This window comes from Chiayiivirga flava, from assembly GCF_014202825.1.
Taxonomy (GTDB): Bacteria; Pseudomonadota; Gammaproteobacteria; order Xanthomonadales; family Xanthomonadaceae; genus Chiayiivirga; species Chiayiivirga flava.
This window is the reverse complement of record NZ_JACHHP010000004.1, coordinates 458,977-514,506: the sequence shown is the minus strand read 5'-3', so window position 1 is coordinate 514,506 and position 55,530 is coordinate 458,977. Positions and strand designations below refer to the sequence as shown.

At 67.7% G+C, this 55,530-nt stretch carries 49 protein-coding genes, 9 tRNA genes and 1 other RNA gene (2 of these 59 cut by a window edge); 18 read left to right on the top strand and 41 right to left on the bottom strand.

Going from position 1 to position 55,530, the window contains the following annotated elements:
* Positions 1-821 carry the 3' portion of a peptidylprolyl isomerase gene (locus tag HNQ52_RS13075; protein WP_183961597.1) on the top strand. It extends 97 nt beyond the left edge of the window, so 821 of the gene's 918 nt are visible here — the last part of the coding sequence; the start codon falls outside the window, past its left edge; its stop codon occupies positions 819-821.
* A gap of 7 nt (positions 822-828) precedes the next feature.
* Here HNQ52_RS13075 and HNQ52_RS13070 read toward each other — a convergent pair whose 3' ends face one another.
* Complete coding sequence (locus HNQ52_RS13070; protein WP_183961596.1) at positions 829-1,710, bottom strand: DUF2785 domain-containing protein; 882 nt, start codon at positions 1,708-1,710, stop codon at positions 829-831.
* 205 nt (positions 1,711-1,915) lie between these two features.
* Here HNQ52_RS13070 and HNQ52_RS13065 point away from each other — a divergent pair.
* Positions 1,916-2,008 (top strand) — tRNA-Ser (locus HNQ52_RS13065).
* A 253-nt stretch (positions 2,009-2,261) separates the two neighbouring features.
* On the opposite strand, the gene HNQ52_RS13060 is transcribed toward HNQ52_RS13065, so the two are convergent.
* Positions 2,262-7,724, bottom strand: coding sequence for a cadherin domain-containing protein (locus tag HNQ52_RS13060; RefSeq protein WP_183961595.1), 5,463 nt, complete (start codon positions 7,722-7,724; stop codon positions 2,262-2,264).
* Between the two features lie 74 nt (positions 7,725-7,798).
* Here HNQ52_RS13060 and HNQ52_RS13055 point away from each other — a divergent pair, with 74 nt between their 5' ends.
* Positions 7,799-8,011 carry a hypothetical protein gene (locus HNQ52_RS13055; protein ID WP_183961594.1) on the top strand — a complete coding sequence of 71 codons (213 nt, stop codon included), beginning with the start codon at positions 7,799-7,801 and terminating at the stop codon, positions 8,009-8,011.
* Positions 8,012-8,194: 183 nt separating this feature from the next.
* On the opposite strand, the gene HNQ52_RS13050 is transcribed toward HNQ52_RS13055, so the two are convergent.
* Positions 8,195-8,566: an HU family DNA-binding protein gene (locus HNQ52_RS13050; protein ID WP_183961639.1), complete on the bottom strand. Its 372-nt coding sequence runs from the start codon at positions 8,564-8,566 to the stop codon at positions 8,195-8,197.
* Positions 8,567-8,989: 423 nt separating this feature from the next.
* Here HNQ52_RS13050 and ffs point away from each other — a divergent pair.
* Positions 8,990-9,086, top strand: an RNA gene (gene ffs / locus HNQ52_RS13045) — signal recognition particle sRNA small type.
* 42 nt (positions 9,087-9,128) lie between these two features.
* On the opposite strand, the gene HNQ52_RS13040 is transcribed toward ffs, so the two are convergent.
* The 6 genes from HNQ52_RS13040 to HNQ52_RS13015 form a co-directional block, all read right to left on the bottom strand.
* Positions 9,129-9,557, bottom strand: coding sequence for a molybdenum cofactor biosynthesis protein MoaE (locus tag HNQ52_RS13040; RefSeq protein WP_183961593.1), 429 nt, complete (start codon positions 9,555-9,557; stop codon positions 9,129-9,131).
* Entirely contained in the window at positions 9,554-9,793 is a 240-nt protein-coding gene (gene moaD / locus HNQ52_RS13035; RefSeq protein WP_183961592.1) for a molybdopterin converting factor subunit 1, read from the bottom strand. The genes HNQ52_RS13040 and moaD overlap by 4 nt, the downstream gene beginning before the upstream one ends.
* Positions 9,790-10,287: a cyclic pyranopterin monophosphate synthase MoaC gene (gene moaC / locus HNQ52_RS13030; protein WP_183961591.1), complete on the bottom strand. Its 498-nt coding sequence runs from the start codon at positions 10,285-10,287 to the stop codon at positions 9,790-9,792. The genes moaD and moaC overlap by 4 nt, the downstream gene beginning before the upstream one ends.
* Positions 10,288-10,410: 123 nt before the next feature.
* Complete coding sequence (moaA, locus tag HNQ52_RS13025) at positions 10,411-11,481, bottom strand: GTP 3',8-cyclase MoaA (RefSeq protein WP_183961590.1); 1,071 nt, start codon at positions 11,479-11,481, stop codon at positions 10,411-10,413.
* The gene (locus HNQ52_RS13020) at positions 11,481-12,251 is read right to left on the bottom strand and encodes an MBL fold metallo-hydrolase (protein ID WP_183961638.1); all 771 of its coding nucleotides are present in this window, start codon (positions 12,249-12,251) and stop codon (positions 11,481-11,483) included. Before HNQ52_RS13020 ends, moaA begins: the two co-directional genes overlap by 1 nt.
* Positions 12,248-13,030, bottom strand: a complete 783-nt coding sequence (locus HNQ52_RS13015) for a 3-deoxy-D-manno-octulosonic acid kinase (protein ID WP_425486498.1) — start codon at positions 13,028-13,030, stop codon at positions 12,248-12,250. Before HNQ52_RS13015 ends, HNQ52_RS13020 begins: the two co-directional genes overlap by 4 nt.
* Before the next feature lie 39 nt (positions 13,031-13,069).
* Here HNQ52_RS13015 and HNQ52_RS13010 point away from each other — a divergent pair, with 39 nt between their 5' ends.
* Entirely contained in the window at positions 13,070-14,146 is a 1,077-nt protein-coding gene (locus HNQ52_RS13010; RefSeq protein WP_246387804.1) for a glycosyltransferase family 9 protein, read from the top strand.
* Here HNQ52_RS13010 and HNQ52_RS13005 read toward each other — a convergent pair.
* The 7 genes from HNQ52_RS13005 to HNQ52_RS12975 form a co-directional block, all read right to left on the bottom strand.
* A complete protein-coding gene (locus tag HNQ52_RS13005; RefSeq protein WP_183961589.1) occupies positions 14,122-14,529 on the bottom strand; it encodes a DUF6165 family protein in 408 nt (135 codons plus the stop codon). The genes HNQ52_RS13010 and HNQ52_RS13005 overlap by 25 nt on opposite strands.
* A gap of 452 nt (positions 14,530-14,981) precedes the next feature.
* The gene (locus tag HNQ52_RS13000) at positions 14,982-17,774 is read right to left on the bottom strand and encodes a phospholipase C/P1 nuclease family protein (protein ID WP_183961588.1); all 2,793 of its coding nucleotides are present in this window, start codon (positions 17,772-17,774) and stop codon (positions 14,982-14,984) included.
* A 310-nt stretch (positions 17,775-18,084) separates the two neighbouring features.
* Positions 18,085-19,086 (bottom strand): hypothetical protein, encoded by a 1,002-nt coding sequence (locus tag HNQ52_RS12995; RefSeq protein WP_183961587.1) that lies wholly within the window; start codon positions 19,084-19,086, stop codon positions 18,085-18,087.
* 206 nt (positions 19,087-19,292) lie between these two features.
* Positions 19,293-19,913: a site-specific integrase gene (locus HNQ52_RS12990; RefSeq protein ID WP_183961586.1), complete on the bottom strand. Its 621-nt coding sequence runs from the start codon at positions 19,911-19,913 to the stop codon at positions 19,293-19,295.
* A gap of 91 nt (positions 19,914-20,004) precedes the next feature.
* Entirely contained in the window at positions 20,005-20,541 is a 537-nt protein-coding gene (locus tag HNQ52_RS12985; RefSeq protein WP_183961585.1) for a DUF6538 domain-containing protein, read from the bottom strand.
* A gap of 83 nt (positions 20,542-20,624) precedes the next feature.
* Positions 20,625-20,714: transfer RNA gene (locus tag HNQ52_RS12980), tRNA-Ser, on the bottom strand.
* A gap of 113 nt (positions 20,715-20,827) precedes the next feature.
* Positions 20,828-23,254, bottom strand: coding sequence for a caspase family protein (locus tag HNQ52_RS12975; RefSeq protein ID WP_183961584.1), 2,427 nt, complete (start codon positions 23,252-23,254; stop codon positions 20,828-20,830).
* Positions 23,255-23,523: 269 nt separating this feature from the next.
* Between HNQ52_RS12975 and HNQ52_RS12970 the strand changes: the two genes are divergently transcribed.
* Positions 23,524-24,225 (top strand): Stp1/IreP family PP2C-type Ser/Thr phosphatase, encoded by a 702-nt coding sequence (locus tag HNQ52_RS12970; RefSeq protein ID WP_183961583.1) that lies wholly within the window; start codon positions 23,524-23,526, stop codon positions 24,223-24,225.
* A 33-nt stretch (positions 24,226-24,258) separates the two neighbouring features.
* On the opposite strand, the gene HNQ52_RS12965 is transcribed toward HNQ52_RS12970, so the two are convergent.
* The 6 genes from HNQ52_RS12965 to HNQ52_RS12940 all read right to left on the bottom strand — a co-directional run bounded on the left by HNQ52_RS12965 (position 24,259) and on the right by HNQ52_RS12940 (position 28,355).
* Positions 24,259-24,507 carry a Txe/YoeB family addiction module toxin gene (locus HNQ52_RS12965; protein ID WP_221282067.1) on the bottom strand — a complete coding sequence of 83 codons (249 nt, stop codon included), beginning with the start codon at positions 24,505-24,507 and terminating at the stop codon, positions 24,259-24,261.
* 11 nt (positions 24,508-24,518) lie between these two features.
* Positions 24,519-24,761 carry a type II toxin-antitoxin system Phd/YefM family antitoxin gene (locus HNQ52_RS12960; protein WP_183961581.1) on the bottom strand — a complete coding sequence of 81 codons (243 nt, stop codon included), beginning with the start codon at positions 24,759-24,761 and terminating at the stop codon, positions 24,519-24,521.
* Positions 24,762-24,839: 78 nt separating this feature from the next.
* On the bottom strand, positions 24,840-26,309 hold the full coding sequence (locus HNQ52_RS12955) for a protein kinase domain-containing protein (protein ID WP_183961580.1): 1,470 nt from the start codon (positions 26,307-26,309) through the stop codon (positions 24,840-24,842).
* A 133-nt stretch (positions 26,310-26,442) separates the two neighbouring features.
* The gene (gene dnaQ / locus HNQ52_RS12950) at positions 26,443-27,171 is read right to left on the bottom strand and encodes a DNA polymerase III subunit epsilon (protein WP_183961579.1); all 729 of its coding nucleotides are present in this window, start codon (positions 27,169-27,171) and stop codon (positions 26,443-26,445) included.
* Between the two features lie 39 nt (positions 27,172-27,210).
* Positions 27,211-27,669: a ribonuclease HI gene (gene rnhA, locus HNQ52_RS12945; protein ID WP_183961578.1), complete on the bottom strand. Its 459-nt coding sequence runs from the start codon at positions 27,667-27,669 to the stop codon at positions 27,211-27,213.
* A complete protein-coding gene (locus tag HNQ52_RS12940; RefSeq protein WP_183961577.1) occupies positions 27,666-28,355 on the bottom strand; it encodes a class I SAM-dependent methyltransferase in 690 nt (229 codons plus the stop codon). The genes rnhA and HNQ52_RS12940 overlap by 4 nt, the downstream gene beginning before the upstream one ends.
* A 140-nt stretch (positions 28,356-28,495) precedes the next feature.
* Between HNQ52_RS12940 and gloB the strand changes: the two genes are divergently transcribed.
* From gloB to HNQ52_RS12925, 3 genes are all read left to right on the top strand, one after another.
* Positions 28,496-29,263: a hydroxyacylglutathione hydrolase gene (gene gloB, locus HNQ52_RS12935; protein WP_183961636.1), complete on the top strand. Its 768-nt coding sequence runs from the start codon at positions 28,496-28,498 to the stop codon at positions 29,261-29,263.
* Complete coding sequence (locus HNQ52_RS12930; protein ID WP_183961576.1) at positions 29,260-30,441, top strand: transglycosylase SLT domain-containing protein; 1,182 nt, start codon at positions 29,260-29,262, stop codon at positions 30,439-30,441. Before gloB ends, HNQ52_RS12930 begins: the two co-directional genes overlap by 4 nt.
* A gap of 75 nt (positions 30,442-30,516) precedes the next feature.
* A complete protein-coding gene (locus tag HNQ52_RS12925; protein WP_183961575.1) occupies positions 30,517-31,302 on the top strand; it encodes an enoyl-ACP reductase FabI in 786 nt (261 codons plus the stop codon).
* Positions 31,303-31,515: 213 nt separating this feature from the next.
* Here the strand turns inward: HNQ52_RS12925 and HNQ52_RS12920 are convergent, their stop codons facing one another.
* The 13 genes from HNQ52_RS12920 to HNQ52_RS12860 all read right to left on the bottom strand — a co-directional run bounded on the left by HNQ52_RS12920 (position 31,516) and on the right by HNQ52_RS12860 (position 41,431).
* Positions 31,516-33,429 (bottom strand): SurA N-terminal domain-containing protein, encoded by a 1,914-nt coding sequence (locus tag HNQ52_RS12920; RefSeq protein WP_183961574.1) that lies wholly within the window; start codon positions 33,427-33,429, stop codon positions 31,516-31,518.
* A 143-nt stretch (positions 33,430-33,572) separates the two neighbouring features.
* Positions 33,573-33,649: transfer RNA gene (locus HNQ52_RS12915), tRNA-Asp, on the bottom strand.
* A gap of 21 nt (positions 33,650-33,670) precedes the next feature.
* Positions 33,671-33,745, bottom strand: a tRNA-Val gene (locus HNQ52_RS12910).
* A 10-nt stretch (positions 33,746-33,755) separates the two neighbouring features.
* Positions 33,756-34,028 (bottom strand): HU family DNA-binding protein, encoded by a 273-nt coding sequence (locus tag HNQ52_RS12905; RefSeq protein ID WP_183961573.1) that lies wholly within the window; start codon positions 34,026-34,028, stop codon positions 33,756-33,758.
* Between the two features lie 274 nt (positions 34,029-34,302).
* The gene (lon, locus tag HNQ52_RS12900; RefSeq protein WP_183961572.1) at positions 34,303-36,774 is read right to left on the bottom strand and encodes an endopeptidase La; all 2,472 of its coding nucleotides are present in this window, start codon (positions 36,772-36,774) and stop codon (positions 34,303-34,305) included.
* A 466-nt stretch (positions 36,775-37,240) separates the two neighbouring features.
* Positions 37,241-38,539 carry an ATP-dependent Clp protease ATP-binding subunit ClpX gene (gene clpX, locus HNQ52_RS12895; RefSeq protein ID WP_183961571.1) on the bottom strand — a complete coding sequence of 433 codons (1,299 nt, stop codon included), beginning with the start codon at positions 38,537-38,539 and terminating at the stop codon, positions 37,241-37,243.
* Between the two features lie 126 nt (positions 38,540-38,665).
* Positions 38,666-39,289: an ATP-dependent Clp endopeptidase proteolytic subunit ClpP gene (gene clpP / locus HNQ52_RS12890; RefSeq protein ID WP_183961570.1), complete on the bottom strand. Its 624-nt coding sequence runs from the start codon at positions 39,287-39,289 to the stop codon at positions 38,666-38,668.
* Between the two features lie 42 nt (positions 39,290-39,331).
* Positions 39,332-40,639: a trigger factor gene (tig, locus tag HNQ52_RS12885; RefSeq protein ID WP_183961569.1), complete on the bottom strand. Its 1,308-nt coding sequence runs from the start codon at positions 40,637-40,639 to the stop codon at positions 39,332-39,334.
* 46 nt (positions 40,640-40,685) lie between these two features.
* A tRNA-Leu gene (locus HNQ52_RS12880) sits at positions 40,686-40,770 on the bottom strand.
* Between the two features lie 98 nt (positions 40,771-40,868).
* A tRNA-Lys gene (locus tag HNQ52_RS12875) sits at positions 40,869-40,944 on the bottom strand.
* A gap of 90 nt (positions 40,945-41,034) precedes the next feature.
* Positions 41,035-41,111 (bottom strand) — tRNA-His (locus tag HNQ52_RS12870).
* 112 nt (positions 41,112-41,223) lie between these two features.
* Positions 41,224-41,300, bottom strand: a tRNA-Arg gene (locus HNQ52_RS12865).
* Between the two features lie 54 nt (positions 41,301-41,354).
* Positions 41,355-41,431, bottom strand: a tRNA-Pro gene (locus HNQ52_RS12860).
* Between the two features lie 145 nt (positions 41,432-41,576).
* Here HNQ52_RS12860 and HNQ52_RS12855 point away from each other — a divergent pair.
* Positions 41,577-42,077, top strand: a complete 501-nt coding sequence (locus HNQ52_RS12855) for a cupin domain-containing protein (RefSeq protein ID WP_221282065.1) — start codon at positions 41,577-41,579, stop codon at positions 42,075-42,077.
* A gap of 356 nt (positions 42,078-42,433) precedes the next feature.
* Here the strand turns inward: HNQ52_RS12855 and HNQ52_RS12850 are convergent, their stop codons facing one another.
* Positions 42,434-43,174 carry a TorF family putative porin gene (locus HNQ52_RS12850; RefSeq protein WP_183961568.1) on the bottom strand — a complete coding sequence of 247 codons (741 nt, stop codon included), beginning with the start codon at positions 43,172-43,174 and terminating at the stop codon, positions 42,434-42,436.
* A 197-nt stretch (positions 43,175-43,371) separates the two neighbouring features.
* Here HNQ52_RS12850 and HNQ52_RS12845 point away from each other — a divergent pair, with 197 nt between their 5' ends.
* The 4 genes from HNQ52_RS12845 to HNQ52_RS12830 all read left to right on the top strand — a co-directional run bounded on the left by HNQ52_RS12845 (position 43,372) and on the right by HNQ52_RS12830 (position 47,791).
* Positions 43,372-44,532 (top strand): polyamine ABC transporter substrate-binding protein, encoded by a 1,161-nt coding sequence (locus HNQ52_RS12845; RefSeq protein WP_183961567.1) that lies wholly within the window; start codon positions 43,372-43,374, stop codon positions 44,530-44,532.
* A gap of 28 nt (positions 44,533-44,560) precedes the next feature.
* A complete protein-coding gene (locus HNQ52_RS12840) occupies positions 44,561-45,709 on the top strand; it encodes an ABC transporter ATP-binding protein (protein ID WP_183961566.1) in 1,149 nt (382 codons plus the stop codon).
* 427 nt (positions 45,710-46,136) lie between these two features.
* Positions 46,137-46,988 (top strand): ABC transporter permease subunit, encoded by an 852-nt coding sequence (locus tag HNQ52_RS12835; protein WP_246387835.1) that lies wholly within the window; start codon positions 46,137-46,139, stop codon positions 46,986-46,988.
* A complete protein-coding gene (locus HNQ52_RS12830; protein ID WP_183961564.1) occupies positions 46,985-47,791 on the top strand; it encodes an ABC transporter permease subunit in 807 nt (268 codons plus the stop codon). The genes HNQ52_RS12835 and HNQ52_RS12830 overlap by 4 nt, the downstream gene beginning before the upstream one ends.
* Positions 47,792-47,804: 13 nt before the next feature.
* Here HNQ52_RS12830 and HNQ52_RS12825 read toward each other — a convergent pair whose 3' ends face one another.
* Positions 47,805-48,449 carry a class I SAM-dependent methyltransferase gene (locus HNQ52_RS12825; protein ID WP_183961563.1) on the bottom strand — a complete coding sequence of 215 codons (645 nt, stop codon included), beginning with the start codon at positions 48,447-48,449 and terminating at the stop codon, positions 47,805-47,807.
* Positions 48,450-48,583: 134 nt separating this feature from the next.
* Between HNQ52_RS12825 and HNQ52_RS12820 the strand changes: the two genes are divergently transcribed.
* Positions 48,584-49,012: a DUF6491 family protein gene (locus HNQ52_RS12820; protein ID WP_183961562.1), complete on the top strand. Its 429-nt coding sequence runs from the start codon at positions 48,584-48,586 to the stop codon at positions 49,010-49,012.
* A gap of 13 nt (positions 49,013-49,025) precedes the next feature.
* Here HNQ52_RS12820 and rlmKL read toward each other — a convergent pair whose 3' ends face one another.
* From rlmKL to HNQ52_RS12805, 3 genes are read right to left on the bottom strand one after another with little or no spacing between them, the layout of a single operon-like run.
* Complete coding sequence (rlmKL, locus tag HNQ52_RS12815; RefSeq protein WP_183961634.1) at positions 49,026-51,179, bottom strand: bifunctional 23S rRNA (guanine(2069)-N(7))-methyltransferase RlmK/23S rRNA (guanine(2445)-N(2))-methyltransferase RlmL; 2,154 nt, start codon at positions 51,177-51,179, stop codon at positions 49,026-49,028.
* 20 nt (positions 51,180-51,199) lie between these two features.
* Entirely contained in the window at positions 51,200-51,715 is a 516-nt protein-coding gene (locus HNQ52_RS12810; RefSeq protein WP_183961561.1) for a YqiA/YcfP family alpha/beta fold hydrolase, read from the bottom strand.
* Positions 51,712-52,221 carry an MOSC domain-containing protein gene (locus tag HNQ52_RS12805; protein WP_183961560.1) on the bottom strand — a complete coding sequence of 170 codons (510 nt, stop codon included), beginning with the start codon at positions 52,219-52,221 and terminating at the stop codon, positions 51,712-51,714. The genes HNQ52_RS12810 and HNQ52_RS12805 overlap by 4 nt, the downstream gene beginning before the upstream one ends.
* 58 nt (positions 52,222-52,279) lie before the next feature.
* Here HNQ52_RS12805 and HNQ52_RS12800 point away from each other — a divergent pair, with 58 nt between their 5' ends.
* Positions 52,280-52,858, top strand: coding sequence for an N-acetylmuramoyl-L-alanine amidase (locus HNQ52_RS12800; RefSeq protein WP_425486503.1), 579 nt, complete (start codon positions 52,280-52,282; stop codon positions 52,856-52,858).
* 6 nt (positions 52,859-52,864) lie between these two features.
* On the opposite strand, the gene HNQ52_RS12795 is transcribed toward HNQ52_RS12800, so the two are convergent.
* Positions 52,865-53,950: an acyltransferase family protein gene (locus tag HNQ52_RS12795; RefSeq protein ID WP_183961558.1), complete on the bottom strand. Its 1,086-nt coding sequence runs from the start codon at positions 53,948-53,950 to the stop codon at positions 52,865-52,867.
* Positions 53,951-54,343: 393 nt separating this feature from the next.
* Between HNQ52_RS12795 and tesB the strand changes: the two genes are divergently transcribed.
* Together tesB and HNQ52_RS12785 are read left to right on the top strand one after the other, a co-directional pair.
* A complete protein-coding gene (gene tesB / locus HNQ52_RS12790) occupies positions 54,344-55,216 on the top strand; it encodes an acyl-CoA thioesterase II (RefSeq protein ID WP_183961557.1) in 873 nt (290 codons plus the stop codon).
* Between the two features lie 2 nt (positions 55,217-55,218).
* A protein-coding gene (locus HNQ52_RS12785) for a putative signal transducing protein (protein WP_183961556.1) crosses the window boundary here: on the top strand, positions 55,219-55,530 show its 5' portion. Its footprint extends 129 nt past the window's final position; the window shows 312 of its 441 coding nt (coding positions 1-312); the start codon lies at positions 55,219-55,221; its stop codon lies off the right edge, out of view.

Genomic DNA, 55,530 nt, shown 5'->3' with positions numbered 1-55,530 from the left:
AACGCTCGACCGCGCGCGACTGGCGCACGCCCGATCCCGACAACGTGCTGTACCTGGACCTGCCCGCCGGCCGCGTGGTGATCGAACTTGCCCCGCAGTTCGCGCCGGCGCATGCGGCCAACATTCGCCAGCTCGCGAAACAGGACTACTGGGATGGCCTCGCGATCCTGCGTTCGCAGGACAACTACGTGGTGCAGTGGGGCGATCCGAACGCGGGCCAGGACACCGCACGCACGCTCGGCGATGCCGCGAAAACACTGCCGGCCGAGTTCGACAGCGCCGATGGCACCCTGGCATTCACCGCCCTGCCCGAGGCCGACTCGTACGCGCCGCAGGCCGGCTGGGTCGACGGATTTCCGGCCGGTCGCGATGCGAAGACCGGCCGCACCTGGCTGGCACACTGCTACGGCGCCGTCGGCGCGGGTCGCGACATGGCGGCCGACAGCAGCAACGGCACCGAGCTCTATGTCGTGATCGGCCACGCGCCGCGCCATCTGGATCGCAACATCACCGTGGTCGGCCGCGTGCTGCAGGGCATGGAGCTGCTGTCGGTGCTGCCGCGCGGCACCGGCGCGCTCGGTTTCTACGAGACCGCCGCCGAGCGCGTGCCGATCGCGCGCATCCGCCTGGCCTCGCAGCTGCCGCAGTCCGAGCGCGTGGCGCTGGAGGTGTTCCGCACCGACACCGCCGCGTTCGAACAACTGGTGGAGGCGCGGCGCAACCGGCGAGAGGACTGGTTCATCGATCCGGTCGGCAGGATCGAACTGTGCAACGTGCCGATCCCGGTGCGCGCCGCACGCGGGCCTGCCGCGTCGAAGTGACCGCCCGCTACGGCAACGTCCCGAGCGCGGCGAGTGCGCCGGCGCGCAGCGGCGCAAGACGCGGATCGCCGCTCGCGTCGCTCTCGACGTAGAGCGCCTGCAGGAAGGCCAAGAGTGCGTGGCGGCGCGCGAGCCAGGCCGTGTCCCTGTACGCGAGCGCCGGATCGTTGCCGAGCGTGGCGACGCGTTCGGCGCACCAGGCGGTCCAGCCGGCTTCGTCGCGCAGTCCGCGCTGCGCGGCGAACAGCACCGGCCGCGCGAGCCGCTGCGGTTCGCCGAACACGTAGAACGCGGCGCCGTGCGGCGGCACCTGGGCCGCCACGGCCGCGACGATGCGCTCGAGCTGCGCCGGCGACACCGCCGGATTCAGCGCGAGCTGCATCAGCAGATCGGCACCGTGCGCGACGCCGTGACGCCAGCCGTCGCGCGCGTCGAAACCGCGGTAGTCGCGCAGTGTTTCCACGTAGCGCGCGGCCAGCTCGACCAGCGCCGCGCGCTCGTCCGGCGTCATCCACGCGGCGACCCGGTCCGTGCGTGCCACCTCCGACAGCACCAGTGCGGCGAACGGCGGCCGCAGGCCGTCGCTGTCGTCCTGCGGTGTCCGCACCATCGCCGAGAGGCGTTCGAGCATGGCGCGCTGCGTCTGCACATCGAGTGCGGGCGCGCGCAACCAGGCCGACAGCGCTTCGAACGCGAGTCCGTCGCGCACCGCAGGATCGGGATCGCCGAGACACTCGAGCAGCGCGAGCGCGGTGGCGTTGCGCCGCGCATCGTCGGGCGTCTCGAATCCACCGGACCGTGTGGCCGCGAACGCGGCGAGTGCATCGGCGTCGCCCAGGCAGGTCGCGTGCGCCGGCAGCCACGCGGTCGCAAGCCCCAGCGATGCCATCGATCGAACCAGCCAGCTGCCGCAACGCGCCATGCTCTCGGCTCCCCGTCCTGGATGCGCGGAGTCTGCCCGACGACGGGCGCGGCGGGCAGTGTCGTTCGGCATCCTCGCGCCTCGCGGGCGCGGGGTCGCGGTTGTCGGAGCGTCCGCGGACGGCTATGATGCGCGGCTGCCGCCGTCCGTCAGGACGCGCGCGCCATCTCGCGGAGAGGTGTCCGAGCGGTCGAAGGAGCACGCCTGGAAAGTGTGTAGACGGCTAAACCCCGTCTCGAGGGTTCGAATCCCTCTCTCTCCGCCACTTCTCTTGCGCTGCCGGTCCGTCGGCAGCGTGCGCACGATCGGGCATCTCGCGATCGCTCCGTGCCGCGGCAGTTCGCCCCGTGCCCTCGCTGCCGATCTCCGCTTACGCACAGCTGTCGCGTCCACACGCAGTGCCTGCCGCGCCGCCGTCGACAACATCAGCGAGCGGCGCGCCGCACGCTCACACGGCGCTGCCCGCACAACCGCACGGGCAGCGCACATCGCCGGCGCGGACCCGGCGGGAATGTCCGTCAACTGGTCGAACACAGCACCAGCGTCGACGTCACGGCCCCGGTCGGCTTGCCGCCCGTACCCACGTGACCGGCCGGCAAGGTGGTGCTCCCGGCCAGCGAGAACGCCACCGTGATCGACAGCGTGGTGCGCAACTGGATGGTTTGTCCCGCCGGCAGCGGCGCGGTGAGCGTGATCTGGCGAACGGTGGGCGACACGACGGCCACGCTGGCGGTGCCTCCGGTCACGGACCACACGCCCGAGTTCGCGACCCCGGTCACCGTCGTCAGGACGGTGGTGCCGGCCGGCAGCGGCGTGGTCGGGCCCGCGGTGAGGGTGAACCCCGGGCCCTGGCTCCCGAGCACGCCGCAGGAGCCATTGAGCGCGTAGGCACCCAGATCGACCACGCCGGGAGTGACGTTGACCGCGAGCGTGTAGTTGCCGGTGTCCAGCCCGTTGAAGGTCGACGCCTCGATGAAATAGACGCCGCTTTCGGTCGCGGTGTAGATCATGCGCGAACCCACGCCCAGCGCGCCGCTGTCGTCGTCGTCGTTGCCGGCCACGAGGAAGCCCTGCGCGTTTGCCATCAGCAGGTAGCTGTCGAGATCGTCGCCGGTGTCCATCGTCACTTCAACCTCGTCGCCTGCGGCGAGCGTGAGGCGATAGATGTCGGCGTAGTAGCTGGTGGTGGGCGTGCCGATGTTGCTGCCCACGGCGGAAAAGTCGTCGCTGGCGGCGATGCTCTGGTTCGACAGATGCGGGCTGGCGATGTCGATCACGTTGCGCACCGCCACCCACGCCACCCACGGGGTGCGACCGGGGCTGGAGATGGTCACCTGCGTGCTGCTCTGCCCGGGGGTGAGCACCGTGATCTGGCCGGTCGCGCTGATGTCGATGGCGCTGCTGGTGTAGTCGATGGTGTACGGCGCGCCGGGGTCCACGTCGCCGTTGACGTCCAGCACGCGCACGTCGAGATTGGTGGTCTCGTCGCTGCGCATGATGACGACGTACTTGGCCGTCACCGCCAGGCCCTGGACGATGGTGATGCTCAGCTGCTGGGTGTCTTCCAGCGTGTCGCTCGCGGCGCGGACCGTGACCTCGTACACGTTGTTGCCGTCGGCGTCGCCCGCCGGGTCCAGCGGCGGCGGCGCGACGAAGTCGAGCACGCCGCTCGCGGGATCGATGCTGAAGCTCGCCTGGTCCGCGCCGCCGGCCAGCGAATAGACGATCGGCGGATTTCCGATCGGAGCCGTGGCATCGACGTCCGTCACCGGAATCGTTCCGCCGCCGGGGAAATCGAGTTCGGCCATGTCGCCGGCGCCGTCGCTGGTGATCACCACTTCCTGCGGACACATCACCGCCACCGAGACCGTGGTCGAACTCCCGCCCGGCGTCAGGGCATAGGTGAACGTGTCCTGCGTGGTGCCCGGTGGCGTGTTGCAGTAGCCGGCGTCGGGCGTGTAGTTCACTCCGGTGCCGCCACCAGTGATCGCCACGGTGCCGTTGGCTGGCTGGGTGATCGAGGCGATCGAGCGCGGACCGCCGTCGACATCGGTGTCGTTGGCGAGCACGTCGATGGCGGTGGGGGCGGCGTCCTGTGCGACGACGGCCGCGTCGGCTACGGCGACCGGCGCGTCGTCCTCGCAGGTGACCGCAACCGACACCGTCGCGCTGCTGCCTCCCGGCGCCACGGTGTACGTGAAGGTGTCCGGTGCGGTGCCGGGCGGCGTGTTGCAGTAGTCCGGGTCCGGCTCGTAGGTGATCCAGATGCCGCCAGTGATGACGGCGGTGCCGTTTGCCGGCTGCGTGACGGTGGCGACGGTTTTCGGCCCACCGTCGACATCGGTGTCGTTGACGAGCACGCCCAGGACGGTGGGCGTGTCTTCGGCCACGAACGGCGTGTCGGCCACGGCCACCGGTGCATCGTCGACGCAGGTGACGAGCACCGAGACCGTGGTACTGCTGCCGCCCGGCGTCAGCGTGTAGGTGAATGTGTCGGGCGCGGTGCCGGGCGGCGCGTTGCAGTAGTTCGCGGCCGGCTGGTAGGTGAGCCCGGTGCCGCCGGTGGGCACCACCGTGCCGTTTGCCGGCTGCGTGACCGAGGCGATGGCGATCGGCCCCGCGTCGACATCGGTGTCGTTGGCGAGCACGTCGATGGCGGTGGCCACGCTGTCCTCGGTCACGGTGACCGCGTCGGCCACGGCCACCGGCGCGTCGTCGACGCAGGTGACGAGCACCGAGACCGTGGCACTGCTGCCGCCCGGCGTCAGCGTGTAGGTGAACGTGTCGGGCGCGGTGCCGGGCGGCGCGTTGCAGTAGTTCGCGGCCGGCTGGTAGGTGAGGCCGGTGCCGCCGGTGGGCACCACCGTGCCGTTCGCCGGCTGCGTGACCGCGGCGATGGCGATCGGGCCCGCGTCGATATCGGTGTCGTTGGCGAGCACGTCGATGGCGGTGGCCGCGCTGTCCTCGGACACGGTGGCCGTGTCGGCCACGGCCACCGGTGCGTCGTCGTCCGCGGTGATGCCGATCGTGAAGGTCTGCGGTGGGCTGGTGTCGATGCCGCCGTTGGCGCTGCCACCGTCGTCCATCGCCTGCACCGAAACGGTGGCCACGCCGTCGGCGTCGGCCGCCGGGGTGTAGGTCAGCGTGCCGTCGGGGGTCACGGCAACCGGCACCGCGAACAGCGCCGGATTGTCGCTGCTGGCGACAAACGTCACCGACTGGCTCGCCTCGTCCGCAGGTCCGGGCGAGATCGCGGACGCCCAGCCCGCGACACTCTGCGCACCGGCATCCTCGTTCACGGTCTGGTCGCCGCCGGCGACGAAACCCGGCGCATCGTTGACCGGCGCGACGGTGATTTCGAACAGTTGCGGCGCGCTCGTGTCCGCGCCGCCGTTCGCCGTGCCGCCATCGTCCTGCAGCACCACGGTCACCGTGGCCGTGCCGTTGGCATCGACTGCGGGTGCGTAGCTCAGCACACCGCCGGCGCTGATCGTGGGGGGCGTGCCGAACAGCGCAGCGTTGTCGTTCGACACGAGGAAGGTCAGCGCCTGGTTGCCGGGATCGTTGTCGTCGATGGCGGTCGCCCACGGCACGGACACCGGACCTGCGTCCTCGAGCACGTTCTGCGCGGGACCGGCCACGAAGCTCGGTGCGTCGTTGACGTCGATGACGTCGACGGTGACGGTGGCGCTGTCGGACAGACCGCCGCCGTCGGTGGCGCCGACGACCAGCGCGAATGCGGCGCCTGCCGTGAGCGGAGCGCTGCTCGCGACGGCGAGCTGACCGCTGGCGGGGTCGATCGTGAACGCGTTGTCCTCGTTGCCGCCCGTGATCGCGTAGGTCAGCGTGTTGTTCGGCGCCGTCGTGTCCGGGTCGCTGGCGCTCACCGGCGCACCGACGGGTGTCCCGACGGCGCTGCTCTGCAGCACGCTGCGCGCGGTATCGGACAACACCGGCACTTCGTTGACATCGGTCGTGGCGATGGTCACCTGCGCGGTCGCGCTCGATCCGCCGCCGTCGGTGGCCGTCACCGTCAGAGCAAAGGCCGCGCCGCTCTCGAAATCGAGCGCCGCCGCATCCGCCACCGACAGGACGCCGGTGCCGGCATCGATCGCGAACGTGCCTGCGTCGTTGCCCGCCGTGATCGCGAAGACGAGGGTGGCGAACGGCGCGGTGGCATCCGGGTCGGAGGCATCGAGCGTGCCGACGACGGTGCCCGAGGCGCTGTTTTCCGCCACGTTGAACGACGCGTCCGCAAGCACCGGCACCTCGTTGAGATCGATCACCGTCACGTTGACCGTGGCGGTGTCCGTCCGCGCCGGAGCATCGTCGTCGCTGACCGTCACGACGAGGCTGATGTCCGTCACGGTTTCGGCGTCGAGCGCCGATGCCGTCGCCACGACGATGGCGCCCGTCGCCGCGTCGATCGCGAAGGCGTTGCCGGTGTTGCCGCCGGCGATCGTGTAGGTGAGCGCATCGCCCGCATCCGGATCGCTCGCCGACACCGTGCCGACCGGCGTGCCGGCGGCGCTGTTTTCGTCCACGGAGAACGCGTAGGTGGCCTGACCGAAGGCCGGTGCATCGTTCTCGTCCGACACCTCGATGGTGACCGTCGCGCTGTCGTCCAGCGGCGGCGTGCCGCCGTCGGTGACCCGCACCGTCAGCACGAACGGGGCGTTGGCAAGATCGACCTGCGCACTGTCGGCCACGCGGATGGCGCCGCTGTCCGCATCGATGGCGAAGGCGTTGCCGGTATTGCCGGCGGTGATGGCGTAGAGCAGCGCGTCGTTCGGCGCATTCGTGTCCGGATCGGTACCGACGACCGTGCCGACCACGACGCCGGGCGCGGCATGCTCGGCCACCGACAACGCAAGATCGTCCAGCTGCGGCGCCTCGTTGATGTCGGTCACGGTGATCGTTGCCGTGGCGCTGGCGCTCAGCGCCGGCTCGCCGTCATCGGTGACCTCGATCAGCAGCAACACGCTTGCCGCCAACTCCGCATCGAGCGCGGCGGCATTGGCCACGGTGATCTGGCCGCTGTCGGCGTCGATCGCGAACGCGTCACCTGTGTTGCCGCCGACGATCGCATAAGCGAGTGTCTGGTCGGCGTCGGGGTCGGTCGCGCCGATGCTACCCACCACGCTACCCGCGGCGCTGTTCTCGTCGATCGCGAAGCTTGCGTCGTTCAGCGTGGGTGCCTGATTGTCTGCGCCCTCGGGATTTGCATCGCGTATGTCCATCCGCAGGTGCAGGCGGCCGCTCTCGGTGGCGGCAAATGCGGCGAGGATGTCGGATGCGCCGTCACCGCCGGCGTCGGGCGGATCGGTGGCCACCGGCGCGACGCCGGTCCAGTCGATGATCTGGCCGTCGGCGATGAAATTCGACGCCCAAGCGATCGACGAGCCCATCAGCACGACGACGGCGAACGTCGAGCCGAACGCGGGATGGCGCCGCACGATCCACAGCGTGAATCCGATCAGCACAAGCAGCGCAAGCCAGCCGGACGCGGGGATTACCGTGGGCTGCGCGGCGCCGGGGCCGGGTTCGACCGTGCCGGGCAACACGATCGCGGCCTGCACCCGTTCGACGCCGCCATCGCCGCCGCGCGCGACGAACGAGGCGAGCGCGGTGCCGCCGTCGCCGAGTCCGGCAAGCGGCGTCGAGAACTCGATCACGTCGGCGCCGTCGATGCCCGCATCGATGCCCACCGCATACCCGGCCGGCTGCGGCTGCTCCGCCCCGAAGACACCGCCCTCGCAGTGGGCGCGCGCCACGGCCTGCACCGTGGCCGACGCCGCATCCACCTGCGCACGCACGCGCACCTCGGCGCCGGCGACCGTGCCTGCGTCGGTCGCGATGCTGCAGCCGGTGGCCGGGTTGGCGTCGAGGTCGAGATACACCTCGGTGGCGACGGTCTGCGCGGCGGCATGCGTCCCGGCAAGCGACAGCAGGACGCCTGCGAGGCGGAGTGCAATGTTCATTCGATGGAGGTCCCCTGGTTACGAAGCCGACGCACGGCCGTGATGATCCCTTCGCCGCCGGTGCGGATGACGATTTGCGCATCCGCTGCGGAGAAGGACTGTGCGCTGCTGCACAGCTCGCGACATTATCGGAAGAAGCGGCGCATTCCTCGCAGGAACACGCCTCGGCGTGTCACGGCTCGCCGCATCGGTGCAATCCGCACGACATGGCGCGCGCGCTCGGCGATCTGCATGGCGATGCGGACATGCTGCGGTACGCGCAGCGCGACTGGACTGGCAAGGGATGAGCAGGTGCAGTTCGGATGCGCAGAGTGCCGCGTTGCGCGGTGGATCGACCGACATCCGCCAAAGCGAGATCGCGGCAGGGCGCGTGCACGGCACGCCGAATTGCCAACCCCGAAACGAGCCGCGGCGAACACGAGGTTCGCCGCGGCGGTGTTGCGTCCCGCCGATGGCGGGATGGGCCAGGATCAGGCCGCGGCGTCTTTCAGCTTCTTCAGCGGGCGCACCTTCACCTTGGTCGAGGCCGGCTTGGCTTCGAACCACTGCTCTTCCTTGGTGAACGGGTTGATGCCCTTGCGGCGCGGCTTGGCCGGCACGTTGACCACGGAGATCTTCAACAGGCCCGGCAGGGTGAAACCGCCCGCGCCCTTCTTGCTGACCGAACCGTGCACGGCGCTTTCCAGCGCCGCCATCACGGCACGCACGTCCTTCGCCGCCACGCCGGTGTTCTCGGCGATGTGCGCAACCAGACCGGACTTGCTCAGCGCTTCCTTGATCGGCTTGGGTGCCGCGCTCTTGGCCGGCGCCTTGGCCTTGGTTGCTTTGCTGGCTTTGCTCATAAACGGTGTGCTCCTTGGGGAAATTTCGCCCGGACAGCCCGGTGCAGCGCGAATGTAGGCTAATTGGAGCGTTGCGCCAAGATTTGCGGGCGTTTTTCGCCATTTTTGTTTCGCCGGCGCCGGCGTCATCCGAACAAACGCAGGCCTGGCGCGGAGTTGGATCGCATGGCCGTGCCGGCGCGGCACGCATGCCGCGCGACAAATGATGCGACGCGGCATGCGGCTGCGCGGCGCAGCGCGCAGCCGCATGCAACCGCGCGAAGACCGTCTGGAGCGCACGCCTGCGGTTTGCTATGCTGGCGATCTGGCCTGCGCACCGCTTCGCTCGAAGCGTCCGGGCCAGGCGTCGAACGGCTCATTCCCCGATGCCTTCGCGCGCCGGCGCCGCTGGCGCCGAGTCGCCGCACCGTCCACGGTGGCCCCCGTCGGTCCCCTCGCGACGATAGATCGAAAACTCCGCCAGGTCCGGAAGGAAGCAACGGTATCGGTCGATTCGGGTGCCGAGGTCAGGCTGGCGGGGGCTGCCACCCCTCCGCCCGCGCGCTGGCCATCGTCGCCACGCTCAGCGCGGCGTGCGGTCGGGATGGATCCACCCCGCATCGCCATCGACGTAGCTCTCGCGCTTCCAGATCGGCACGCGCTGCTTGATTTCGTCGATCACGTAGCGGCATGCGGAAAACGCCGCATCGCGGTGTCCCGCACTCACCCCGACCCACACCGCGATATCGCCGAGTGCGAGCGTGCCGGTGCGATGCACGCATGCCGCCGCGACGAGGTCGAAGCGCGCGCACGCTTCCGCCAGCACGCGCTCGCCCTCGGCCTGTGCCAGCGCTGCGTAGGCTTCGTACTCCAGCCCGCGCACCGCGCGCCCCTGATGGTGGTCGCGCACCCAGCCCTCGAACGTGACGCAGGCGCCCGCGCCGTGCGATTCGAGCGCGCGTCGCAGCGCCTGCGTGTCGATCGGCGCCGCGCTGATCGCGAACCGGCTCATCCGCCCGACACCGGCGGCAGGAACGCGACCTCCGCACCGTCGCGCAACGGCGCGTCCCAGGGCGCGAATTCGCCGTCGAGCGCGGCGCGCAGGCGATCGGCCGGCAGCGCGAAGCCGTGCCGCGCGCGCAACTCGTCGTACAGCGCGCCCAGATCCGCCGCGCCGGTGTCGACTCGCTCCCGGGCCACGCCCGCCGCGTCGCGCAGGCTCGCGAAATACAGCACGTCGATCTTCATGCCGCCGCCTCCGGGCCGACGTCGCGCCTGCCGCCGCGCTTGGCGAGCAGGCGCGTGTCCATGAGCACGATCTCGTGCGACAAGGCCTTGCACATGTCGTACACCGTCAGCGCCGCGACGCTGGCACCGGTGAGCGCTTCCATTTCGACGCCGGTGCGGTGCTCGGTGCGGACGCGGCACTCGATGGACAACGTGACGGCGTCGCTCCAGTCGATCGCGAACGCGATGCCGTGGATCGGCAGCGGATGGCAGAACGGAATCAGTTCGTGGGTGCGCTTGACGGCCAGCGTGCCGGCGATGATGGCGGTGTCGATCACCGAGCCTTTCGCCACGCGCAATGCCTCGTCGCGCAGATGCGCGGCGACATCGGGCGGGAACCGCACGCGGGCGCGGGCGGTCGCCGTGCGGCTGGTGACCTGCTTGTCGCCGATGTCGACCATCGCGGGACGCTGCGCGGCGTCGATGTGGGTGAGGCCAGGTGTTTTTGTCGTCATCTGTCTGGAGTCTGCGAGACAAGCAAGAGCAGGAGCCGTCCCAACCCTTTCCGCGTCGAAGGGGAAGGTCTTTCGAGCAAGCGCTGGGCGAAAGCAACATGAGTCGCGTGCGGGTGCATTTTCCTAGCCGCCGATCGCATACATTTCGACGTGGCGGGTAATCCCCGCATCGCGCTGGGCCTGGCGGACTTCGCTGTAGCGATCGGTGCGCTGCGTCCACAGGCCGGCGATGCGTTCGCCGAGCGCGGCGTCGTCGCCAGCGGGCGTGCGCAGCAACGTGCGCAGATCGTGGCCGTCGCCGGCGAACAGGCAGGTGAAGAGTTTTCCGTCGGCCGAGACGCGTGCACGGTGGCAGTCGCCGCAGAACGGCGCGCTCACCGAGGAGACGAATCCGAGTTCGCCGGCGCCGTCGGCATAGCGATACCGTTCCGCGACTTCGCCGCGGTAGCCCGGCTGCAGCGCCTCCAGCGGCCAGCGCGCGTGGATGCGCGCGTGCAGTTCGCGCGAAGGCAGCACCCGCTCCGCGCGCCAGCCGTTGCAGGTGCCCACGTCCATGTATTCGATGAAGCGCACGATGTGGCCGCTGCCACGAAAGCGTTCCAGCAGCGGCAGCACGTCGTCCTCGTTGACGCCACGCTGCACCACGCAGTTGAGCTTGATCGCGGCGAACCCTGCCGCCTGGGCCGCCTCGATCCCGTCCAGCACCGCGCCGATGTCGCCGCGCCCGCCGGACAGCTGCGCGAAACGCGCCGGATCGAGCGTGTCCAGGCTCACGGTGAGCCGCCGCAGCCCGGCGTCGCGCAGCGCCCGCGCGTGGCGTGCGAGCAGGCTGCCGTTGGTGGTCAGTGCAAGGTCGTCGATGCCGTCGATGCGCGCAAGCCGCTCCACCAGCTGCGGCAGGCGCTTGCGCAGCAGCGGTTCGCCGCCGGTCAGGCGCAGTTTGCGCAGCCCCAGCGGCACGAAGGCGCGCACCAGCCGCTCGATCTCGTCGAACGACAGGCGCGACGCGCTGTCGCCGATGTCGTCGCGCGGGTATTCGTCTTCCGGCATGCAGTACGGGCAGCGGAAGTTGCAGGTTTCGATCACCGACAGGCGCAGGTCGCGCAGCGGACGGCCGAGGCGATCGAGCGGCGGCACGTCGGCCGGCGCGGAGGGCCCGGGATGCAGCAGCCGCAGTGGGATCGCGGTGGTCATCAGGCGACGTCGCCGCCCGGCGTGCGCGGAGGCGCAAGCGCGAACCGGTCGCCCGGCCGCGCCACGCGGTAGCCGCGCGCGCGCAGCGTGTCGCCGTCGGTGGCGGAGGCGTAGTGGTACAGCACGACGCGGTCGAGCAGCGCGCGCGGATATTCGCGCTCGAGATCGTCGATGCCGCTGTGCGAAGGGTTGCCCACGAGCGCGCAATCGTGCGCCACCAGGGTGGAATCGTCGGTGAAGCGCGCGAGCGTCTCCGGAATCGGCCGCGTGTCGCCGGTGTAGACCAAGCTGCCGCGCAACGCGAGCCCGAACGCCGTGTCGGGCGCGTGGTGCCGCACCGCGAACACGTCGAACCACAGGCCCGCGTGCCAGAACCCGCGCCGGTGCGGGATCAGCCGGAACGCGTCCCAGTAGTTGACGCCGCCCTCGGCCAGCACGCCGGGATAGTCGGCCACGCGCTGCTGCAGCCACGGCACCAGCGCTGCCGGAACGTACAGCCGGCAGCGGCCGCGGCGCGCGGCATCGAAGTACAGGCGCACGAACAGCCGCTCCATGCCGGCGACATGATCCATGTGCGTGTGCGTGATGAACACCGCGTGCGGCGGTTCGCCGTAGTGCGCAAGGTACGCGGTGAGCGCTTCCTGGCCGCAGTCGACCAGCAGCAGCGGCGCACCGTCGCGTTCGATCACGACGGAGGACGAGCCCAGCTCCACCGCGTTCGCATTGCCCACGCCGAGAAAGCGCAGGGCGTAGTCGGGCGCTGCCGTCATCGCGCCGCGCCTTCCGCGGCGGTGGCGTCGCCGCCGGCATCGACGTACGCGCCGAGCAACGCCGTCCAGCGCGCGCTGCCGCCGTCGACCTCCGCGCCGAGCTTGTGCAGCGAGCGCCGCAGGCGCAGCAGGTTGGTCTGCTGCCATGCCGCGTCCGGCGCGCGCAGCCGGCCGCGGTCGAAGTCGATGATCCAGACGGTTCCGCGCGCATCGATCAGCACGTTGTGCGCATTGAGGTCCGCGTGCCACACACCGTCGCGGTGGAACCGCGCCAGCGTGCCGCCCACCGCCGGCCACGACGCGGCATCGGCAAAGGTTTCGGCAAAGGTGCGCGCGTCGGGCACGAGTTCGGTGAGCAGATCGGCACGGTAGGTCAGGCCCGCGCGACGGTAGCCGGCGGCGAGCGGACGCGGCACCGGCAGATCGCGCTCGACCAGGTTCGCGAGCAGGCGAAACTCGCGGAACGAGCGCGTGGCGTCCTCGCCGTGCCACGGGTACCGATCGCGCACCAGGCGCGCGACGAGCCCGCCGCGGCGATAGTGCCGCAACACGCCGTCGCCGAATTCGCCGCTGATGCGCCACACCGCGCCGCGGCCGCCGCGCGTGGCCACCGGCGCGCCGGCACGATCCCAGCGACGCGGATCGAACAGCGTGGCGTCGGCTTGTGCCAGTCGCGCGGCGTCGAACAGAATCGCGCCGTCCGCCGTCTCCACGCGCGCCGGCGCCACCGGCACGAAGGCCGGACGCGGATCGGCGCTGGGGGGGCGGGCGTGGGGCATCGATGGCACAGTGCGGGAATCGCTCCGGAGTGTAGCAACTTGAATCCAGCCCCGACCCCGCCCGGAAGTCTGTGCCTGCTGCGCCTGTCCGCGCTCGGCGACGCCACCCATGTGGTGCCGCTGGTGCGCACGCTGCAGCGCGCATGGCCGCAGACCCGCCTCACCTGGATCATCGGCAAGGGCGAACGCGCGCTGCTCGACGGCCTGCCCGGCGTGGAATTCGTCACCTTCGACAAGAAATCCGGCCTTGCCGGCGTGCGTGCGCTGTGGCGGCAACTGGCCGACCGCCGTTTCGACGCGTTGCTGCAGATGCAGCTGGCGGCGCGCGCCAACGTCCTGGCGCTCGGCATCCGCGCCGACACGAAGATCGGCTACGACCGCGCGCGCAGCAAGGAAGGCCACGGCCTGGTCGTCGATCGCCGCATCCCGCCCGGCGGTCATCATGTGCTCGATGTGCTCGGACGCTTCGCATTGCCGCTCGGACTGACACAGGACCGCGTCGAGTGGGACCTGCCGGTGCCGCAGGCGGCGCGCGACTGGGCGGCGGAGCAGTTGCCCGGCGCCCAACCCACGCTGATCGTGTCGCCGTGCTCCAGTCACGTGCTGCGCAACTGGCGCGCGGAGCGGTATGCCGCGGTGGCCGACCACGCGGCACGCGTGCACGGCTACCGGATCGCGCTGTGCGGCGGCCGCAGCCGGCTCGAGCGCGACACCGCCGATGCCATCCTCGCCGCGATGCGCGAGCCTGCGATCGATCTGGTCGGTCGCGACACGCTCAAGCAGCTGATGGCCCTGCTCGAACGCGCCGCCATCGTGCTGAGTCCGGATTCGGGCCCGGTGCACATTGCGAACGCGCTCGGCACCAAGGTCGTCGGCCTGTTCGCCTGCACCGACACGCAGCGCTCCGGACCGTACTCGGACCTGCGCTTCTCCACCGATCACTACGACGCGGCGGCACGCAAGTTCCTGCGCAAGCCCGCGTCGGCACTGCGCTGGGGCAAGCGCGTGGAGTTTCCCGGCGTGATGGACCTGATCGAAGTCGACGAAGTCATCGACTGCATCGACCGCTGCACCGCGTTGTTGCGCGGCACTCAGCCGGCGGCGGCGCCGCGGTAGTCCCGGTACGACTTCTCCTCGACGTAGGCCGACCCCAGCGCCAGATTGATCTCGCGCTTGATGCGCGCGCGCTCGTCGTTCTCGAAATACACCGACCGCGCCAGCTGCACGAACGCGTCGTCGAACTGCTGTTTCGATTCGAGCACCCGGATGTCGTCCTCGATCACCCACAAGCGCTCGTTGACGGCCTTGAGGTCCGCGCGCAGCTGCGCCAGATCGTGCCCGGCGGCCGGATGCGCCATCCACAGTTTTTCCAGCGCCGTGAGCTCGTTGCGCACGTTCGCAAGCTTGGCCGCATCGGTCATGCGCTCGGACTTGATCTGCAGGATGGCGATCTTGTCGAGCAATTCGCCGAAGGAGACGGGAGCGAGGATTTCGGACATCGGAGCGCTTCGCTGACGAATGGAGCCGACAGTCTAGGGCATCGAAAATCCCGATTCCCGCCAAAAACAAGAAAGCCCCGCAGTGCGGGGCTTTCCTGTCCGATATGGCGGAGAGGGTGGGAGACCGTACGTCCCCCGCCCCACCCCCAAAATCTGGGCACATGGACCACGGTCGGAGTGAACTCCTGAGTGGACCAAGTGCCAAGTCTACCATTGCGACGCTTCGACCCCACAGACTGACGGAGGGTCTGGGGAACGGTCAGGTTCGTTCCGGACAAGTCCGCATACGCACCCCTCGCCAAGACAGACTCTCAGCCGATACAGCGGGGGCAGGCGATGGCGCCTTTTCGGTTCGTTGACTCCTTCCTCGTAGATGTGTACCAGACCGGCTCGGGCCCGGTACGTTCGTCATAGCCGGTTACTGCTCTTTTGACTCGCGTGAGCGACGTGAGTCACAACGACAGAAGCTGCTCTTCAAGTCCGAGAATCTCTTCAAGATTGACCGTCCAGCCGGTGAGAAGCAACGGGCAAGGTGTCAGGGAGGTATTCCAGTAGTTGGAAGCGACATTTTGAACTGGGGGAAGAGCAAAAGCCGGGAGGCTCCCCGCATCAGGGACGGGCGACGGTGCGACGCTGTTGGTGAGGTAGATCGGCTGCGCCACCTTCCCTCCGGCTAGGCCTCGACGTACCAGAATAGGCTCGACGCACCAGATAAATTCGGAGTTACTCGGCGGCGTGGTCGGACAGGAAGCCAATGGCGCGGACGCCAGAGGATAAGGAGCGGTTGCCAGTCCGATTCGCTCCTTGTTGGCTTGATTGATTGTTCCACTCACGCCGATTGCTGGCGGCTCGTAGACGATGGGAGGCTGAGGGTCGAAGAAACTAGGATTCCCGCGCAGAATGACGTTCTCCGACGCAACAGGCTTTGCCGGGATTACTGCAAAACGCATGTATCCTGCCGGCTCGGGGAAACTCATCGCCGGGCTACCGAGGCTGTTGTACTGAATCAGCACCGTGCGGTCGGCTCCGACGCCCGCGCAGAATTGAAAATTTTTGACAGCTTTTCTGTACACACCGGTGGAGCCGACAGCACTGGCCCACGCACCATTCTGATTGTAGTAGTCGGTGTTGTTCCAGAACGATACAAACATGGGCTCGCGCGCATCGTAAGTACCCAAGGCGATTCCATCCGCCTCCTCGCCGAGAGGGCCACGATAAACCACCTGGATGAACAAGTCGGTGGCGTTGACGGGAATCGGGTCAGCGGTGAAATCAAACATCATGTCCTTAAACGAAGCGCCCGACCCTGTGCCGAAATCACCAGGTGCAACGGACACTGCGGCCGACACGGAAATCTCATCATAATGGGTCCGCGATCCGGTCGTGGGACAGTTGACGGGCGGCTGTAGCGTTCCGTTGAGCGGCATCGTCACGCGTCGCTCCCCGGACATGTCAGGTTGGTAACAAGGATTTCGGTGATATCTCGCAATCGCCACCATTCGACCAGACGACGGGCCATTCGAGCCCCCGATGGTCTGAGAATACGTATTCTGAGTGCCGCTTTCCAAGATATCTGATGTGCTGTTCTTCACCCGTAGCCGAAGCTTTTCAAAGCCGAAAATTTCATTGTTGTCGGTCCGGCGCGGGTAGCCGTTTGAGTCGACCGAATGTGCCACGCCCTGGTCGACAACCGCAAGAACCCGTTGTGGCGGAGCTTGAATTTCAAGCGTACCACGGAAAAAATGATTCACCAACCCAGCCGAGTAAGCGATGGCGCGCGGAAGAAGGTTGTCTTGGTTGCATTTGTACGTGTCGAACGACAGTGATGACATCGGAAGAGCAGCAGAAGAAACGGCTTGGAAATCACTTAACGCTGACACTGAGAGCACGGGCAACTTACCATTGATCTCGCATGCGTCAGGGTGTGTCGGCGCTACGAGGTCGGGTACCTCATGATACAGATTCATTCTCTGCAAGGTTCCGTAGCCAGGCTGAACTACGGTGGCGCCGTACCCCAGAGTGAATCCGGGGTCCGTCAAGTCTTGCGGCGGGAAATCGTAGTCGTCGCTCTGCCCCGGCTTCGTCCCGTCGCTGTAATAGCCACGATTGCTGTAATCAGCGAGGCCACGCCGTGCTTCGACCGAGAGGTCGCTGCTGCGTGTGGTGAAAAATTTTAACGGGGTGCTGAACTTCGGAACTGGATAGTTGCCCGCCGCCGGCGGACTCGTTAGGCCAGCAGCCGGTTGCGCATTGACCATGTTTCGGAATATTCGATGAAAATCCCCGCCTGTAGTCGCGAGATTCCCGGTGACCCGGAGGTTGGCGAACGCTTCCATCATCCGGCGGTTCTCGTCGGTTCCGAAGGGATGGTTGCCGGGAGGGTTGTGACGATCATTCCGAGTGTGCTGCGGCTGTGCGGTGTCTTGCAGCAGGTGGACGGTGTGACCAATCGATTTCAGACTCGAGTTCCAATAGACGCGTCGCAGGCCTGAGTCTCTTGCCTGAGCTACGGCGTACTGAGCTGAGTTAGTAGCGGCCGACTTGAACGTAAGCGCCTGCCACAGATGCTCGCGTGCGTCGTTCCAAGAAAAGTGATTTCTCCGATTTTGCATTGGAGAGAAGTTTGTAGAAAAGGCGTCTGTAGTTCCCAGTGCCCAATCGACGGACTTATAGCAAGGCTGACTCAAGACGAAGTTACAGCCAAGAGGGATTGTTAATCCACGGTCATTAATGGGATCGTAGAAGTGGTTGAAGACACGAAAAATATCGCCGTGGGGATCGGCATCGCGCAGCTCCTGACCGGCTTCGTCGTGAAGAAGGTCATCCTCTCTGACAGCGCCCCGAACGAGGGCAGCCCCAACAGTATGCGGCGTCAGGAAAAGCCCATTGGTCGAATTCGGATCAGCCGGGCCAGAGGTGTAGACGAACCGTTGTCGCTCGTAGGGCGTCGGCGGACGATGATAGATGGGATTTAAGTAAGCGTCACTACTCTGACCAAAAAGTGGATCCGGCACTACATCGAGATAGGCATCTCGAGACCCAATGCTTGGGAGTTCGTAAAAGACTTGAAAAGGCTGTTGTTCTACAAGCCGGTCAAAACCCAATCGCGTGCGGAGCTCGCCTGATGCGAGGTCGGATCTTAAGTATCCTTGATGCATGATCCAAGCGTGGGTCTCTATTTCATACGCAGCAGCCGCTGCGGGCACCATCAAGCATGAGATGAAAATACGCCGCATCCACTTCATCGGGTTGCTCCTGAATGGGGTTGTGAGATTGCAAACCAGACCAGCAGGATGTACCAGGGCACCAGGGATAGGTGCGTGGCCCAGATGATCCAGTAATCCAGTGTCTCTAATCTGTGAGACGATTTTTTTACGAGGGCGGCAATGGCGCGCGCCATTGCTATCGTGACGAGCACGAATGCCGGAAGGCACGCGATAAGCAATGCGGCCAACCAACCCAAGCCAGGAATATTCGCAGGCATGTCACTCGCTGACGCCAGTCCCGGCGTCACCAACGTGGTGAAGCAAAGCTGCCCCGCGACAACCTTAGAGCTCAGAGAGAGGAAATTCGCCATACGCCATCCGCCTCTCGGATAAATAGGATGGGATAGCTGTCAAACGTGCCAGGGGTACCGGTGACGGGACGAGCAAGCGTCAGCTCTGCCGTGTCAGCTCCAATCGTGCCATCGATGATCTCACCCAGTTGGGAGGCAACCGACGCACCATTGTTGCCCAGCCCCAACGTGAAGGCTTCGAGCTCAGCTCGCGCCTCTTCGGTGAACGCTTCAAGCGCAGCCGAATACTGATGCAAAGAAAGCTGCTCACGGTAGGTTTCGAAGACTTTGCACAAGGTGTAGCGGGTGCGTTGCAGATCTTCGCCCAAGCTCCACCGAGACATGGAGACAATGACTTGGGGCGTCGCCAACGCACCGTCATCGAGTGTGACTTCCACGCTCGCTTGAAAAAGCCCCGGATGCCGGTGAATCGTGCTCAGGTTCCAGTTTTGATCGGAGTTTAGGCCAGTGTCGAACTCATACGTACCGTCAGTGCGGTAGTCAGCACGCACTCTGACAATCTGCTGACTCGAACCCGACAAGGAAACGTCGAAGCGGGTTGAGAAAGGCGCGTAATCTCCCGTCATTGAAGCAGACAGGTGGGCCGGTGCGGCAAGATTTGGATCATACGTTACCGTTCGCGAGACTGACAGCGGTGCGGCGCCGGGAGGGGTTAAGACCACCGTAATCGTGTTAAGGCCTGGGCTCAGTAATACGTCTTGACTAAGGAAGTAATCGCCGCTTTGGAGCGAGGCTAACCCGTTCACTGACACGCCGGTGTTGGGCGGGCCCTCGTAACGACCCCGCACTTGCAGTACTCGATTGCCCACGGTCGCCCCGTTTGCAGGATAGGCAACACTGAGGTCGGGGGTCGTGTTTTCGGGAGGCAGAATTGCCCAGCCCGGCGAGGGATTAAACGAACCTCCTACACCGCAGGTGGGGGGTGTTGCAAAAGCTGTACCGACGGCGCCCAAAAGCAACGCCATGAGAGCCACTCGCATCTTCATCTCCTTAGGTTTGCGAAACGAGAACTATCCAAGAAGCCAACGAAAGCTCAGCAGCTTCTTGCAATAGGTAGTGCCGACCGCACGGTCGCATTCGAGCGGCGCCCCCACGTGGGAAGCTGAAAGCGTTCTTCCAAGGAGCGATCACAGTCCGTCGCGAACGCATCCAACAATATCGACGAAGCAACCTGACTTTCGCCGCTTCATCGCCCCCGAGCACTGGCGCCCCGTATGAACATGCTTCCCCAGAAGCGTTGAAACAGATAACCACTAAATCGTGCCGTACGCCAGCCCACACATGTGGGGAGTGTGATCGCCTTCGCAGATATGGAAGGTGAAGTGTTCGAGCTGTACCCGGGCGAGCCCTCGTGAGAGGGCCTTCCCCATTTTGGTGTACCAAACGCGCTCAATGCGCCCACTTGAGCCTGATGCTGCGAGGACATTCCACAGGGCAGCCTGACTTCGGGAGTGTCGTCGCGCCTGTGTGACCCCTCATCTGTCACCCGCAGGCACCACACACCATCGTCGTCGGTGAAGAAATCGTCCAGGCGCAGCTGGCCGACCTCCGTTACGCGCGCGCCAGTGTACAGGCCCACGAGAGCACCCCAGCGGGTCTGCTCGTTGACCTTCTCCAACGCCTCAGGCGCGTAGATACGTTTGACCTGGTTTGGGGTAAAGGCCTGAAATCCCAGCTTGCGACGGTGCCGCTTCTCCGTGGTCGAGAACTTCACCTGGCCTGCCGCCGGGTTGTCGCCCATCGGGAAGTAACCGGCACCTTGCGCCCACGCAAAGCAGGCTTTCAGGTAGCTGCCCTTGTTGAACATCGTGGGCGTGGCGAGGCCTGAGTTGCGCAAGCTCTGCATCCACTCAGCGACATCCGTGCGTCACCGCACCGAAAGGTTCGGCCTCGCCATTTCAGCGCGCGAACCCCAATACCGCCGCCCGCTTCTGCGACCGGGTTTTGTCCGGCATCGTGTTGCTGTCGAGCGTGAGCAGATATTTGCGCGCGGCCTCGCCTAGGCTGATGCCGTTGGCCACCGGTGCAGGCTTGGGCTGTGCAGCCGAGAACTGCCCGGGATAGGTCGGCTGCGGATCGGTGCCCAAGACCGTGCGCAGTGCCTCCATCGCCCGCGCGTGGTCCTCAGGACCATCAGCACGCAGCTTCACGCCACTGGGCAGCGCCAACTCGTATTCGCGCACCTGACCGGCTTGCGCCGCCCTCAAAATCTCATCGAGAAATGGGAGCTTGTGCATCGATTGCGCTCTGAAGGCGGCGAAGGCCGCAGCATAGCGCGCGCCATACGCATACGCCCGGGCTACACCGGCGTCCCGAGTACGAAGCGAAATCTTGACGACCCGGCGACCCACCGCCTCGAACAGGTCGCTTGGGACCCTCAAACGGAAATGGTAGATACCGGAAGGATGGCGCAGAAGATGGTGAGCAAGACGCATGGGCTGGCGGACCAACCTGCTGGACCATGCGCCTTGCTCTCAACCCGACGTCGATGACTGAAAAATCAACGTCTTGCTGTGTATGGCGGAGAGGGTGGGATTCGAACCCACGGTACGCTTACACGTACGCCTGATTTCGAGTCAGGTACATTCGACCACTCTGCCACCTCTCCGGTGTGTCGCACCCCGTCCGCGGCAGTGGGCGGAAGGGCCGCGCATGATACGCGGGGCGCACCGGGCAGACAAGCGGGCGGTGCGGCGGCGTCCGCGCCGCACGCCGCGGCCGTCAGCGGGAGGCGACGGCGACGCGGCGGTCGCGCGGGAGGAAGAAGAATTCGCCCGATTCGTGCCCGGCGTAGCGGATCGGCGAGTATTCGGGCGATTGCGGCACCGGCGAATCGATCGCCGACAGCGCGAGCGCGGTGTTGATCTCGCGGAACAGGCGCTGGGCTTCGAGCAGGCGGTTGTTGTCTTCGAGCACGTTGAGGAAGGCGCGGGCGAAGTAGCTGTGCTTGCCGCTGCCGGTGTCGGGCACCGGTTGCACGCCGCCGGAGGTGAGCGCGGTGCGCGAGCGGCCGCCGGCCATCGCCTTGACCCAGGCGGCCCAGGCATCGTCCGGCATCACGGTGTTGTCGAACGTGGCGACGGCCGAGCGCGTCATCGCGCCGGCGTAGCAGGAATCGGCCACCACCAGCACATGGCGCGCGCGCATGGTGTCAAGGATGGCGCTGATCGCGGCGTTGGAGATCCAGGTCTGCGGCGCGGACGGCTGGCCGTCGACGGGAATCCAGTAGCCCTGATCGCCATCGCTGCCGAGTTCGCCGTGGCCTGCGTAGTAGACGAGCAGGTTGTCGTCGGCGGTCAGGTCTTCGCGCAGCGTGTTGAGCGCGGTGAGGATGTCCAGGCGCGTGGCGTTGAGCAGCAGCGTGGTCCTGTAGCCGTAGCGCTGCTTGAGCGTCTGCGCGACGGCCGTGGCGTCGTTGACCGCGCTGGCGAGTGCCGGATAACTCGAGGTCTGGTAGGTGTTGTTGCCGATGACCAGGGCGTGGAACGTGCCGAGGTCGACGCCGTCGGGCACGCTGCCGGCCGGCGCGCCCGCGGATGCGGCCGGTGCCGGCGCGCCCGCGGCCTGCGGCACGATCATGAATTCCAGTTCGGCACTGGCGCCGCGTGCGTCGACCGCGGCCACCTGCACCACGGTGCCGCCCGCGGCCACGTCGACGCGGCCGCGGAACACGCCGCTGGCGGCGAGATCGGCCGGCGCGCCGTTGAGCGTGATGCGGTCGATGCCCTGCGGCGCCGAGACCTTGCCCACCACCTCGTGCAGCCCGGGTGCGCTGCGCAGCACGGCGGCGGGACGGCCGCGCGTGGCGGTGATCGGCGGGTCGATGATCTCGAGCGTGGGCAGCGTCCCGGCGAGCGATCCCCCGGCCGCGAGCGTGCCGGTGCCGATGCGCCGCTCCAGCGACGCGATGCGCTCCTGCTGCTCGCGGATCTCCGATTCCTTCGCGGTGAGCTGGTTTTCCAGCAGTTTCATCAGCTGCCAGTCTTCCTGCTTGCGCCCGTCCGATTGCGCCTGCAGGCGATCGATTTCGGCCTGATACGCCGCACGCTGCCGGTCGAGCAGGGCCTGGTTGGCGGCGAGCTGTTGCTGCAGCGTTGCAGCGCTCTGCTGCGCGGCGGCGACCGCCTCGGACAGCTGCGAGGTCTGGGCACGGATGTCGGCCAGCATGGCCTGGCTGTCGGCGGCCGGCGTCGTGCTGCCGGCCAGCGCTGCCTCGCGCTGGCGCAGTTCGGTCAGGCGCTGTTCCGCCCGCTGTGCCCGCAGCGCCGACTCCTGCTGCTGCGCGCGCAGCCGCGCCGATTCGCCGTCGATATCGGCCGAGCGTGCGTTGAGGTCGGCGCGCAGGCGGTCGAGCTCGCCGAGGTCCGCGCCGGTGGCCGCACGCACGTCGTCGAGCCGTGCGCGCGTCTGCTGCAGTTCGAGCTGCGCCGTTTCCAGCGCGCGGCGGCGTTCGCCGAGCTGGCGCCTGAGCTGCTCGTTTTCCGCGCGCAGGTCCGCGCTTTCCTGCGCCTGCTGCTCGACCGTCTGGCGCAGGCCGGAGATTTGACGGTCGCGTGCTTCGAGTTGCACCTGCACGGTCGACGCAAAGACGAGTTCGTCGCCGGTGATGCCGGATGCTGCGCGATAGAGATTCAGCGCCTCGCCGAGATTTTTCTCGACGCCCAACCCCTGCTCGTACAGGTAGCCGAGGTTGATCCGCGCGCGCTTGTCGCCCTGCTCGGCGGCCTTGCGGAACCAGCTGGCGGCCATCGCATGGTCCGGGGCGGTGCCCAGACCCTTGGCGTAGATTTCGCCGACGTAGTTCTGCGCCTGTGCGTTGCCGGCGACGGCCTGGTCCATCCAGACGCCGAGGGCGGTTTGGTAGTTGGCTCGGTCGTAGGCCGCGTATTCGCCGCCGCGGATCTCGCAATCGGCCTGCACCGTGCGGATCGGTCGGCGTGCGCTCATGAAGTTGGCCTGGCGGCCGAGCTTGCGGATCTGCCCGGGCAGCAGGCAGTCGACCACCAGCAGATCCTCGGCGTTGCGCGCTGCGGCCGCGTGCGCCGTGGGCGGCACGGTCAGCAGGCCCGCGGCAGCCACCGGCAGCGCCACCAGCGCCGCCACCAGCACGCGCATCGGCGCGCGTGCGAATCCCCGCTTCAACGCCATGACGCGTTCCTCCCCGGAACCGGACGCCAGATCGTGCGCCGCCACTATACAACGCAGCCGCCGACCCGTTGCGGCCATCCTTTGCGTATGTAGTGCAATGCCGTCGTGAGGTGGCGACCGAACGGGGCTTGCAGAGCTTTCGGCCGGCGCGGCATCATGGCCCTCCTGCCGAGGGGAGGTCGTGCGGACCGGCCGGGCGCAGGCGCCAGCGCGCTCGACGTCCCGCCACCGCGTCATCGTCTCCTCGCACCCTCGGACATCGCTTCCGCATGATCGAATTCGGACATCTGAGTCACGTCGGCCTGCGACGCGAACACAACGAGGACACGTATTACGGCGACGGCCAGCTCGGCCTGTGGCTGGTGGCCGACGGCATGGGCGGACACGAGTTCGGCGAGGTGGCGAGCGCGCTGGCGCGCGACACCATCGTGCGCGAGGTGCGCGCCGGCAAGTCGCTGGCACAGTCGATCCAGGCCGCCGACGAGGAAATCATCAAGCAGTCGCGGCGCCGCGCCGAAGCGCTGCCGATGGGCACCACGATCGCGGCCGCGCGCGTGGGCAACGACCGCTTCGAGATCGCCTGGGTCGGCGACAGCCGCATCTATCTGTGGAACGACGGCCTGCGGCAGATTTCGCAGGATCACTCCTACGTGCAGGAACTGATCGACCAGGGCGCGATCACGGCCGAACAGGCGCGCAACCACCCGCACCGCAACGTGGTCACGCAGGCGCTGGGCGTCACCGATCCGCAGAGCCTGAAGGTGGAAACCATCACCGGCGAGCTCAAGCCCGGCATGCAGCTGCTGCTGTGCAGCGACGGTCTGACCGAGGAAGTGGACGATCGCGAAATCGCCAACGTGCTGACCAAGACCGACCTCTCCGCGCAGGAGTGCGTGGAGCAGCTGGTGATGGCGGCACTGGAAGGCGGCGGCTCGGACAACGTGACGGTGATTCTGGTGCGGCGGGTCTGATCGCGCGCGAGCGCTCTGCGCACCGACGCAACGTCACTCGTAGTGCGTCCACATGCACAACACCTTCACCGTCTTTTCGTCTTCGATGATCTGGTACACGAGGCGATGCTGGATGTTGATCCGGCGCGAATAGGTGCCGGCGAGATCTCCCACGAGCTTCTCGTACGCAGGCGGCGTCGTGTACGGGTTCTCGGCCATCAGTTCCAGCAGGCGCTGCACCTTGTCCCGGAGTCCGGCGGCTGCAAGTCTGGGTGCGTCCTTCTGCGCGTGCCGGGCGAACACGACACGCCACCTCACCAGCCTGGTGCCTCGGAGCAGCTGTCGATAGGTTCGGCGAGGCCTTCCCGCACCGATTCGGCAAGCCCCGGCACCGAAAGCAGGTGCAGGGTCTCCTGGATCGCGTTCCAGTCTTCTTCGGCAATCAGTACGGCGTTGCTTCGCTTGCCTGAAATGACGATGGGCCGGTGCGATGCGGCCGCCTCATCCAGCAGTCGATAAAGATTGGCACGTGCTTCGCTGGCGGTCAGCGTGGTCATGACAGCTCCTTCAATCGATGAATAACGTACGTCAAAACGTACGTTTTTGCAAGATTGGAGTGAGCCCGGATCCGACCGTCAACCGCCGCGCGCGGCCGCCTGCGCCCGTTCCACCAGCGCCTTCAGCTGGACGTTGTCCGGTTCGGCCTTGAGGCCGTCGGTGGCGAGATTGCCGCACACCGGCCACAGTTCGCGGTCGCAGAATCCGCGGGCCGAGTCGAGATAGAACTTCGCCACGTCCGCGAGGCCCTGCCGGGCGCGGGTGTTGGCCGGGTCCAGCGCCAGCACGCGGCGATACAGGTCAACCGCGTTCTCGCCCGGCGGAAACGTGAGACGACGGCTGAGTTCCTGTTTGGTGCCGTAGTCCCTGTACGTGTCGGCCTGCAGCAGCAACGCCGGAATCTCGCTGGAGCTCGCGTCGATCGGCTGCGGTTGCGTCACCTGCGGCGCGGGCGCGGACTGCGCCACGGGCTCGGCCGGAGGCGGCGAGATGCCAACCGGCGGTTTCGCCGCAAACCACCACCACGCCGCCACGCCCACCAGCACGCCGCCCGCAAGCGCGAACACCGGCAGCATCCAGCGCGGCGCGCGCGCCTGCGCCGGCACGCCGCGCACGGTGGCGCCGGTGCGGGCGCTGCGCGACTGCGTCATCGAATGGCGATTGCCGCCGGCATTGCGTCGCCGCACCACGCGCGCCCGGGCGATCGATGCGGCCTGCGGCGAGGCCGCGAGCAGGGTCTCGACCGCCTGCATGAATTCCTCGCCGCTGCCGACGCGTTGCTCGGGCAGCTTCGCCATCAGCGCGTCGATCAGCGGCTGCAGCCACGCATGCTCCGCCGACAGCGTCGGCACCGGCTGCGTGACGTGCATCAGCGCCACGGTGAACGGGTCGCCCGCTTCGTAGGGCGGGTGGCCTTCGAGCATTTCGAACAGCACCGCGCCGAGGCTGTACAGATCCGAACGCCCGTCGACGGCTTCGGCGCGCGCCTGTTCCGGGCTCATGTAGTCCGGCGTGCCGATCGAGGCTCCGGCCATGGTGGCGCCGGACTGCGCGTCCATCGCCTTGGCGATGCCGAAATCGGCGAGCACGGCCACGCCGTCGGCCTTGAACAGGATGTTGCCGGGTTTCACGTCGCGGTGGACGAAGCCCTTGGCGTGCGCGAAATCGAGGCCGCGCGCGATGTCGCACGCCACGTCCAGGGCCTCGCCCACGCGCATGCCGGCCTGGATCTTCTCGCGCAGCGTGCCGCCCGGGATGTATTCGGCGGCGAGGTAATACACGCTGCCGTACGAGCCGATGTCGAACACGGTCACGAGGTTGGCGTGGTTGAGCTTGGCCGTGATGCGGCCTTCCTTGAGGAAGCGCTCGGTGAACTCGGCGTTGGCGGCGAGCGCGGGCGCCATCACCTTCAGCGCCACTTCGCGGTCGAGCGATTCCTGCACGGCGAGAAACACCGACGCCATGCCGCCTTCGCCGATCGGCCGCAGGATGCGGTAGCCGGGAATGCGGACATCGACGGAGCGCAGCAGGACGGTGGTGTCGTTCACGGGCCGATGCGATGACGCCGCTGCGGGCGCGAGAGCCACAGATTATCCCCATTCGGGCGCGCCCGGGCAGCGTGGCCGACACCGAATGCGACCGCGCTTGCCGCATCGCGGCGACGCGCCGCCGTGCTGCGCCTCACGCCGGCAACGCGGGGGCGTCGGCCGCCGCGAGCGGCCACAGGCTGTGCCCGGCAACCTTCGCGATGCGTTCGAGCCGCGCGCGGTGCAGGGCCTCGTCCTCCGCGCTCGCGCAGCGCACGCGCGCCACCACCAGTGCAACGTCCGCCGGCGTGCGCGCCACCGCGCCGCGGCGGTCGTCCTGCGGCAGCGAGAAACCCAGGTCGCCCTGGCCCGAGGTGAGCGCGAGATACACGTCGGCGAGCAGCTGTGCATCGAGCAGCGCGCCGTGGAAATCGCGGTGCGAATTGTCGACATCGAAGCGCTTGCACAGCGCATCCAGGCTGTTGCGCTGACCCGGGAACCGTTCGCGCGCGAGCGACAGCGTGTCGAACACTACCGCATGCTCGCTCAGCCGCCCGTAGTGCGCTCCGCAGCGCGAAAGCTCGGCGTCGAGAAAGCCGACGTCGAAGGCCGCGTTGTGGATGATGAGTTCGGCGCCGCGGATGAAATCGAGGAACTCGTCGACGACGTCCTGCATGATCGGCTTGTCGGCAAGAAACTCGAGCGACAGGCCGGTGACTTCCTGCGCCCCGGGTTCGAACGCGCAGTCGGGCTTGAGGTAGCGTTGGAAGGTGCGACCGGTCGGTCGGCGTTCGACCAGTTCCACGCAGCCGATTTCGACCACGCGGTTGCCCTTTTCCCACGACAGTCCGGTGGTTTCGGTATCGAGCACGATCTGGCGCAAGCGGGGTCTCCGTGAAGATGGTGTCGAACGTCTCGCCGATCAGGCGATGCGCAGCAGTTCGGCCTGCGCGCGCGCGAGCAGGTCAACGCGCTCGTTGCCGGGATCGCCGCTGTGGCCGCGGACCCATCGCCAGTCGATGGCGTGGCGGCGTGCGGCAAGATCCAGGCGCTCCCACAGGTCGCGGTTCTTGACCGGCGCGCCACCGGCGGTTTTCCAGCCGCGCCGGATCCAGTTCGGCAGCCAGGTCATGATGCCGTTGCGCACGTACTGCGAATCGGTGTGCAGCACCACGCGGCACGGCCGGCTGAGCGCTTCCAGCGCCATGATCGCGCCCATCAGCTCCATGCGGTTGTTGGTGGTGTCGGCTTCGCCGCCGGCCAGTTCGCGCTCGCGATCGCGGAAGCGCAGCAGCGCGGCCCAGCCCCCGGGGCCGGGGTTGCCCAGGCACGCGCCATCGGTGTGGATCAGCACCGCCTCGTCCGCCGCCACCGCCGTCATCCGGACAGCATCCCGGGCTGCAGGCTCACGCGTGCGCGTGGCCGCGCCGCCACCGGCGACGCGATGCGCTTGCGCGCGAGCAGCACGTAGCCTGCGCGCAGCACGGTGTTGGGGAAGTAGCGCCCGAGCGGCGCGGCGCGGTCGGGTCGCAGCCAGGGCAGCAGCGGGCCGACCGCGTAACGCGACACCACGTCGAAACCGGCTTCGCGCAGCGCATGCACGCACGCGCCGCTGCCGAACGCGCGCGGGCCGCGGCGCAGCCAGCGCCAGCGGAACGGCGACCAGGGATTGAGTTCGACCACCAGCAGGATTCCTTCGGACGACAGCACGCGTTCGTATTCGAGCAGAAGATCGGCGCGCCTCGGGGCATCGGCGAGCGTGTGCAGCGCCACGATCAGGTCCACCGCATCGCGCTGCAATGCCAGGGCGTCACCCGGCATGCGCGCCTCGCCGTCCCAGCCGCCGCGCACGCGCGCCAGCGCGACGATCTGCTGCAGCAGATGCCCCGACAACGCCGCCGGCAGCGCGGCATGCGGGCGCAGGAACAGCCCGCGCACCCCGCGACAGCGCGTGAGCAACGGCGCGATCTGGCGCTGTTCCTCGCGCACCAGCGCCGCTGCCGTCGCCGTCCCGTACCATGCGTCGGCGCGGGCGTCGAGTTGACGGGCAGCAACTGCGACCGGCATGGTGCGCGCTCCGCTCTTCGGGGCGGCGAGTTTAACAGGCGGGCACGCCCGCGCCCGCGTGCCGTCGCCGCCGCGCAACCCGCCGCGCAGCACGCGCATCCATCCAACGCATCCACGGCACTGCACGACCCCTGCCCATGCTGACGCTGCGCGCCCTGCCCGCCTTCGACGACAACTACATCTGGTGCCTGCACGACGCTGCCGGCCGCGCGGTCGTCGTCGACCCGGGCGACGCCGCGCCCGTGCTGGCGGCCGCGGACGCCGGGCTGCGCCCGGTCGCGCTGCTGCTGACGCATCACCACAACGATCACATCGGCGGCGCGGCGCAGCTGCGCGAACGTTTCGCCATGCCGTGTTTCGCGCCCGACGATCCGCGCATCGAGAGCGCCACCGAGCGCGTCGGCGACGGCGACACGATACGCATCGAGGCGCTTGCCCTCGCCTTCACCGTGCTCGCCGTGCCGGGCCACACCACCAGCCATGTCGCCTTCCACGGCGCGGGCCGGGTGTTCTGCGGCGATACACTCTTCAGCCTCGGCTGCGGACGCCTGTTCGAAGGCACACCGGCGCAGATGCTGGCGTCGCTCGATCGCCTGGCGGCGCTGCCGGACGCGACGCAGGTCTGCTGCGGACACGAATACACGCTCGCGAACGGCCGCTTCGCACAGGCGGTCGAGCCGCACAATCCCGCGCTCGAAGCGCGCCTGGCCGAGGTGCGCGCGCTGCGCGACGCCGGCCAGCCGTCGCTGCCGGTGACGATGGCCCGGGAACGCGCGACCAACCCGTTCCTGCGCTGCGAAGTCGACGCGGTGATCGAGGCCGTGGCCGCGCACGAGGGCGCGCGGCCCAGCGACCGTCTGGCGACCTTCACCGCGCTGCGCCGCTGGAAGGACGGATTCCGCGCATGACCCGTTTGCGCGTCTTCGCTGTGCTCGCGTGCGGCCTCGCGCTGGCCGCGTGCCGGACGCTGCCGCCGCCGCGCGCGCCCGCGCCGGACGTCGCGTCGCCCGCGCCCGCGCAGGCAGCGGCCGCACCGGCGCCGCCGGCGCCGGTGCCGGCGCCGACCTGGTTGCAGCCCGAACCTGCGCCGCCGACGCGCGGCGCGATGCTCTTCGACCGGCTCACCGCACGCTTCGCCGATGCGCCGTGCGTCCGCGACCGTCTCGTCGAGCGCTGGCAGGGCATCTACGCGCGTTCGCCGACGCGCTTTGCCGCGCAGATCCAGGCCGTGCTGCCGCTCATGGCAATGGCGCTCGAAGAAGCCGAGCGTTATCGCCTGCCGGGCGAATTCGTGCTGCTGCCCATCGTGGAAAGCTGGTACCGGCCCGACGCCGGCAGCGGCAGCGGTCATGTCGGGCTGTGGCAGTTCGGCGCACCCACCGCCCGCGGCCTGGGTCTTGCGGTGCGCGGCGACTACGACGCGCGCATGGCCCCGTTCGCGGCGACCGACGCCGCGTTCCGTCATCTCGGGCAACTGCACAACGCGTTCGGCGACTGGAAACTTGCCAACATGGGCTTCAACGCCGGGGCTTACCGCGTGAGGAAGATCGTCGACAAGCACCCGGACGCGCGCGTCTCGGCGGCCGAACGGCAACCTCCCGGACTCTCGCCGATCACCTACGAACACGTCGCGAAGGTGCAGGCCCTGGCGTGCCTGATCGCGCATCCCGAACGCTTCGGCATCGAACTGCCGCGCGACGCACCGATCGTCCCGCTCGCCACCGTCACGCTGCCGCCGGGCGCGTCCACGCTGACGGCGATCGCACGCGCGGCCGATCTCGACCCGGTCGCGCTGGCGCGCCTGAACCCCGCGTTCCGGCGCGGCGTCGTCAGCGCACAGGCCGGGCGCGAGCTGCTGGTGCCCGCGGGCGATGCGGCGCGCTTCGACGCATTCGTGCTGCCCGCGGCCGCGACGCCGGCCCCGCTCGCCGACAGCGGCACGGACCAGCACATCGTGCGCAGCGGCGACACACTCGGCGCCATCGCGCGCCATTACCGCGTGCGCCTGGCCGACCTGTTGCAGTGGAACGGGCTGGGCTCGCGCTCGGTGCTGCGGCTGGGCCAGCGCATCAGACTCGTGCCCTGAACTGGAACGTTCGCGGCCGGGACGGCACACTAGCGATCTTGACGCCGTCGCGCCCGACGGCCACCGGAGGCATGCATGGGTTTCCTGCAAGGCAAGCGCGCACTGATCGTCGGAATCGCGAGCCAGCGGTCCATCGCCAGCGGCATCGCCGAGGCGATGCGTCGCGAAGGCGCGGATCTCGCGTTCACGTACCAGAACGACAAGCTCAAGTCGCGGGTGGAAGACGCCGCGCGCGAATGCGGCTCGGACATCGTGCTGCCGCTCGACGTGGCAGACGATGCGCAGATCGATGCCGTGTTCGACGCGCTCGGACAGCGCTGGGACGGCTTCGACATCCTCGTGCATTCGGTCGGGTTTGCGCCGCGCGAGGCGCTCGAAGGCGGCTTTCTCGACAATCTGACGCGCGAGAACTTCAAGATCGCGCACGACATTTCCGCCTACAGCCTCGCCGCACTCGCCAAGGCCGCGCGCCCGCACATGCAGGGCCGCCACGGCAGCATCCTCACGCTCAGCTACCTCGGCGCCGAGCGCGCACTGGCGAACTACAACGTGATGGGCCTGGCCAAGGCCAGCCTCGAGGCCTGCGTGCGTTATCTGGCGCTGAACCTCGGCCCGGAGGGCACGCGCGTCAATGCGATCTCGGCCGGCCCGATCAAGACGCTGGCCGCGGCCGGCATCGGCAACTTCCGCAAGATGCTCGGCCACGTCGAGGAGCACGCGCCGCTGCGTCGTAGCGTGACGATCGAGGATGTCGGCAACGTCGCGGCGTTCCTGTGCTCGGATCTCGCGGCGGGCGTGACCGGCGAGATCACCTACGTCGACGCGGGCTACAACATCATGGGAATGACCGGCGTCGGCTGATCGGCACTGTCACGGCTCTGGCCGCGCATGCGGCCAGCGCGCGCGGCGCGAGCGCGACAACGCCGTGCGGACGAGAAGCGGAGCGCGATCGAATCGCCGACCGCGCGGCGGGGGTGAACCCGAAGACGCTGCGCGGCGACCGCTGTCACCGCGCGCGTCGTGTGGACATGCCTGCTGCAGAGCGGCCGCCGGGGCGGCCGACTCGCGGCATCGTCACAGACGCGTTTCGACCACTTCGATCTTCGCTTCCTTGCGCAACGCGTTGAGCAGTTCGATCGACTCGACGCCGCCGACCGCCTGCGCCAGCTGATCCTTCATCATCTGACGCATTGCCGCTTCGGTTTTCGACGGATCGCCGTCCTGCACCGCGGTCAGCACGATGATGGCGTGATCGCCGGACGCAAGCGTCGCGCTGCCGATCGAGGCCCCATCGGCCGCCGGATGCGGCAGCGCGAACGCGGCACGGGCGATGGCCGGGTCGACCGCGGCGCCGGTGCGGCCGACGGCGTCTGCCGTCTGCACCTCGATCGAGCGGTCCGCGGCCAACGCCTGCAGCGCGTCGAGCGACGTCACCGCGGCAAGCGATGCGTCGAGATCCTTCTGCGCGGCCGCATCGATGCGCTCGGCACGGATCGCGGCGATCACCTCGTCGCGCACCGCATCGAGCGGCTTGGTGGTGGCCGGCGTGTGCTCGGCCACGCGCAGGACCACGGCGTGGCCGGGCCCCAGGTCGACGATGTCGCTGACGTTGCCGTCCACCAGCACGCCATCGGAGAACGCGGCCTGCAGGACTTCCGGCCGCGCGGTGATGCCGGGCCCGCCGGCGCGCGTGAACGCGGCCGTGGTCTGCACCGGGAAGCCGAGTTCCGTCGATGCGGTGCCGAGCGTGGTCGGGTCGCGGTAGATGATGTCGACGAGCTTGCCGGTGAGGTCGCTGAAATGGCGCTCGCGCTCGCCGTCGAGGTATTCGCGTTCGAGCTCGGCCTTGACGTCGGCGAACGACTTGCCGGTTTCCTCGCGCACCTCGCGCAGCTGGATCACGTGCCAGCCGTCGGCGCTCTTGACCGGATCGCTGATCGTGCCCGGCTGCATCGCGAACAGGGCGGCGTCGAACGCGGGATCGGTGATGCCGCGCTCCAGCCAGCCGAGGTCGCCGCCGCCGGCCTTGGAGCCGATGTCGTCGGACGATTCCTTCGCGAGCGCGGCGAAGTCCGCGCCTTCGGCGCGTGCCTTGGCCGCGATGTCGGCGGCCTTGGCTTCCGCGGCCTTCTGCGCATCGGCGTCCGCGTTGGCGTCGACCTGCACCAGGATGTGCGACGCCAGGCGCTGCTCGGGTTCGACGAAGCGCGCCTTCTGCTCTTCGTAACGCTGCTGCAGGGTGGCCTCGTCGACGGTCTCGGCCACGTCGAGTTTTGCCGCTTCGATCTCGAGGTATTCGATCGACACCGTTTCCTCGCTCTGGTAGCGGTCGGCGTTGGCGTCGTAGTGCGCCTGGATGTCGGCGTCGGCGATCTCGCCGACCGCATCGTCGCCGGGGCGCGGCAACGTCACGTATTTGAACGAGCGGGTCTGGTCGCGCAGCGCGAGGTAGCGGTCGAGGTAGGCGTCGGTCACGAAGCCCGACTGCGCCACCTGGGTCGGCAGCGCGCGCGTGTTGAGGTCGCGGATCACCTCTTCCTCGAACGAGCGCGGCGTGCGGCCGGTGGCGGCGAGGGTCTGCACGTACTGCGCCGAATCGAAGCGCCCGTCCACCTGGAACGCGGGGATCGCGGCGATCTCGCGCTGCACCTGCGGCCCGCTGACCACCAGGCCAAGACGCGCGGAGGCCTGCTTGAGCAGTTCCTCGTTGATCATCTGGTCGAGCACCTGGCGCTTGGTCTCGGGCGACTCGAACTGCGTGGGGTCGTAGGCCTCGCCCATGCGCTGGCGCATCTGGGCGCGGTACTGGTCCATCTGGCGCAGGAACGCGTCCTGGCCGATCTCGGCATCGTTGACCTTGGCCACGTACGTGGCCACCGACGGCGAGAAATAATTCTCGACGCCAAAAAAGGCAAACGGAACGGCCAGCACGATCAGGATCGCAGCGGCGATCCACCCCTTGGTCTTGTCGCGCAGTGTCTGCAGCATCGATGGATTCTTCTGGTGGGTGGACCGGAGCGCCGATCTCCCTGCGGCGGTTCCGACCCCGGTCGACAGAGGGGACCGGAACGCACGCGTTCGGATCCCGCAAAAAACTGAGGGCGCCTGAAACTCAGGCGCCCTCGGTAGAGTGGCGGAGTGGACGGGACTCGAACCCGCGACCTCCGGCGTGACAGGCCAGCATTCTAACCGACTGAACTACCACTCCGCGCGTGACGCTTTGGGTGCCTGGTGGGTGCTGAGGGTTTCGAACCCCCGACCCTCTCCGTGTAAAGGAGACGCTCTACCGCTGAGCTAAGCACCCGGTGAGCAGACTAGTTTACGGCATCCTTCAGCGCTTTGCCAGCCTTGAACGAAGGATTTTTCGACGCCTTGATCTTGATGGTGTCGCCGGTCCGCGGATTGCGGCCGGTGCGCGCCGCGCGCTTGCGCACGACAAAGGTGCCAAAGCCGACGAGGGACACGCTGTCGCCCTTCTTCAGTGCCTTCTTGATCGTCTCGATGACTGCATCGACGGCGCGGCCGGCATCGGCCTTGGACAGTTCGGCTTCGGCTGACACCGCGCCAATGAAATCGGCTTTGTTCATTGTAATTGTCACTCCCAGATGCGAGATGGGGGTTCTCGCGAATTCATGCAGCCGGACGCGATCCTGTGTCGAGCGCATCGACGTACCGACCGACCGTGACGCGACACGGCCGAAGCCGTCTCGCGGTTGCGGCGATTTATACCAGCGGGGATACCCCCGCGCAACACGACTTTGTCAGGTTTGATGCGGGTTTCAGGCCTGTTTCAGGCCGTTGCGCGAAGACACATCCGCCCCGAGGGCCGAGGCGGATGCGCAGGTTTTGTCCGCCGCGCGCTCAGTGCGCACGCGGGGCCAAGGGCTCGTCGTCGCCGCGCTTGGGATCGACGGGGGCCTTGTCGGCCTCGCGCTCGCGCGGCAGCAGCGGCCGCACCAGCGCGATGTCGAGCACCTCGTCGATCCAGCGCACCGGGATGATCTCCATGCCCTGGGTGACGTTCTTCGGAATGTCGGCAAGATCCTTTCTGTTCTCCTCCGGGATGATCACCGTGCGAATGCCGCCGCGCAGCGCCGCGAGCAGCTTCTCCTTGAGCCCGCCGATCGGCAGCACGCGGCCGCGCAGCGTGATCTCGCCGGTCATCGCCACGTCCGCCTTCACCGGCACCTTCGACAGCGCCGATACGAGTGCGGTGGCCATTGCGATGCCCGCGCTCGGGCCGTCCTTCGGCGTCGCGCCTTCGGGCACGTGCACGTGGATGTCGTGCTTGTGGTGGAACTCGGTATCCAGGCCCAACCGTTCCGCACGCGCGCGCACCACCGACAACGCCGCCTTTACCGATTCCTGCATCACGTCGCCGAGCTTGCCGGTGTGCTGCAGGCCGCCCTTGCCGGGCATCAGCGTGGCTTCGATCTGCAGCAGGTCGCCGCCGACTTCGGTCCACGCAAGTCCGGTCACGAGGCCGACCTCGGCCTCTTCCTCGGCGCGTCCGAAGTCGTAGCGCCGCACGCCGAGGTAGTGGTCGATGTTCTTCGCGGTGATCTGGGCGCCGGTCGGCGCTGCCTTCTTCCTGCCCTTTTTGGGCGCGGCTGCAGGCGCCGGCTGCGGACCCGCGAGCGCAAGCTCCTTCACCACCTTGCGGCAGATCTTGGAGACTTCGCGCTCGAGGTTGCGCACGCCGGACTCGCGTGTGTAGTAGCGCACGATCTCGCGGATCGCATCCTCGTGCACGGTCACTTCCTCGGGTTTGAGGCCGTTGCTCTTCACCTGTTTGGGCACGAGGTAGTTCAGCGCGATGTTGACCTTCTCGTCCTCGGTGTACCCCGGGATGCGGATCACTTCCATGCGATCGAGCAGCGGGCCGGGGATGTTCAGCGAGTTGGCGGTGGCGACGAACATCACTTCGGAGAGATCGAGATCGACTTCGAGGTAGTGGTCGTTGAAGGTGTGGTTCTGTTCCGGATCGAGCACCTCCAGCAGCGCGCTCGACGGATCGCCGCGGAAGTCCATGCTCATCTTGTCGATCTCGTCGAGCAGGAACAGCGGATTCTTCGTGCCGATCTTGTTGAGGTTCTGGACGATCCGTCCCGGCATCGAACCGATGTAGGTGCGGCGGTGGCCGCGGATCTCGGCCTCGTCGCGCACGCCGCCCAGGCTCTGGCGCACGAACTTGCGGTTCGTCGCCTTCGCGATCGACTGGCCGAGCGAGGTCTTGCCGACGCCGGGCGGGCCGACGAGGCAGAGGATCGGACCCTTCATCTGCTTCACGCGCGACTGCACCGCGAGGTATTCGAGGATGCGTTCCTTGACCTTTTCCAGGCCGAAGTGATCCGCATCGAGCACGTCCTGCGCGGCCTTGAGATCGCGCCGCACCTTGCTGCGCTTCTTCCACGGCACGCCGACGAGCCAGTCGATGTAGTTGCGCACCACCGTGGCTTCTGCCGACATCGGCGACATCTGCTTCAACTTGTTGAGCTCGGTCTTGGCCTTGGCCTCGACCGCTTTCGGCATGCCGGCCGCGGCGATCTTGCGCGCGAGCTCTTCCTGCTCGTTCGGAGCCTCGTCGAGTTCGCCCAGTTCCTTCTGGATCGCCTTCATCTGCTCGTTGAGGTAATACTCGCGCTGGCTCTTCTCCATCTGCGACTTGACCCGGCCGCGGATGCGTTTTTCCAGCTGCTGCACGTCGATCTCGCCGTCGACGAAACCGATCAGCATTTCAAGTCGCGCACCCACTTCGATCGCCTCGAGCAGGGTCTGCTTGTCGGCAAGGCGGATGGCAAGATGCGCGGCGACGGTGTCGGCCAGACGCGACGGATCGTCGATACCCGAGAGCGTGGACAGCAGTTCGGGCGGGATCTTGCGGTTCATCTTGACGTACTGTTCGAACAGCGTCATCAGCGAACGCAGCGTGACTTCGAGTTCGCGCTCTTCGCGCTCGTAGCGCGGTTCGACCACCTCGCCGATGGCGGCCAGTGCGCCGTCCACCTCGTGGTAGCGCGAGATCGTCGCGCGCGACACGCCTTCGACCAGCACCTTGATGGTGCCATCGGGAAGTTTGAGCAGCTGCAGCACCTGCGCGACGGTGCCGACGTCGTAGAGATCGGCCGCGCCGGGATCGTCGGTCTCGGGACTTTTCTGGGCGACGAGCAGGATCTGCTTGCCGCCGTCCATGGCCGTGTCGAGGGCGCGCATCGATTTCTCGCGGCCGACGAACAGCGGGATCACCATGTGCGGGTACACGACCACGTCGCGCAGCGGCAGCACCGGCAGATCGATGGCTGCGACGGGTTCGCTGCCTGGGGCATTGGACATTGCGTTCTCCATGTCGGATCGGCGGCGAAACAGGCCCACCGAAAGCATCCTAGGTGGGGGGCGTTCGGCAACGTGCAAGGGTGAGGATACGTTAGGCGGACAGCATCGCGATGCAAGAATTGTTGCGGCGCGGAAGCGCTTGTTTTTGTTGGTTTTTGTTGCGCGGCGCAAGGGCGAAAACGGCGCCAGCATCGACTTTTTCCGACGCCAGCGAAGACGAAGCCATCCAGGATGGCGGCAGGCCTGGCTGCCCTTCCCCCTGCGGGAGAAGGTGGCCCGGCCGGGCCGGATAAGGGTCCGGACGGAGCAGGTTCGTCGCCCGCTTTATTGCAGAGCAGGCGACGAATGGGGCCGTTTTTCGTTGTGGGCGCTATGCGCCCGGATCGATCGAGGCCCGCTGTTTCGTCGGCGGCGCCACGCACCCTCCCCTCTCCCACAGAGAGAGGGGATCCAACCAAAGCCGGGGTTATTCCGACGCGGCCTTGGCGTGCGGCGCCGGTGCGCTCTGGTAGATCAGGTACGGATCGGCCGCCGTGTTGATGACGGCTTCGTCGACGACGACCTTGGTCACGTTCTCGAGCGACGGCAGCTCGAACATGGTGTCGAGCAGCACCGATTCGATGATGGTGCGCAGGCCGCGCGCGCCGGTCTTGCGCTTGAGCGCCTTCTGCGCGACCGCGAGCAGCGCGTCCGGGCGGAATTCGAGCTCCGCGCCTTCCATCTCGAACAGCTTGCGGAACTGCTTGGTGATGGCGTTCTTGGGTTCGGTGAGGATCTTGATCAGCGCGGCCTCGTCGAGCTCTTCCAGCGTCGCGACCACCGGCAGGCGACCGACGAATTCCGGAATCAGGCCGAACTTCACCAGGTCTTCCGGCTCGCAATCGGCCAGCAGCTTGCCGACGTTGGCCTTCTGCTTCTTGCTGCGCACGTCCGCGCCGAAGCCGATGCCGCCGGCTTCGAGCGAACGTTGCTGGATGATCTTCTCCAGGCCCGCGAACGCGCCGCCGCAGATGAAGAGGATGTTCTTGGTGTCGACCTGCAGGAATTCCTGCTGCGGGTGCTTGCGCCCGCCCTGCGGCGGCACGCTCGCCACCGTGCCTTCGATCAGTTTCAGCAGCGCCTGCTGCACGCCTTCGCCGGAGACATCGCGCGTGATCGACGGGTTTTCGCTCTTGCGCGAGATCTTGTCGATCTCGTCGATGTAGACGATGCCGGTCTGCGCCTTCTCGACGTCGTAGTCGCACTTCTGCAGCAGCTTCTGGATGATGTTTTCCACATCCTCGCCCACGTAACCGGCTTCGGTGAGCGTGGTGGCGTCCGCAATCGTGAATGGCACGTTGAGCAGCCGCGCCAGCGTTTCGGCCAGCAGCGTCTTGCCCGAGCCGGTCGGACCGACCATCAGGATGTTGGACTTCGACAGTTCGACGTCGTCGCCCTTGCCGCGCGTCTCGATGCGCTTGTAGTGGTTGTACACGGCCACCGACAGCGAACGCTTGGCGCGAGTCTGACCGATGACGTACTGGTCGAGCACGTCCATGATCTCGCGCGGCTTGGGCAGGTGGCTGCGCGAGGTGGCGGCCTTCTCCTCCAGCTCCTCGCGGATGATGTCGTTGCACAGCTCGACGCATTCGTCGCAGATGAACACGCTGGGGCCCGCGATGAGCTTGCGCACTTCATGCTGGCTCTTGCCGCAGAACGAGCAGTAGAGGATTTTTCCGTCGCCACCGCCGCTGCTGGTGCCGCGGGTCTGCCGTTCGTCGCTCATGCCTGAATCCTGGAACTCCCGATCGCTCGGGAGAATAGCGCCAAGACGGGCGAACGCCTAGCGCTCGCCCGGATCGGGTGGAAAATGAAGAGGTTGCGTCGAGAAACGGGCAAAAAACCCACTCGATCAGCCGGGTTTGACCGACTCGTCGGGACGCCGTTCGAGCACACTGTCGACCAGGCCATAGGCCTTGGCATCGAGCGCGCTGAGGAAGCGGTCGCGGTCGGTGTCCTGCGCGATGCGTTCCACCGGCTGGCCGGTGTGGTGCGCAAGAATGTGGTTCAGGCGCTCGCGCACGGTGAGGATTTCGCGCGCGTGGATGTCGAAGTCGCTGGCCTGACCCTGGAAGCCGCCGAGCGGCTGGTGGATCATCACGCGCGAATTCGGCAGCGCGTAGCGCTTGCCCTTGGCACCGGCCGACAGCAGCACCGCGCCCATGCTGGCCGCCTGGCCGATGCACATGGTGGAGACGTCCGGCTTGATGAACTGCATGGTGTCGTAGATCGCCATGCCGGCCGTGACCGAGCCGCCCGGGCTGTTGATGTAGATGTTGATGTCCTTGTCCGGGTTTTCCGACTCCAGGAACAGCATCTGCGCGACGATCACGTTCGCCATGTAGTCCTCGACCGGACCGACGAGGAAGATCACGCGTTCCTTGAGCAGGCGCGAGTAGATGTCGTACGCGCGCTCGCCGCGGCTGGTCTGTTCGACCACCATCGGCACGAGGTTCAGATTCTGGATGCTGCTCATTGCGTGGGTTCCTCGAAAAGTGTGCGCCGCGGGGTCAGGCTATCAGCCTGCCGCACCCGGACGCATCACTTCGTCGAAACTCAGCGTGCGGGTGTCGGCCTCGGCGTGGTCGGCGATCCAGTCGATGACCTGGTCTTCGACGACGCGGCTGCGCAGCCCGTCCATCAACTGGGGGTCGTTGCGGTAGAGTTCAACGACCTGCTCGGGCTCCTCGTACGTGGACGCGATGGTCGCGAGCATGTCCTGGAGGCGCGAGCTGTCCAAGCGGATGTTGTTCTGGCGCGCGAGCTCGCCGAGCAGCACCGCGGCCGCGACGCGCTTCTGCGCCACCGGACGCACGGCGTCGGGCGTCAGCTGCGGCGCCGGCTGGTTCTGCTGCTGGGCCTGCTGCTCGGCCTGGCGGATCAGTCCGCGGGCCTCGGCCTCGACCATGCGCGCGGGGAATTCGAGCGTGCTGTGCGCGTCGACGAGCTTTTCGACCACTTCGTTCTTCAGGCGCGCCATCAGCGCGGCCTTGAGTTCGCGTTCGAGGTTGGCCCGCACTTCCACGCGGAACCGCTCCAGACCGCCGTCGGCGATGCCGAACTGCTGCATGAACGCGTCGTCCAGCGCCGGAATGCTGGCCTCGGACACGCGCGACACCTTGACCTGCACCGTCGCCTGCTTGCCGGCGAGTTCGGGCACGCGGTAGTCGGCCGGGAAGGTGACGTCCAGCGCGCGGTCGTCGCCGGTGGACAGTCCGACGAGCTTCTGCTCGAGGTCCGCGAACAGCGCGTTCGAGCCTAGGATGGTGCCGCTGCGTTCCACGCCTTCGGCCGGCACGCGCACGTCGCCGGCGGTGGCGACCGACTCGAACATGACCAGGTCGCCGTCCTTCGCCGCGCGCTCGACGTTGTTCCACGTGCGGCGCTGCAGGCGCAGGGTTTCGATCATGCGGTCGATGTCGGCGTCGGTCACTTCGGCGATGGGCTTGACGATCTTGAGGCCGGACACGTCGATGGTGCCGATCTCCGGCATCACCTCGAAGGTGGCGACGTAGCGGAACTCGCCGTCCGCCGGCTGGCCGGTGGTTTCGATCGACGGCTGCACCGCCGGACGCAGGTTTTCCTGCTGCACCGCTTCGTTGAAGGAATCGCGGATCAGCTCGTTGAGGGCCTCGGACCGCACCTGCCGGCCGTAGCGCTGTTCGATGATCTTGGCCGGCACCTTGCCCGGGCGGAAGCCCTTGATGCGCACGTTCTGCGACAGGTCGCGCAGGCGCGTGCGGATGGTGCCTTCCAGGCGCTCAGCGGGGACGCTGACGGTGAGCTTGCGCTCGAGCTTGCCGACATTCTCAACCGAAACTTGCATCGTGACTCCCGAATCCCGCGGCGCGCGGGCATGACGTGTGATGAGGTGGTGCGAAAGGAGAGAATCGAACTCTCACGGGTTGCCCCGCTGGAACCTAAATCCAGTGCGTCTACCAGTTCCGCCACTTTCGCGCGACGGCACTCGCGACCAGTCCCGGCACAGGCGACCGGATGGACACGACGCGGGGCGGGCGACCGGGAGCGTGGAGCAAGACGCGGGGAGGACAAGATGGTGGGTCGTGTAGGATTCGAACCTACGACCTATTGATTAAGAGTCAACTGCTCTACCAACTGAGCTAACGACCCATCTTGTCGTGCAACGTCCCGGTGCCTCGGTCGCATGTTGCCGGCTGCCGCCGGAGCGACCGCAGCTGGGCATTATGCCGCAGCCCGGGATGGGGTGGAAGACGGGATTCGAACCCGCGACCCTCGGAATCACAATCCGATGCTCTAACCGACTGAGCTACATCCACCACAGGAAGTGTCCTGTTCCCTACAAGCCCGCGCCTCCGTGCACGGACGTTCCACGGAAAGGCGGGCCTGGACCCGCATTTCGTCACGCGATCCTCGCACACGCCGTTGCGTTGGCGCGCCCGACAGGAATCGAACCTGTAACCACCGGCTTAGAAGGCCGGTGCTCTATCCGGTTGAGCTACGGGCGCAGCGCCTCATGATAGCGCAGGCCTGCGGCCGCATCGGACCGGCGGACGCCGGCATGGTCGGGGTAGAGGGATTCGAACTCTCGACATCCAGCTCCCAAAGCTGGCGCTCTACCAGGCTGAGCTATACCCCGAGGGCCGATCCTCGCCCGTGGCCTGTCGCGCCGCGTCGAAGGGCCGACAATGGTACGGCGCAGCGGTCGCGGGCGTCAATCGGCCTTGTCTTGGCAGCAGCGTGGGGCGATGCTCCGGAGTCGAGCGTGAACAGGATGGGCCGGGTTGACTTCGATCGCACGCGACGCCGAGCGGGTGGCCGCACTGATCCGCACCCTCGATCTGGTGCCGCACCCGGAGGGCGGGTGGTTCCACCGCACCTTCCGTTCGGCCCATGAGGTGCGCCGCTCGACCGACCGCGCCCGCCGTGCGGCGCTGACCGCGATCCTCTACCTGCTGCCGGTCGATGGATTCAGCCGCTGGCACCGCGTGGCCGCGGACGAAACCTGGCATCACTACGAGGGCGCGCCGATCGACCTGCTGTCGCTCGATCCGGCCGGCGGCACCCTCGTGGTGCAGCAACTCGGCCCGGTGGCGGACAGCGCGCTGCCGCAGCGCACGGTGCCGGCCGGCCACTGGCAGGCGGCCCGGCCGCAGGGTGGGTACGCGCTGCTGGGTTGTTCGGTCGGACCGGGCTTCGATTTCAGGGATTACGACATGCTGGTCGACCAGCCCGAGCTTGCGCGGACGCTGCTCGGCGAGAGCGAGTTGCGCGGGCTGTTGTGACTTGAGGGTGCCCGCCGTCGCGTTACCGCAAAACAATCGGTTTCATTGCGGGAGCATGAGCGTCATGGACGCGTCGGCCTGGACGCGCGTTTGCACGCCTCGATTCCTTCTCCCTGCGGGAGAAGGGTGAGGCGGCTACCGCCGGCCGAACGCAGGCGGATGAGGGACGGGCGCTGCATCCTGGCTTCGGTTTCAGTGCAGCCGTTTGCACTCGACCGTTGGTCGGAACCAACACGCGGAAACCACGAGACGTCCGTCCCTCACCCGCCTGCCGGCACCCTCTCCCGGCGGGAGAGGGAACGCAATTCGCCGCGCCCGGAGCCATGCAACCGGCGTATCGGAACGCACCGTTCGCGTCAGAACTCCACGCCCACCATCAGGGCCACGCGGCCGTCGGCGAGGCTGGCATCGCCGAGGCCCTCGGCCAGCAGATCGCTGTAGCCGGAGGTGTCGGTGTACATCAGCGAGGCGGACACCGGGCCGAAGCCGCGCGACAGCGACACCATGTAGTCCTCGTAGCTGTCGTCGAGCGCGTCGTCCAGATCGTAGTGGCCGATGGCCGCGCCCAGCGCGAAGCCCGAATCGCCGAGCTCCCATTCGCCGGCGAGGTTGTAGTAGACCGCGCTGCCGCCCAGGTTGATGGCGTCGTCCGAGTACACCACGGTGGCGGTGTAGTTCTCGGCAAAGCCGAGTGCGGCGGAAAATTCGTTGAAGTTGTAGTCGTAGCCTTCGTTGTAGCCCGGATAGATCAGGCGGGTGAAGGTGAGGTCCAGGCTCAGCGTGTCGGTGAGATCGCCGGCCCAACCGACATAGGTGTCGAGTTCGTAATCGATGCCGTCGTCTTCGGCACCGGCGGGGGTGAAGTCCACCGTGGTCGCCCAGGCGCCGACGTAGAAACCGCTCTCGTGCGCGACGGAGAATTCGGCCTGGAACGCCGGATTTTCCTGTGTCTGCGACACGCCGCGCCAGACGTAATCGCTCAGCGCCCAGGCGCCGCCGCTGAAGGTGAAGGGCCCGGTGGATTCGTCGTCCTGCGCCAGGGCCGGCAGCGCCGGTACGCACAGCAGGAGGGCAAGCAGGGTCTTGGTCGGGCGCATGGCGGGGTCCGTGGTCGGTGATGGGGAAGAAAACGCAAACGGGGGCGCGGCGGGGCCGTGGCACGGCGCTACCTTACCCAAGCCCCCTGACGCGGACCAGCGCCCCGCGTGACGGGCGCCGCCGCATTGACTCGACGCGCCGTGCTCCCGAAGATGCGGAGCGCGGCGCCTGGCCGCGGACGCTTCGGGGACTTTCGATGACGACCTTGCGCCTGGGCCTGCTGGCCTCCTGTCTGCTGCTCGCCGCGTGCGGCGGCTCCTCCACGCCCGACGCCTCCGCGCCCGCCACCGGCGCCGCCGCACCCGCCCCGGCCGCGGCGAAGGCCGAGGACAAGGTGGTGCACGTGTACAACTGGTCCGACTACGTGGCCGAGGACACGATCGCGAATTTCACCGCGGAAACCGGCATCAACGTCGTCTACGACGTGTACGACGCCAACGAGATCCTCGAAGCCAAGCTCATGACCGGCGGCTCGGGCTACGACGTGGTGTTCCCGAGCGCGCGGCCGTTTGCCCAACGGCAGATCGCCGCGAAGGTGTACGCGCCGCTCGACAAGGCCAGGTTGCCGCACTGGAACAACCTCGACACCACGCTGCTGTCCGGCCTCACCGATGTCGATCCCGGCAACGCGCATGTCGCGCCGTACATGTGGGGCACCACGGGCTTGGGCATCAACGTGGCGAAGGTGAAGGCCGCACTCGGCGACGACGCGCCGCTCGATTCGTGGGCGCTGCTGTTCGATCCTGCGAATGCGGAGAAACTCGCCAGGTGCGGCATCGGCATGCTCGACGACGAACAGGAAGCCTTCGCGGCGGCCCTGCTGTCGCTCGGGCGCGATCCGAACGCGCACGGCGGCGACGAGACCGACGCGGTGAAAGCCGCCTACGCCAAGATCCGCAAGCACATCCGCTATTTCAATTCGTCGAAGTACATCGACGACCTGGCCAACGGCGACCTGTGTCTCGCGGTCGGTTACTCGGGCGACGTGTTCCAGGCACGCGACCGTGCCGAGGAAGCGGAAAACGGCGTCGAACTCGCCTTCGTCATCCCGAAGGAAGGCGCCGTGCGCTGGTTCGACCTGATGGCGATCCCGAAGGACGCGCCGCACCCGAACAACGCACACGCCTTCATCGACTACCTGCTGCGGCCCGAGGTGATCGCGAAGGTGAGCGACTACGTCGGCTACGCCAACGCCAACACGAACGCCACCCCGCTGCTCGATCCGGAGCTCGCCGGCAACCCCGGCGTGTATCCGCCGGCGGACGTGGTGGCCAAGCTCGTCGACCCGGCGTCGCTGCCCGAAGACCTGCAGCGCGAACGTGTGCGCGCGTGGACATCGATCAAGAGCGGCCAGTGATCCGCGCGGCCAGCGGCGCACGCCAAGCATGAGCACCGTCATCCGCGGCCCCGCCGCCGTCGAACCGTGGCGCGATCCGAATGCGCGCCCGTTCGTGCGCATCCAGAACGTGACCAAGACCTACGGCAAGGTCTACGCCTGCGACGACGTCTCGCTCGACATCTACCAGGGCGAGCTGTTCGCGCTGCTCGGCGGCTCGGGCTCGGGCAAGAGCACGCTGCTGCGCGTGCTCGCGGGTTTCGAGAAACCGGACCGCGGCACGGTGCTGATCGACGGTGTCGACGTCGGCGACCTGCCGCCGTACGAACGCCCGGTCAACATGATGTTCCAGAGCTACGCGCTGTTCCCGCACATGACGGTGGAGCAGAACATCGCGTTCGGCCTCAAGCAGGACCGCATGCCGGCCGCGCAGATCCGCGAACGCGTGGCGCAGATGCTGGAGCTGGTGCAGATGCCCGAGCTCGGCAGGCGCAAACCGGACCAGCTCTCGGGCGGACAGCGGCAGCGCGTCGCGCTCGCGCGTGCGCTGGCGAAGCAGCCGAAGATCCTGCTGCTGGACGAGCCGCTCGGCGCGCTCGACAAGCGCCTGCGCGAGCACACGCAGTTCGAGTTGATGCGCATCCAGGAGAGTGTCGGCACCACCTTCATCATGGTGACGCACGATCAGGAAGAAGCGATGACGATGGCCTCGCGTCTGGCGGTGATGGACCACGGTCGCATCGTGCAGGTGTCGACGCCGGCGGCGCTGTACGAGTATCCGGCGACGCGCTTCGTGGCGGAGTTCATCGGCGCGGTGAACATCTTCGACGGCCGCGTCGCATCGCAGGACGCGGTGGCCGGCACCGTGCGCGTGGCCTGCGATGCGCTCGGCGGCGAGATCCTCGCGCGGCACGCCGATCCGATCCCGGTGGGCACGCAGGTCAGCGTGGCCGTGCGCCCGGAGAAGATCGACGTGCACGAGGAAGCGCGGCCGACGGCGGACAATGTCGCGCACGGCAAGGTGGTCGAGATCGCGTATCTCGGCGACGTGTCTATCTACCAGGTGAAGACCGACAGCGGCGCGATCATCCGGGTGCAGGAGACACACGTCGCGCGCAGCTCGGAGCCGCATTACGAGTGGGACGACATGCTTTATCTGACGTGGGACGCGAGTTCCGCGATCGTGTTGCCGACGTGATGTTTCTGACCGCGCTGGCTGTCTCTTCGCGATTTCAAGCTGGTGACCCATCATCACCGCTGACGGAACGCTGCGACTCTCCAAGCATGTCATTCCCGCGAATGCGGGAATCCAGTGACTTTGCTTGGTGTACGCCTTTGTTCCTCGGCACGGACAAGAAGAGTCACTGGATTCCCGCATGCGCGGGAATGACGGCTCGGGGTGTCGCGGGCACGCGAACAACGCGGAGCGACGCACCTCTCGCACCCAGCCTTTGCTCGCATTCGCCCGCGCAGGCCCGCGCATGAACACCTCGCGCCGCACCACCACGCCCGACGGCGCCGTTCCGTTCTGGAACGAATTCATCCGCAACCTGTTCCGCTGGTTCAGCGCGGTCGGCGAGGAGTTCCGCACGCACCGCGGGCGGTTCCTCGTCAGCGCGATCCCGATGCTGTGGCTCGGTCTGTTTTTCCTCGTGCCCTTCCTCATCGTGCTCAAGATCAGTTTCGCGAGTGCGGTGTTCGGCCAGACGCCGCCGTACACGCCGCTGTTCCAGCCGAGCGAAGATGGCATCCTCGCGTTCCGCATCACGTGGGCCAACTACGCGGCGCTGCTCGGCGACCGCCTCTACGTCACCGCGTATCTCAACTCGCTGCTGTTCGCGAGCGTCTCGACCGCGATCGCTCTGACGATCGGCTATCCGATTGCGTACGGCATCGCGCGCGCGACGCCGGTGTGGCGCATGGTGCTGCTGGTGGGCGTGATCCTGCCGTTCTGGACCAGCTCGCTGCTGCGCACCTACGCCATGACCGGCATCCTCAAGGGCAACGGCCTGCTGAACCAGGTGCTGCAGGGCCTGGGTCTGATCCACGAGCCGCTCGAGATCCTGTACACCAACACCGCGGTGTACATCGGCATCGTCTACAACTACCTGCCGTTCATGATCCTGCCGCTCACCGCCAACCTCATGCGGCTCGATTTCAAGCTGCTCGAAGCGGCGGCGGACCTGGGCGCAAAACCGTGGCAGGGGTTCCTGCGCATCACGCTGCCGCTGTCGATGCCGGGCATCATCGCGGGCGCGCTGCTGGTCTTCATTCCGGCGGTCGGCGAATTCGTGATTCCCGACATTCTCGGCGGCCCGGACGCGATCACCATCGGCCGCGTGCTGTGGACCGAGTTCTTCTCCAACCGCGACTGGCCGCTCGCGTCCGCCGTGGCGGTGGCGATGCTGCTGCTCATCGTCACCCCGACCCTGATCTTCGAGTACGTGGAAAACAAGCGCGAGCGTGAAGGCCGATGAACCGCAAGCCATTCCTGCTCTACACCGCGATCGCGTTCGGTTACGCGTTTCTCTACATCCCGATCATCTCGGTGGTGGTGTATTCGTTCAACAAGTCGCGCCTGGTCACGGTGTGGGGCGGCTTCTCGACGCAGTGGTACGGCAAGCTGTTCGAAAACCAGCAGATCCTCGACGCGGCGCAGCGCAGTTTCGCCATCGCGGCGCTGTCGGCGACGTTTGCCGTGGTCATCGGTACCGCGTCGGGGCTCGCGCTGGCGCGCTTCGGGCGGTTTCCCGGACGCGGCCTGCTGTCGCTGATGAATTCGGCGCCGCTGGTGATGCCCGAGGTGATGCTCGGTCTCTCCGGCCTGCTGCTGTTCGTGAGCCTTCAGCACCTCGTCGGCTGGCCGCAACGCGGCATGACCACGATCATGCTGGCGCACATCACGTTCACCGCGTGCTACGTGACGGTGGTCGTACGTTCGCGCCTGACGCAGATGGACCAGAGTCTGGAAGACGCCGCGATGGACCTGGGTGCGCGGCCGTGGAAGGTGTTTTTCCTTATCACGCTGCCGCTGATCGCACCGGCACTGCTCGCGGGGTGGCTGCTCGCGTTCACGCTGTCGCTGGACGATCTGGTGATCGCGAGCTTCACGTCCGGGCCGGGTGCGAGCACGCTGCCGATGGTGGTCTATTCGAAGGTGAAGCTCGGCGTGACGCCGGAGATCAACGCGCTGGCCACGCTGATCGTGTGCATCGTGACGGCGGCGGTGACGATCGCCGGCGTGCTGCTGCACCGGCAGAACAGGCGCGCCCGCGCCTGAGCGGCCGCGGGCGTCAGGGCGTGCGCATCGAGCGCGGCTTGAGCCCGCGCGACTTGTGGCGGGTGTACACGTACACAGTGGCCGGCGGCATGTTGCGCCACGCAACGCCGGCCCGCCGCACGCCCAGGCCAAGCGTTTCGAGCACTTCCTTGGCCACCGGCGAGGTCGGGCCGTAGGTGAACTGCACGAAGCGTCCCTCCGGGCCGAGCACGCCGAACGCGGCTTCGAGGATGGACTGCTGCAGCGGCCGCGGCATCGACAGCAGGCCCAGACCGGACACCACGGCGTCGGCCGGCCCGCCGTCCGAGTAGCCCGAGCGCTGCGCGATGTCCACCAGCTGGCGGGCATCGCCGCACACCACATGCGCGGCCGGGAAACGCCGGCGCAGATGCTGGTGCAGTTCCTCGTTGAGCTCCAGCACCAGCAGGTCGGCCGGCGCGATGCCGCTCTTGAGCAGGGCGCGGGTGAACACGCCGGTGCCGCCGCCCAGTTCCACCACGCGGCGCGCGCCGGGCGGCAGCTCCTCGATCATCAGTTCGGCCAGACGCTGGCTCGACGGCGAAATCGCCGCGATCGACAGCGGGTGCTTGAGCCACTGCCGGAAGAAGGTCCAGCGCTCGTCGTCCTTGCGCAGGAGATGACTGATGCGTCGCTGCATGGTGGACACGATTCCGGTGGATGACGGCGTATGGAAGGCCGCACCGCATGAACGCAAGGCGACCGCGTGCGACGAACGCGCACCCGCAGCCGTCGGACCGGGCAAGAATGTCCGCACCCCGGCAGGAGGTCAATATGACAAAGGCACTGCGTCACTTCGGCCTGGCACTGGTCGCGCTCGGCGCCGCGGGCATGGCGGGCGCGACCGAAGGCACGCCCGCGGCCCCGCTGCGGCCGCTGTCCGAATGCCTGGATCCGACCCAGGCCCGCGGCTGGGCCATCGTCGAACCGGACGCGATCGTGGTGGACGCGGGCAGGCGCAAGTTCCTGCTGCGGTTCGGCGCAAGTTGCCCGGAACTGGAGTGGACGACGCGCCTGCAATTCCGCACCGCGGGCGGCAGCAACCGCCTGTGCGGTTACGCACGCGAAGCGGTGTTGCCCGAGTCGCGCGGCGGGCTGGCGATTCCGTGCACGCTGCGCTCGATCGAATCGATCGATGCGGAGCGCTATCGCGCGCTGACATCGCCTGACGACGACACCGACGCCCAAACGCCCGTCGATTGATCCGCCGCGCGCCTCAGCGCGCGCGGATCTCCCACGCGCCGTGGATGCGCGGATTGCGCGAAAAATCCGGCGGAATCGTTTTCGGCGTGATCTCGACGACCGCAAATTCGTCGCCGAGCACGGGATCGAGCCTGAATCGACGGAAATTGTTGGAAAACAGCAGCAAGCCACCGAACGACAGTCGCGCCATGCAGGCGCGGATCAGGTCCACATGCTCGCGCTGCAGGTCGAAATCGGCGGCGCGCGCCGAATTGGAGAACGTCGGCGGATCGCAGAAGATCAGATCGTACTCGCCGCGCTCGGCGCGCAGCCACGGCAGCACGTCGGCCTGCACGAGACGATGCTCGCGGCCACCCAGACCGTTCAGGGCAAGATTGCTCGCCGCCCATTCCAGATAGCTTGCGGACAGATCCACGCTGGTGGTGGTCGCGGCGCCGCCGACCCCGGCCTGCACGCTCACCGCGCCGGTGTAGCAGAACAGGTTCAGCACGCGGCGATCGCGCGCCTCCGCAGCGATGCGTGCGCGCAGCGGCCGATGATCGAGAAACAGACCGGTGTCGAGGTGGTCGAACAGGTTGACGCGCAGCGTCGCGGCGCCCTCGCGCACGCGCAGGAACTCGCCGCGTCGTTCCGACCGCGCATACTTCGAACCGCCCTTGCCGCGCTGCCGCGTCTTGATCGCCACGCGATCGCGCGGCAGCTCGAACACCTGCATCGCCGCGAGCAGCAGATCCTGCAGGCGCTGGCGCGCGGTCTCCTCCGGAATGCTCGCGGGGGCCTGGTATTCCTGCACGTGCAGCCAGAGGTCGCCACGTGGATCGAGGGCGTCGTCGGCGTCGGGGGCGCCGCGGTAGACGTCGATCGCCGCCGCGTATTCGGGCAGGTCGGCATCGTAGACGCGGTAACAGGTGACGCCTTCGCGCTCGCGCCAGGATTTCAGCGTGCGCAGGTTCTTGCGCAGCCGGTTCGCGACCATCTGCGCGTTGTCCGACAGCACTTGCGGGGTGTGCGTGGCAACGCGCCCGGGTTCGATGCGATCGATCCGCAGCAGCTCGCATTTGAGCGCGCCGTTGTACAGGGTGTAGCGCTTCGCGGCGCTCAGGCCCAGCGCCCGCGTGAGTTGCGCATCGGCACTGAGCACGGCGGCGTGCCAGCCGGCGAACCCGCGTTTGAGCGCGGCGCCGAGTTCGCGGTACAGCGTGGCGTCGGCGGCGAGGCGCTCGTCGTACGGCGGGTTGCACACCACCAGGCCCGCACTTGCGCCGGGCGGTGGCGCAAGGTCGGCGACGGCGCGCGTTTCCACGTGCAGCGCGGCCGCGACGCCGGCCGATTCCGCGTTGCGCAGCGTCACGCGCACCGCGTCCGGATCGATATCGAACCCGAAAAAACGCGGCGTCAGCGCGGCGACGCCACGTTCGGCACGCTCGCGCGCTTCGCTGCGCAGGCGCTGCCAGACCTCGGGATCGTGCCCGCCCCAGCGCTGGAAGCCGAAGTAGTCGCGCTGCAGGCCCGGCGCAATGTCGGCGGCGTAACGCGCGGCCTCGATCAGCAGCGTGCCCGAGCCGCACACCGGGTCCACCAGCACGCCGCCGTCGGCCAGCATCTGCTGCAGACCCGCGCGCAGCAGCACGGCGCACGCGAGTGTCTCCTTCAGCGGCGCGGCCACCTGCTCCACGCGCCAGCCGCGGCGGTGCAGGCTGTCGCCGGAGAGATCGATGCTGAGCGTGGCCTTGTCGCGCCGCACGCTGAGGTTGATGCGCACGTCCGGCTGCATTGTGTCGACCGACGGCCGCTCGCCCTGGCGCGCGCGGAACTGATCGACGATGGCATCCTTCACGCGCTGCTCGACGTAGCGCGCGTGCGTCAGCCCGGAGGCGAACAGGTTGGCATCCACCGCAAGCGTGCCGTCCGATTCCAGATGCTGCCACCAATCGACCGCCGACACCGCCGCGTATAGCGACGCGTCGTCGGGCGCATCGAACGTGTGGATCGGCAGCAACACGCGGCTCGCCAGACGCGACCACAGACACGCCCGGTAGCCGGTTTCGAGCGTGCCTTCGAACGCGACGCCGGCCAGCGCTTCGCGCACGTCCAGCGCGCCAAGATCGCGCAGCTCGTCGACCAGCAAATACTCGAGGCCTTTCGCGCACGTGGCAAAAAAGCGCAGCGGTGCGGCGGGCATGTCGGTCACTGCAGGCGCGCCAGGAAGCGGCCGAACTCCTGCGCCACGAAGTCGACATGCGCGCTGAGACGATGATCGTCGTCGACGAGGATCAGGTGGTCGCTCCGCATCTTCGACCAAAGCACGACATCCGCCGCGGGAATGAGTTCGTCGTGCCAGCCGTGGATCACGGTGGTGGGCAGATTGCGCGCCGCGAGCGTGGTCGGATACCCCGGCAACGCGATCGGTGGTGCCATCAGGAACAGCCCGATGCAGTCGACTTCGAGCGTGGCCAGCGCCGAGATGTAGGCACCCATGCTGGAACCCGCGAGCACCAGCGGCTGCGGTGCGGCGTGTGCGGCATCGACGAGGCGGCGCACACGCGAGGACACCTCGCGGATGTCGCGCGTGGCGTCGATGTCGCGGTAGTCGAGCCGCTCGCTCGTCCAGCCCATGGTCTGGGCGACCTTCGCCATCGCGCTGACCTTGGTGGCGTCCGGACTGCTGTCCAGTCCGTGCGAAAGTATGCAGTGGCCGATCATTGGGATCCGATGTCGTCGAGCGCGACGACGGCATCGCCGACGCGAAAGGTGCCGCCTTCGAGCACGCGTGCGCACAGGCCGCCGTGGCCGCGCATCGCGTTGTAGCCGCCGTCGCCGAGCGCGATCTCCATCTTCGAACACGGATCGCACGGCCCGGTGCCTTCGAGCAGCGCGCCGCCGAGGCGGAAACGCCGGCCCTTGAGCGCGAGCAGCGGCAGGCCGGACACCACCACGTTGCGCCGCAGCTGCGCCGGCATCACCGCCGGGAGGCCGGCGAGCGCCGCGATCACCGGCAGATGCTCGGCCTGGATCAGCGTCACGCTGCGCTTGCCGCTGCCGCCGCTGTAGCGATCGCCGTCGAGGCCCGTGCGCGGTGCCGCGATGGCAGTGTCCAGGGCACGCATCGGCACCTCGCGCGCCGGTCGCACGCCGATCCAGTCGACCCGCCCCGCGCGCGGAAACCGCGCCATCATCACGCCCAGCGTGGAGTCTGGCGGCGGCAACATTCTCTGGCTCCGGGCTCGGCGCGGATGGAAAAACGGACGCGATGGTAGCATGCGGCCGATGCCGACCCCGCCGATATCCGCAGCGCCCGAGGCCATCGAAAGCTGGCCGCTGCCGTATGTGGACCGGCTCGATGCACGCGCCGCGGAGACGATCGACCTCGTCGTCATCCACTGCACCGAGCTGCCGGATCTGGCCATGGCGCGCGACTATGGCGAGCGCGTGCTGTACGACGCGGGCACCGGCAACAGCGCACATTTCTACGTCGATCGCGACGGCCGCGTGTCGTGCTTCGTGCCGCCCGCGCGCATCGCGCACCACACGCGCGGCTACAACGCGCGTTCGATCGGCATCGAACTGGTCAACACCGGTCGCTACCCGGACTGGTTCGACTCGCGCCGCCAGGCGATGGCCGAACCGTATCCGGACATGCAGATCGATGCGCTGAGCGCGCTGCTGCGGCGCCTGGCGGCGGAGTACCCGTCGCTGCGCGACATCGCCGGCCACGAGGACCTCGACACGGCACAGGTGGCGGCCAGCGACGATCCGTCGCTGCAGGTGTTCCGCAAGCGCGACCCCGGCCCGCGGTTTCCGTGGGCGCGCGTGCTCGCCGCGATGCCGCTGCGGCGCGTGCCGTGAGCCGGGTCAGGCCTTCGCCACGCCCATGCGGTCCTTGATCGCGAGGAACGGCCGCTCGATGTAACGGTACGACAGCATCGCGATCGCAAACGTCAGCGGCACGCCGATGCCCGCCACCCAGGCGTCGGTGAGGCCGAGTCCGAAACGCAGGACGTTGTAGATCGGGAAATGCCACAGGTACAGCCCGTAGCAGATACGCCCGAGGAAGACGAGCGGCGGCAGTTCGAAGACGCGATGCGCGAGCGTGCGCTGCGGCAGCACCAGCGCGGCGACAAGCACCGCCGACACGCACGCGAACAGCGTGCTGCCGCCGGCATACATCCAGCGCATCTGCCACTGCAGCGTGTAGCCGGCGACCAGCAGCACGATCACGGCCGGCAGCGCCGCCGCGCGACAGACGCGCTGCACCGCCGCGTTGTCGCGCACCTGCGGCAGCGCGAGTGCCAGGCCCAGCGCACAGCCGATCAGCAACGCGTCCGCGCGCGTGTCGGTGCCGTTGTAGAGCCGCTCGATCGGTGCGCCGTCGAACGTGAGCCAGCTGCGCCACAGCGCGAACGCGAACGCCGCGCAGAGCACGATCGAGACCGTGCGCAAACGCAGCCCGCTCCACCGGAGCAGGCCCGCCAGCAGCAGCGGCCACAGCAGGTAATACTGTTCCTCGATCGCCAGCGACCAGGTGTGCCCGAGAAATTGCGGCATCTCCAAGCCGAACGCGCGCGTCCAGTTCGACACGTACAGACCGGCGACGAGCGCCTGCCGCAGGTGCCCGGCGGTGTCGTCGAGGAACACGGCAGCCACGCAGAAGGCTGCGATCATCGCGTAGAAGGCCGGAAACAGGCGCAAGGCGCGGCGCGCGTAGAACTTGGCGAAACCGATTTCGCCGCTGCGTCCCCATCCCTTGAGCAGCAACGAGGTGATGAGGTACGCGCTCATCAGGAAAAACGTGTCCATGTACACGAACGAACCCGGGCACCAGGCCTCGCGCACGTGCGCTGCCATCACGCCCAGGGTCATGGTGCCGCGCAGACCGTCGAGCCCGGCGTGGTAGCCGAGCGGATAGCGATTGGGATTGTCGCGCAGGAAGGAAAGCAAGGCGGGACGCGCGCGGCGGGGCTGGCGGCGAGTCTAGTGGGAAGTTCGGGCGGGCGGTGGGACGTGCGGTGGGTGGCGGGAAGTCCGGCCGGCGACACGCGCGGCGCTTTTCCTTCTCCCCGCGGGAGAAGAGCCTGCCCCGGGCGTGATCCGGGGTGCCCGGAGGGCGGATGAGGGACTTGTATTCCGAAATGATTGGTGCGTTGGTTTGGCACAAGAAGGCGTGCGTCGCTTCCAAGCTGCGTGGTCGTCGATCCTGGCGCCTTTCCCTCATCCGCCTTCGGCACCTTCTCCCGGGGGGAGAAGGAACAGCGGCGCGGGACCGGTCGAAAACACGTCGCAGCCGACGCGGTCCGTATAATCCGGCGCTGATCGACACTCCGGACCCGCCCCTTGCAACAGATCGTCACCGAACTGCTGGACCTGCTGCGCCTCGAACGCCTGGAAGACAACCTGTTCCGCGGCCAGAGCCGCGATATCGGCACGCGCTACGTGTTCGGCGGGCAGGTGCTGGGGCAGGCGCTGTCGGCCGCGCAGCAGACCGTCGATCCGGTGCGCCGCGCGCACTCGCTGCACGCATACTTCCTGCGCGCCGGCGATATCGAGCATCCCATCGTCTACGACGTCGACCGCACCCGCGACGGCGGCAGTTTCTCGGTCCGGCGCATCACAGCGATCCAGCACGGCAAGCCGATCTTCTTCCTTGCCACGAGCTTCCAGGAACCCGAACCGGGCGCAGAGCACCAGCTGTCGATGCCCGAGGTGCCGATGCCCGAGGACCTGCCGCCGCTCACCCTCACCGAAGAAGCCATCGACAAGCTGCCGGCCAAGGCGCAGCGCTGGCTGACGAAGGAAGGTCCGTTCGAATTCCGCCACGTGTACCCGCGCGACGAGCTGCACCCGGTGAAACGTCCGCCGTACCAGCAGGTGTGGTTCCGCCTCGTGGATCGCATCGGCGACGATGCCACGCTGCATCTGTCGCTGCTTGCGTACGCGTCGGATTTCCATCTCATCGGCACCACGACGCTGCCGCACGCGATCTCCTACCTGCAGCCGAACGTGCAGATGGCGAGCCTGGATCACGCGATGTGGTTCCATCGCGCGCCGCGCGTGGACGAGTGGCTGCTGTATGCCTGCGACAGCCCGAGCACGCAGCAGTCGCGCGGGCTCGCGCGCGGCAGCATCTACACCCGCGACGGCGTGCTGGTAGCGTCCACGGCGCAGGAAGGACTGATCCGCGTGCTGCCCGGCGGCGAGGCAGGCTGACCGTGCGCCAGGTGTTCACCTCCGCGCGGCTGGAAAACGTCGAAGGCGTGGCCAGGCTGCTGAACGAGGCCGGCATCGAGACCTGGGTCAGCGAGGGGCGCTCGTACAAGGGGCCGCGCCGTCGCACCTTCAGCTACCGCGAGGGCAGCGAGAAGGCAACGCCCGCAGGCGTGTGGGTGGTCAAGGCGGACGACGTGACGCGTGCGCGCATCCTGCTGCGCGACGCCGGCCTGCTCGACAGCACGCGCACCGACTCCTACCTGCCGCACGCACCGGGCAGACCCGCGTCGCCGCCACGCCGGGGCGCGCGCCGC

Excerpts from the sequence above, each read along its gene's own strand:
- HNQ52_RS12930 (WP_183961576.1), top strand. The coding sequence starts at position 29,260 with ATGACCCGTTTGCGCGTCTTCGCTGTGCTCGCGTGCGGCCTCGCGCTG.
- HNQ52_RS12835 (WP_246387835.1), top strand. The coding sequence starts at position 46,137 with ATGCTGTGGCTCGGTCTGTTTTTCCTCGTGCCCTTCCTCATCGTGCTC.
- HNQ52_RS13060 (WP_183961595.1), bottom strand. The coding sequence starts at position 7,724 with ATGAACATTGCACTCCGCCTCGCAGGCGTCCTGCTGTCGCTTGCCGGG.
- HNQ52_RS12850 (WP_183961568.1), bottom strand. The coding sequence starts at position 43,174 with ATGCGCCCGACCAAGACCCTGCTTGCCCTCCTGCTGTGCGTACCGGCG.
- HNQ52_RS12845 (WP_183961567.1), top strand. The coding sequence starts at position 43,372 with ATGACGACCTTGCGCCTGGGCCTGCTGGCCTCCTGTCTGCTGCTCGCC.
- HNQ52_RS12820 (WP_183961562.1), top strand. The coding sequence starts at position 48,584 with ATGACAAAGGCACTGCGTCACTTCGGCCTGGCACTGGTCGCGCTCGGC.
- HNQ52_RS12905 (WP_183961573.1), bottom strand. The coding sequence starts at position 34,028 with ATGAACAAAGCCGATTTCATTGGCGCGGTGTCAGCCGAAGCCGAACTG.
- HNQ52_RS12975 (WP_183961584.1), bottom strand. The coding sequence starts at position 23,254 with ATGGCGTTGAAGCGGGGATTCGCACGCGCGCCGATGCGCGTGCTGGTG.
- HNQ52_RS13070 (WP_183961596.1), bottom strand. The coding sequence starts at position 1,710 with ATGGCATCGCTGGGGCTTGCGACCGCGTGGCTGCCGGCGCACGCGACC.
- HNQ52_RS12830 (WP_183961564.1), top strand. The coding sequence starts at position 46,985 with ATGAACCGCAAGCCATTCCTGCTCTACACCGCGATCGCGTTCGGTTAC.
- HNQ52_RS12970 (WP_183961583.1), top strand. The coding sequence starts at position 23,524 with ATGATCGAATTCGGACATCTGAGTCACGTCGGCCTGCGACGCGAACAC.
- HNQ52_RS12985 (WP_183961585.1), bottom strand. The coding sequence starts at position 20,541 with ATGCGTCTTGCTCACCATCTTCTGCGCCATCCTTCCGGTATCTACCAT.
- moaD (WP_183961592.1), bottom strand. The coding sequence starts at position 9,793 with ATGAAGATCGACGTGCTGTATTTCGCGAGCCTGCGCGACGCGGCGGGC.
- moaC (WP_183961591.1), bottom strand. The coding sequence starts at position 10,287 with ATGACGACAAAAACACCTGGCCTCACCCACATCGACGCCGCGCAGCGT.
- clpX (WP_183961571.1), bottom strand. The coding sequence starts at position 38,539 with ATGAGCGACGAACGGCAGACCCGCGGCACCAGCAGCGGCGGTGGCGAC.
- HNQ52_RS12995 (WP_183961587.1), bottom strand. The coding sequence starts at position 19,086 with ATGCGAGTGGCTCTCATGGCGTTGCTTTTGGGCGCCGTCGGTACAGCT.
- HNQ52_RS13000 (WP_183961588.1), bottom strand. The coding sequence starts at position 17,774 with ATGAAGTGGATGCGGCGTATTTTCATCTCATGCTTGATGGTGCCCGCA.
- HNQ52_RS12805 (WP_183961560.1), bottom strand. The coding sequence starts at position 52,221 with ATGTTGCCGCCGCCAGACTCCACGCTGGGCGTGATGATGGCGCGGTTT.
- HNQ52_RS13015 (WP_425486498.1), bottom strand. The coding sequence starts at position 13,030 with ATGCCCCACGCCCGCCCCCCCAGCGCCGATCCGCGTCCGGCCTTCGTG.
- HNQ52_RS12810 (WP_183961561.1), bottom strand. The coding sequence starts at position 51,715 with ATGATCGGCCACTGCATACTTTCGCACGGACTGGACAGCAGTCCGGAC.
- HNQ52_RS13005 (WP_183961589.1), bottom strand. The coding sequence starts at position 14,529 with ATGTCCGAAATCCTCGCTCCCGTCTCCTTCGGCGAATTGCTCGACAAG.
- HNQ52_RS13020 (WP_183961638.1), bottom strand. The coding sequence starts at position 12,251 with ATGACGGCAGCGCCCGACTACGCCCTGCGCTTTCTCGGCGTGGGCAAT.
- HNQ52_RS12840 (WP_183961566.1), top strand. The coding sequence starts at position 44,561 with ATGAGCACCGTCATCCGCGGCCCCGCCGCCGTCGAACCGTGGCGCGAT.
- HNQ52_RS13050 (WP_183961639.1), bottom strand. The coding sequence starts at position 8,566 with ATGAGCAAAGCCAGCAAAGCAACCAAGGCCAAGGCGCCGGCCAAGAGC.
- HNQ52_RS12940 (WP_183961577.1), bottom strand. The coding sequence starts at position 28,355 with ATGCCGGTCGCAGTTGCTGCCCGTCAACTCGACGCCCGCGCCGACGCA.
- HNQ52_RS13040 (WP_183961593.1), bottom strand. The coding sequence starts at position 9,557 with ATGAGCCGGTTCGCGATCAGCGCGGCGCCGATCGACACGCAGGCGCTG.
- clpP (WP_183961570.1), bottom strand. The coding sequence starts at position 39,289 with ATGAGCAGCATCCAGAATCTGAACCTCGTGCCGATGGTGGTCGAACAG.
- lon (WP_183961572.1), bottom strand. The coding sequence starts at position 36,774 with ATGTCCAATGCCCCAGGCAGCGAACCCGTCGCAGCCATCGATCTGCCG.
- HNQ52_RS12990 (WP_183961586.1), bottom strand. The coding sequence starts at position 19,913 with ATGTTCAACAAGGGCAGCTACCTGAAAGCCTGCTTTGCGTGGGCGCAA.
- rnhA (WP_183961578.1), bottom strand. The coding sequence starts at position 27,669 with ATGACGGCGGTGGCGGCGGACGAGGCGGTGCTGATCCACACCGATGGC.
- HNQ52_RS12960 (WP_183961581.1), bottom strand. The coding sequence starts at position 24,761 with ATGACCACGCTGACCGCCAGCGAAGCACGTGCCAATCTTTATCGACTG.
- HNQ52_RS12825 (WP_183961563.1), bottom strand. The coding sequence starts at position 48,449 with ATGCAGCGACGCATCAGTCATCTCCTGCGCAAGGACGACGAGCGCTGG.
- HNQ52_RS12920 (WP_183961574.1), bottom strand. The coding sequence starts at position 33,429 with ATGCTGCAGACACTGCGCGACAAGACCAAGGGGTGGATCGCCGCTGCG.
- HNQ52_RS12800 (WP_425486503.1), top strand. The coding sequence starts at position 52,280 with ATGCCGACCCCGCCGATATCCGCAGCGCCCGAGGCCATCGAAAGCTGG.
- moaA (WP_183961590.1), bottom strand. The coding sequence starts at position 11,481 with ATGACCACCGCGATCCCACTGCGGCTGCTGCATCCCGGGCCCTCCGCG.
- tig (WP_183961569.1), bottom strand. The coding sequence starts at position 40,639 with ATGCAAGTTTCGGTTGAGAATGTCGGCAAGCTCGAGCGCAAGCTCACC.
- HNQ52_RS12925 (WP_183961575.1), top strand. The coding sequence starts at position 30,517 with ATGGGTTTCCTGCAAGGCAAGCGCGCACTGATCGTCGGAATCGCGAGC.